The 57671-nt window shown below is 41.6% G+C and carries 46 protein-coding genes (1 of these 46 running past the window's edge); 34 read left to right on the plus strand and 12 right to left on the minus strand.

All coding sequences use genetic code 11. The features are described from left to right. The first annotated feature begins 272 nt into the window (after positions 1–272). Positions 273–2459, plus strand: coding sequence for an SIR2 family protein (locus B2575_RS07050; RefSeq protein WP_296240897.1), 2187 nt, complete (start codon positions 273–275; stop codon positions 2457–2459). Positions 2460–2622: 163 nt separating this feature from the next. Here the strand turns inward: B2575_RS07050 and B2575_RS07055 are convergent, their stop codons facing one another. Further along, positions 2623–3438: a crotonase/enoyl-CoA hydratase family protein gene (locus tag B2575_RS07055; RefSeq protein WP_296240810.1), complete on the minus strand. Its 816-nt coding sequence runs from the start codon at positions 3436–3438 to the stop codon at positions 2623–2625. A gap of 216 nt (positions 3439–3654) precedes the next feature. On the opposite strand from B2575_RS07055, the gene B2575_RS07060 reads away from it, so the two are divergent. Next, entirely contained in the window at positions 3655–4392 is a 738-nt protein-coding gene (locus B2575_RS07060) for a LysE family translocator (protein ID WP_296240812.1), read from the plus strand. 65 nt (positions 4393–4457) lie between these two features. Continuing rightward, a complete protein-coding gene (gene rlmF / locus B2575_RS07065) occupies positions 4458–5495 on the plus strand; it encodes a 23S rRNA (adenine(1618)-N(6))-methyltransferase RlmF (protein ID WP_296240814.1) in 1038 nt (345 codons plus the stop codon). 123 nt (positions 5496–5618) lie between these two features. On the opposite strand, the gene B2575_RS07070 is transcribed toward rlmF, so the two are convergent. The 5 genes from B2575_RS07070 to dnaA all read right to left on the minus strand — a co-directional run bounded on the left by B2575_RS07070 (position 5619) and on the right by dnaA (position 13657). Then, positions 5619–6200 carry a manganese efflux pump MntP family protein gene (locus tag B2575_RS07070; protein ID WP_296240815.1) on the minus strand — a complete coding sequence of 194 codons (582 nt, stop codon included), beginning with the start codon at positions 6198–6200 and terminating at the stop codon, positions 5619–5621. Positions 6201–6341: 141 nt separating this feature from the next. Next, entirely contained in the window at positions 6342–8957 is a 2616-nt protein-coding gene (gyrB, locus tag B2575_RS07075; protein ID WP_296240817.1) for a DNA topoisomerase (ATP-hydrolyzing) subunit B, read from the minus strand. A 515-nt stretch (positions 8958–9472) separates the two neighbouring features. Next, positions 9473–10678, minus strand: coding sequence for a DNA replication/repair protein RecF (gene recF, locus B2575_RS07080; RefSeq protein ID WP_296240819.1), 1206 nt, complete (start codon positions 10676–10678; stop codon positions 9473–9475). Positions 10679–10874: 196 nt separating this feature from the next. After that, positions 10875–12050 carry a DNA polymerase III subunit beta gene (gene dnaN, locus B2575_RS07085; protein ID WP_296240821.1) on the minus strand — a complete coding sequence of 392 codons (1176 nt, stop codon included), beginning with the start codon at positions 12048–12050 and terminating at the stop codon, positions 10875–10877. Positions 12051–12211: 161 nt separating this feature from the next. Next, a complete protein-coding gene (gene dnaA, locus B2575_RS07090) occupies positions 12212–13657 on the minus strand; it encodes a chromosomal replication initiator protein DnaA (RefSeq protein WP_296240822.1) in 1446 nt (481 codons plus the stop codon). 623 nt (positions 13658–14280) lie between these two features. Between dnaA and rpmH the strand changes: the two genes are divergently transcribed. The 8 genes from rpmH (at position 14281) to B2575_RS07130 (ending at position 21773) form a co-directional block, all read left to right on the plus strand. Then, positions 14281–14415, plus strand: coding sequence for a 50S ribosomal protein L34 (rpmH, locus tag B2575_RS07095; protein ID WP_007394757.1), 135 nt, complete (start codon positions 14281–14283; stop codon positions 14413–14415). A gap of 200 nt (positions 14416–14615) precedes the next feature. Continuing rightward, positions 14616–14987, plus strand: a complete 372-nt coding sequence (gene rnpA / locus B2575_RS07100) for a ribonuclease P protein component (RefSeq protein ID WP_296240825.1) — start codon at positions 14616–14618, stop codon at positions 14985–14987. Between the two features lies 1 nt (position 14988). After that, positions 14989–15366 carry a membrane protein insertion efficiency factor YidD gene (gene yidD, locus B2575_RS07105; protein WP_296240826.1) on the plus strand — a complete coding sequence of 126 codons (378 nt, stop codon included), beginning with the start codon at positions 14989–14991 and terminating at the stop codon, positions 15364–15366. Between the two features lie 211 nt (positions 15367–15577). Continuing rightward, positions 15578–17275 carry a membrane protein insertase YidC gene (gene yidC, locus B2575_RS07110; RefSeq protein WP_055125623.1) on the plus strand — a complete coding sequence of 566 codons (1698 nt, stop codon included), beginning with the start codon at positions 15578–15580 and terminating at the stop codon, positions 17273–17275. Between the two features lie 192 nt (positions 17276–17467). Next, positions 17468–18913, plus strand: a complete 1446-nt coding sequence (gene mnmE / locus B2575_RS07115; protein WP_296240899.1) for a tRNA uridine-5-carboxymethylaminomethyl(34) synthesis GTPase MnmE — start codon at positions 17468–17470, stop codon at positions 18911–18913. 152 nt (positions 18914–19065) lie between these two features. After that, the gene (gene nrdR / locus B2575_RS07120; protein WP_045453932.1) at positions 19066–19524 is read left to right on the plus strand and encodes a transcriptional regulator NrdR; all 459 of its coding nucleotides are present in this window, start codon (positions 19066–19068) and stop codon (positions 19522–19524) included. 99 nt (positions 19525–19623) lie between these two features. Beyond that, positions 19624–20679, plus strand: a complete 1056-nt coding sequence (ribD, locus tag B2575_RS07125) for a bifunctional diaminohydroxyphosphoribosylaminopyrimidine deaminase/5-amino-6-(5-phosphoribosylamino)uracil reductase RibD (RefSeq protein WP_060492109.1) — start codon at positions 19624–19626, stop codon at positions 20677–20679. A 419-nt stretch (positions 20680–21098) separates the two neighbouring features. Next, positions 21099–21773 (plus strand): riboflavin synthase, encoded by a 675-nt coding sequence (locus B2575_RS07130; RefSeq protein ID WP_296240833.1) that lies wholly within the window; start codon positions 21099–21101, stop codon positions 21771–21773. Positions 21774–21838: 65 nt separating this feature from the next. Here B2575_RS07130 and B2575_RS07135 read toward each other — a convergent pair whose 3' ends face one another. Further along, a complete protein-coding gene (locus tag B2575_RS07135; RefSeq protein ID WP_296240835.1) occupies positions 21839–24670 on the minus strand; it encodes a response regulator in 2832 nt (943 codons plus the stop codon). 349 nt (positions 24671–25019) lie between these two features. Between B2575_RS07135 and fmt the strand changes: the two genes are divergently transcribed. The 15 genes from fmt (at position 25020) to B2575_RS07210 (ending at position 40863) form a co-directional block, all read left to right on the plus strand. Further along, positions 25020–26072 carry a methionyl-tRNA formyltransferase gene (fmt, locus tag B2575_RS07140; protein WP_414707424.1) on the plus strand — a complete coding sequence of 351 codons (1053 nt, stop codon included), beginning with the start codon at positions 25020–25022 and terminating at the stop codon, positions 26070–26072. Positions 26073–26191: 119 nt separating this feature from the next. Continuing rightward, a complete protein-coding gene (locus tag B2575_RS07145) occupies positions 26192–27760 on the plus strand; it encodes a transcription antitermination factor NusB (RefSeq protein ID WP_296240839.1) in 1569 nt (522 codons plus the stop codon). A 41-nt stretch (positions 27761–27801) separates the two neighbouring features. After that, complete coding sequence (thrC, locus tag B2575_RS07150) at positions 27802–29223, plus strand: threonine synthase (RefSeq protein WP_296240841.1); 1422 nt, start codon at positions 27802–27804, stop codon at positions 29221–29223. Between the two features lie 372 nt (positions 29224–29595). Further along, positions 29596–30693, plus strand: coding sequence for a LysM peptidoglycan-binding domain-containing protein (locus tag B2575_RS07155; RefSeq protein WP_227697689.1), 1098 nt, complete (start codon positions 29596–29598; stop codon positions 30691–30693). 76 nt (positions 30694–30769) lie between these two features. Further along, positions 30770–32041 carry a DNA-processing protein DprA gene (gene dprA / locus B2575_RS07160; RefSeq protein ID WP_296240843.1) on the plus strand — a complete coding sequence of 424 codons (1272 nt, stop codon included), beginning with the start codon at positions 30770–30772 and terminating at the stop codon, positions 32039–32041. 344 nt (positions 32042–32385) lie between these two features. Then, positions 32386–33015, plus strand: coding sequence for an L-threonylcarbamoyladenylate synthase (locus B2575_RS07165; RefSeq protein WP_296240845.1), 630 nt, complete (start codon positions 32386–32388; stop codon positions 33013–33015). Positions 33016–33138: 123 nt separating this feature from the next. Then, positions 33139–33657, plus strand: a complete 519-nt coding sequence (locus B2575_RS07170) for a GbsR/MarR family transcriptional regulator (protein WP_045447558.1) — start codon at positions 33139–33141, stop codon at positions 33655–33657. A gap of 156 nt (positions 33658–33813) precedes the next feature. Further along, positions 33814–34761 (plus strand): fatty acid desaturase family protein, encoded by a 948-nt coding sequence (locus B2575_RS07175; RefSeq protein WP_296240848.1) that lies wholly within the window; start codon positions 33814–33816, stop codon positions 34759–34761. Between the two features lie 117 nt (positions 34762–34878). Beyond that, positions 34879–35379, plus strand: coding sequence for a hypothetical protein (locus tag B2575_RS07180; RefSeq protein ID WP_296240850.1), 501 nt, complete (start codon positions 34879–34881; stop codon positions 35377–35379). 23 nt (positions 35380–35402) lie between these two features. Continuing rightward, positions 35403–36368: a TIGR01777 family oxidoreductase gene (locus B2575_RS07185; RefSeq protein WP_296240852.1), complete on the plus strand. Its 966-nt coding sequence runs from the start codon at positions 35403–35405 to the stop codon at positions 36366–36368. A gap of 83 nt (positions 36369–36451) precedes the next feature. Beyond that, positions 36452–36907 carry a hypothetical protein gene (locus tag B2575_RS07190; RefSeq protein WP_060492098.1) on the plus strand — a complete coding sequence of 152 codons (456 nt, stop codon included), beginning with the start codon at positions 36452–36454 and terminating at the stop codon, positions 36905–36907. A 115-nt stretch (positions 36908–37022) separates the two neighbouring features. Continuing rightward, positions 37023–37874 carry a fatty acid desaturase family protein gene (locus tag B2575_RS07195; RefSeq protein WP_060492097.1) on the plus strand — a complete coding sequence of 284 codons (852 nt, stop codon included), beginning with the start codon at positions 37023–37025 and terminating at the stop codon, positions 37872–37874. Between the two features lie 25 nt (positions 37875–37899). Next, positions 37900–38361, plus strand: a complete 462-nt coding sequence (locus B2575_RS07200; protein WP_201501685.1) for a thiol-disulfide oxidoreductase DCC family protein — start codon at positions 37900–37902, stop codon at positions 38359–38361. Positions 38362–38490: 129 nt separating this feature from the next. Then, positions 38491–39564 carry a metallophosphoesterase gene (locus tag B2575_RS07205; protein ID WP_296240855.1) on the plus strand — a complete coding sequence of 358 codons (1074 nt, stop codon included), beginning with the start codon at positions 38491–38493 and terminating at the stop codon, positions 39562–39564. Positions 39565–39720: 156 nt separating this feature from the next. Then, positions 39721–40863 (plus strand): metallophosphoesterase, encoded by a 1143-nt coding sequence (locus tag B2575_RS07210; RefSeq protein ID WP_296240856.1) that lies wholly within the window; start codon positions 39721–39723, stop codon positions 40861–40863. A gap of 109 nt (positions 40864–40972) precedes the next feature. Here the strand turns inward: B2575_RS07210 and B2575_RS07215 are convergent, their stop codons facing one another. Beyond that, positions 40973–42376 carry an alpha/beta hydrolase gene (locus B2575_RS07215; protein ID WP_296240858.1) on the minus strand — a complete coding sequence of 468 codons (1404 nt, stop codon included), beginning with the start codon at positions 42374–42376 and terminating at the stop codon, positions 40973–40975. Positions 42377–42829: 453 nt separating this feature from the next. Here B2575_RS07215 and grpE point away from each other — a divergent pair, with 453 nt between their 5' ends. Beyond that, a complete protein-coding gene (gene grpE / locus B2575_RS07220; RefSeq protein ID WP_055125643.1) occupies positions 42830–43429 on the plus strand; it encodes a nucleotide exchange factor GrpE in 600 nt (199 codons plus the stop codon). Between the two features lie 192 nt (positions 43430–43621). Further along, on the plus strand, positions 43622–45565 hold the full coding sequence (gene dnaK, locus B2575_RS07225) for a molecular chaperone DnaK (protein WP_045447587.1): 1944 nt from the start codon (positions 43622–43624) through the stop codon (positions 45563–45565). 108 nt (positions 45566–45673) lie between these two features. Here dnaK and B2575_RS07230 read toward each other — a convergent pair whose 3' ends face one another. Beyond that, positions 45674–46483 carry a methyltransferase domain-containing protein gene (locus tag B2575_RS07230; RefSeq protein ID WP_296240861.1) on the minus strand — a complete coding sequence of 270 codons (810 nt, stop codon included), beginning with the start codon at positions 46481–46483 and terminating at the stop codon, positions 45674–45676. Between the two features lie 74 nt (positions 46484–46557). Next, positions 46558–47790: an 8-amino-7-oxononanoate synthase gene (locus tag B2575_RS07235; protein ID WP_296240862.1), complete on the minus strand. Its 1233-nt coding sequence runs from the start codon at positions 47788–47790 to the stop codon at positions 46558–46560. 307 nt (positions 47791–48097) lie between these two features. Here B2575_RS07235 and B2575_RS07240 point away from each other — a divergent pair, with 307 nt between their 5' ends. The 6 genes from B2575_RS07240 (at position 48098) to B2575_RS07265 (ending at position 53169) form a co-directional block, all read left to right on the plus strand. Continuing rightward, on the plus strand, positions 48098–48643 hold the full coding sequence (locus B2575_RS07240) for a porin family protein (protein ID WP_296240864.1): 546 nt from the start codon (positions 48098–48100) through the stop codon (positions 48641–48643). A 111-nt stretch (positions 48644–48754) separates the two neighbouring features. Further along, on the plus strand, positions 48755–49297 hold the full coding sequence (locus tag B2575_RS07245) for a porin family protein (protein ID WP_045447596.1): 543 nt from the start codon (positions 48755–48757) through the stop codon (positions 49295–49297). A gap of 209 nt (positions 49298–49506) precedes the next feature. Continuing rightward, on the plus strand, positions 49507–50055 hold the full coding sequence (locus tag B2575_RS07250) for a porin family protein (protein ID WP_087816351.1): 549 nt from the start codon (positions 49507–49509) through the stop codon (positions 50053–50055). Between the two features lie 184 nt (positions 50056–50239). Next, entirely contained in the window at positions 50240–50737 is a 498-nt protein-coding gene (locus tag B2575_RS07255; RefSeq protein ID WP_296240868.1) for an NfeD family protein, read from the plus strand. 15 nt (positions 50738–50752) lie between these two features. Next, complete coding sequence (locus tag B2575_RS07260) at positions 50753–51613, plus strand: SPFH domain-containing protein (RefSeq protein ID WP_045447605.1); 861 nt, start codon at positions 50753–50755, stop codon at positions 51611–51613. Positions 51614–51777: 164 nt separating this feature from the next. After that, complete coding sequence (locus B2575_RS07265; RefSeq protein WP_296240873.1) at positions 51778–53169, plus strand: esterase-like activity of phytase family protein; 1392 nt, start codon at positions 51778–51780, stop codon at positions 53167–53169. Positions 53170–53447: 278 nt separating this feature from the next. On the opposite strand, the gene hemN is transcribed toward B2575_RS07265, so the two are convergent. Together hemN and B2575_RS07275 are read right to left on the minus strand one after the other, a co-directional pair. Next, the gene (hemN, locus tag B2575_RS07270; RefSeq protein WP_414707423.1) at positions 53448–54989 is read right to left on the minus strand and encodes an oxygen-independent coproporphyrinogen III oxidase; all 1542 of its coding nucleotides are present in this window, start codon (positions 54987–54989) and stop codon (positions 53448–53450) included. Between the two features lie 453 nt (positions 54990–55442). Further along, positions 55443–57671, minus strand: partial view of a penicillin acylase family protein gene (locus B2575_RS07275; RefSeq protein ID WP_296240875.1) — the 3' portion only. 255 nt of this gene lie beyond the right edge of the window; 2229 of the gene's 2484 nt are visible here — the last part of the coding sequence; the start codon falls outside the window, past its right edge; it ends in the stop codon at positions 55443–55445.

A 57671-nucleotide genomic window follows, 5' to 3' on the forward strand; every position in this document is an offset into this window, starting at 1 on the left:
TATTTATAAAAGACTGACTATATAAGAAATTTGAGCTAGACGAAAGCCATGAAGACAATACACACACTCGTTACAGAGAATTAAAATTATACTTTGAGAGAGAACAAGCTAGTTGGTTTGACGCTACTAACCCATACTCCTCGCTTTTTGAGAAGAAATTCGATTTAGCACCTCAGCGTAGGAGGTTTATTGAACAGGAGGTAGACGGGAAACTACCTTCTATAGGATATGCTTATCTAGTATCACTAGTTAAAAATAATTATTTCAACTCAATATTCACTACAAACTTCGATGATCTAATCAATGAAGCATTTTATCAGCTCTCTAATAGGCGACCGATAGTATGTGCACATGATTCATCTGTTCACTCTATATCTGTAACGTCTCAAAGACCTAAAATCATTAAGCTACATGGCGACTATCTCTTTGAAGACATTAAAAGCACTTTAAGAGAAACGGAGTCTTTAGAGAACAATATCAAAGACAAACTTATAGAATTTTGTAAAGAGTATGGATTAATTGTAGTTGGCTACTCAGGTAATGATCGTTCAATAATGGATACACTGGAATATCTTATAAAATCAGAGTCATATCTCAAGAACGGGATATATTGGTGCATTAGAGAAGATGATGAGATAAACCCTAAACTTAAAAGTTTTTTTTGGAAAGATGGAGTCTATCCAGTTATCATCAAAGGGTTTGATGAATTTTTTAATATCTTACATCAAGAGCTTTTAGGTTCTACTAGAGTTTTTAATACGTATGGAGAGTCAAAACAACAGAAAATAATACAGCAAATCATCAACAATAAAAATAATTTCGATGATGAAAACATCAAGAAAGATATAGAGATTCTAGAATATGAAAGTGAAACTCAATCCTTATCAGCTATAATCTCCGAAGGTATATATGAAGATAACGAGTCTCCAGAAAATAAGGCAACAATACAAGATCATAAGAACTTTTTAGAAATTGATAAAGTTGCTAGTAATGACTTAAAAGAAGCATATAGGAACTCTGTAGATTATTATTTAGAGGCACAAAGTGATTCACTAAAAACTCTATGGTTAGCGAAACTTATAGATTTTTCTAGAAGACTAAATTTAGATTCTGATTATGACAAATGGGCTGAGGAGCTCGTAAAAATTGATGTTAATAACTTCAACTACTATTTACCTAAAATTAGATCTTTTAAAAAATTGAAAGAAAGGATGTTCGAAGTAGAGCTTGATAGATATAAGGAACACTTTAATAATGATTTTGAGTATTTAAATTATGTTATAAGTTTAAAATTTGAGGTTTTAAATAGTTACAAAAGTTATAGTAAAGATAAATTATTTATAGATCAATCTATTACGTTAATTGAATCTAGTTTAAAATTAGAACCTAGTTTGAGTAACAAAGCATGGTTTTATAAAATCAATGCTTTATATTTTTTATATAAAATATCTTCATCAGCAGATGAAAAAGATAAAATAAAGAAAAAATCTATCAATTTGCTGAACACTGCTAAAGGTATTAATAATAACAGTATCTATACATTGAACTTAGAAACAAACTATGCTAACTTTTTTGACGATAAAGACTATGCAAAAGTACTAATAGAAGACTTACGTTTAAGATTTAGAACTAGCTCCAAAGCTGATCAGCATTCAATAAAAAAATTAATTGATAAACTGTTTACTAATACTGAATTGAGTTTTAGCAAGGATGACAGATATGATTTTTACATAGGCTTAATTGACAGTAAGAATTTAGATGAGCCTGTTGAAGTTCTTGTTTCTAGAATACAATTTTTATTTCTACATAATTTCGAATCATCTTTAATTGAAGAAGAAATTATAAATATATTAAAAAATAGAAGATTTGTAGATCACATAGACAAAATAATTACTATCGCCAAGTACGTAAATATTGATCTAATTGACAAGATAGAGTCAATATTGAAAGCTAAGGAAATAAATACAAGCCCTGTATATTTTAATAGTTTTATGTCTTTAATAAAAGAAGAACAAGGTGACTTAGAGAATTCCATTATTTATCTTGAAAAGAAATATAGCTACAAACCTTTAGATGATGATTATTTTAGTAGGAAAAGTTTTTTGTTACTAAAGAATAAAGAATATATTAAGTTAGATGCACTTCTAAATAATTTTAAAGATGGTAATTTCGACTTTGATTGCAATGTTTTAATTATAAACACTATGTATAGTTATAAGATAAACAGTGATAAAAAATATAACAAATCTGATTTAGATTCAATTATTAGCAGAGCAAAACCAGAAGATAAACTGACATCAATAGCTGCTAAATTGGTTATTGGTAGCAACTATAAACAAGCGTTATCAGATATTAAAAAGTTGATTAATAATGATAGAGAATATTACCTAGTATTTAATGACTGGGTCATATTAGAAGATATTGACAAGATATCATTAAAAGAGTTGATTGAAAAATAATATTGATTAAATGTAGTTTAATTTATATTATTTATTACATTAAATCATTCTTAACTCAGTATTAATACGTAAATCTAGACTTCGAAAAAAATAGATACGAGAATTTATTTTAAAATTTATTCTTGTATCTTCCATGGGTTTAATAGTTTATGAATTCCTAAGACTACCTACCCCTAAACTCAGCTTCCCTTCTCTCAACCATCGCCATCGCACCCTCTTTCGCATCTTCCGAATGAAATAAATGCGGTAGATAGCCATGAATATTGGCGAGTGCCGCTTTTGCGCCATTGCGACTGGCGTCTTGTGCTGAGGATAGTAATCCTTGTACGCCAAGCGGTGCAGCGTTGCAAATCTCTTTAGCGATAGTTAGCGCGCGCTCATACTCAGTACCATTTGCCACCACTTCGCTGACCAAATTCAGTCTATCAGCCGTTTGCGCGTCAAAGTTTTTACCCGTTAATAGATACGGCATGGCTTTTTGCCAGCCAGCTGCTGCTACGAAGCGTACAGTCGCGCCACCAAACGGCATAATACCTCGCTGAACTTCCATTTGTGCAAAGTTGCAGTTATCACTGGCGATGACCACATCGCTATTTAACATCAGCTCAATCCCAGCGGTGAAACACGTTCCTTGTATCGCCACGACCACAGGTTTGGTGCGCAGTTTTCCACCAATTCCCCATGGATCTATTTGGGTTTCATCGAATTCAAATGCGCCTTTATCCCATTTATCTTGTAGCTCCATCAAATCAAGCCCTGCGGTGAAGTGCTCACCGTGAGCGAATATCAGCGCACAACGCAGATTAGCGTCATTTTCATATTGAGTGAGTGCCTCAGAGAGTTGCTTAATCATATGGCTATCAAAGGCATTGCGTTTATACGCGCGATTGAGCCCGATCAAACAGATGTAATCTTGGACGTCATAGGTAATGCGAGTGTCATTGCTAGTAGAGTTACTATTATTACTTTCCGTAGTCATGTTTTTATCCTTATTAGAGCGATCGTTTTATGGTTTGTCACATGGCGAATTAATACCGCTAAAAATTATGTAACTTACTTTCAATATAGACATACGTTCGGTGCAACGCAAGCATCGTTTTAGCATGAGGATCAATAGCTGGCGTCAATATCAGTTGACCCCATTTACGCTAATGTGCAACTATTATCCAACTCAAGACATGACTCAGAGCATTTTATGGAATTTTGGCACGGTTTTTTGCTTATCACCAGCGTCCATCTACTCGCTGCCGCCTCTCCGGGTCCTGATTTTGTATTGGTATCACAGCAAACCTTGGCAAAAGGTAGACGCACGGGTTTGATTTGTAGCCTTGGTATTACTTTAGGTCTTGCGATACACATTATCTATTCGGTGCTAGGACTGGCAACGGTCATCGCCCATTCGCAGCCACTACTCACTGCTATTAAATGTTTGGGCGGCAGTTATCTTATTTATCTAGGATGGCAAGGTATTCAAGCCAAACCGAAAAAAGCATCAGATTTAGAAAATTCAGCAGAGCTAATAGATTCAGGCGCTCACGTTTCACAAGATATGCTTATTAAGCAAACGACTTCTACCAATGATGCCGAACTTTCTGATAAAGCCATTTCTAATAAAAAACCGCCTACTGATACAGACTCAACCGCTTCCATTCTACGCCGTGGATTTTTTTGCAATGTGTTTAATCCCAAAGCGCCCGTCTATTTCGTCGCGATATTTACCCTCGTTTTATCACCCGATATACCGCTGTGGCAATTGGCTATTTATGGTATCTGGATGATGGTCTTGCAGATGGCATGGTTTAGTACCGTGGTGATGTTACTGTCTATTCCTGCCATTCATCGTCGCTTTCAGCGTTTTGAACATTGGATCGACCGTGTATTGGGTACAGCGATGATAATATTGGGATTAAATCTGATTTTACGTAGCCGATAAGGCGCTAGTGACTCGTGAAATCTGCTAAAATGGTGCATTACATTCACATATCAAAGCCCGATACTATGACCAGTAAGCCTATGAACCGTCGCCCGACCGCCAACAATCACCGAAACAGATCGCCTGAGACTGCTAAAAAATTAGGGCAGCTACATCCGCGCAATCCGCACCAAGGTCGTTATGACTTTGAAGTATTGACTCGCGCTTTGCCTGAGCTTGCTAAGCATACCATCACTAATCCCAAAGGCGAGTCGACGATTAACTTTTCAGACAGTGCCGCCGTGCGCGTCCTTAATCAGGCACTACTAGCAAATTATTATGGTGTGAAATTTTGGGATATCCCGGAAGGTTATCTATGTCCACCGATTCCGGGACGTGCCGATTACATTCACTACATTGCCGATTTACTCGCACAAACCACGCATGTGAATAAAGAGAATACCCCACCGACTGGCAAAGAAATCCATGCCCTTGATATTGGTACTGGTGCCAGCGCTATTTATCCGATTGTTGGTAGCCAAAGCTATGGCTGGCGCTTTACAGCTTCAGACATTGACCCTATTTCAGTCAATACGGCTGCGCTGATTTGTGAGACCAATCCAAAGCTAAAAAGTGCCGTTAAAGTCAAACTACAGACCGAACCTAAATTTATTTTTAAAAATATCATCGGTCGCCAAGATTACTTTGATGTGGTGGTTTGCAACCCGCCATTCCATGCCTCATTAGAAGAAGCGATGGAAGCCAATAGCCGTAAGCAGCATAATTTGCAACGACATCGCGGTAAGAATGAGAACGCACAAATTAGCCGCAGCTCAACCAAGTCTGGTAATGCCGCGCAAAACCTAAACTTTGGTGGTCAGCATAAAGAGCTATGGTCTGAAGGCGGTGAGATTGCCTTCTTAACCAAAATGGCAAAAGAGAGTCAAGATTTCGCTGAGCATGTTGGCTGGTTCACAAGTTTAGTCTCAAAATCAGAAAACGTGAAACCAATGCAATTGCTGTTAAAACAACTTGGTGTTGCCCAAATGCGCATCATTGAGATGAGCCAAGGTCAAAAAAGTACGCGTATACTCGCATGGCGTTTTGATACTGACGAAGAATAGATAGTAGTTAATATAAAATAGTTATAGTTTCACGTGAAACAAAGCCTTTATCAAAAAAGCACTCCTCTGATTATCAAAGGGGTGCTTTTTATTGTAGAGAATCAATTCAAATAACGATGCTTATTAACGGATAAACATCACCTTTATACCAATGGCTATCAATACTAATCCACCAAGTATCTCAGCTTTATCCTCGAGCCACGTACCTGAATGCTTACCTAAATAGATACCAAAAAAGCCAAATACAGCGGTGACAATAGCGATGATTAAACAGGCTAACCACGCATTAATTGCCAGTAAGTTTAAAGTAAAGCCTGCTGCCATCGCATCAATACTGGTAGCAATAGCCAATGTAAACATCATACGATGATTGATTTTTTCTTGTATATTTTCATCGAAACTGTCTGCTAATACCGCTTCAACCTCACCATTAAACGCTTCATATAACATCTTAGCGCCAAGCAGAATAAGAATCCCACCACCAATCCACGGTGCAGCAGTCGCTAACCAGCCTAATAATACTGCACCCAATAGATAACCAATTAGCGGCATCACACCCTGTGCAATACCAAAATAAAGCGCTGCATAAACGGCTAAACGCAGCACATAAGCAGATGATTTATTTTGCGATTTAGCCCCTAACCCAATTGATACCGCAAATGCATCCATCGCCAAGGCTATCGCAAGTAAAAAAACTTCGATCATTTCTATATCCATTATCTAAAGCAATTCGTAAACTAAGTTTCACGTGAAACAATTCTAACATTAAAAAACCACCGCCTTGATTGCCAAAGCGGTGGTTTTTTTAATTAATTAACAATGATTTCGCAACTTTTTATGTCCAACCTAAATGTCTAAATTAGACACCGTCAATGCATTCTCTTCAATGAAAATACGACGCGGTTCAACATGATCACCCATCAAGCAAGTAAACATATGATCCGCCGCAATCGCATCTTCAATCGTCACGCGTAGCATACGACGGTTTTCAGGATCCATCGTGGTATCCCAGAGCTGATCTGCGTTCATTTCACCCAGCCCTTTATAGCGCTGAATTGCTAGACCACGACGCGCATCAAGCATCATCTGCTGCCAGAGATAATCAAAGTCACGTACAGGAATGTCTTTAGTGGTTCCCGCACTTGCTTCACGGCGGATAAAGGCATCCTCTGCAAGCAAGGTATTCCATTCAGCAGACAAACGCAGCAACTTGCTGTACTCGCCCGAATTGATAAAGCTAGCATCTAGCAGATAATGATGGGCTAACTGGTGCACATACACCGTAATACGCGGTAGCCACTGTGCTTTTGCTACTGGAGCTTCAGCGTCAACATTTTCCCCGCCTTCAACTTCAATGACAGGCTTCATACCCAATAAATCAGCAGCAGCAGCATCCATATTTTTAGGCTGCGGCGCATGGATATTGACCAGTTCAATCTCCGGACTCAAGTCACTACCGAAGTGCTCAAGCTGAGCTTGCATCGCCTCTTGCCACGCTTGCATCGCAGGCAAATCATAAGTCATATCGGTGCTAAGCTTCGGTGTATGCGTCAGCGCATCCAATAACACCGCTGGAAAACGAATCTGCAAACGGGCTTTGATCAGCTGCGTTTGGTTATAATCATTTAGTAGCGTTTCTAGCGCTTGACCAGTAATAGCAGGAGCATCCGCACTGATATGCAGCTTAGTATTATCAATCGTTGAAGACAATAAGTACGCTTTGAGTGCTTCGTCGTCTTTCAGGTACAGCTCTTGACGACCTTTTTTCACTTTATAAAGCGGTGGTTGGGCGATATAAATATAACCACGTTCGATCAACTCAGGCGTTTGACGGAAGAAGAAAGTCAGCAACAGGGTACGAATATGTGATCCATCAACGTCCGCATCGGTCATGATGATGATTTTATGATAACGTACTTTATCTGGATTATATTCGTCTGGACCAATGCCGCAACCAAGCGCAGTAATCAAGTTACCAACCTCAGCAGAAGACAGCATTTTGTCAAAGCGTGCGCGCTCTACATTTAGGATTTTACCTTTCAATGGCAAAATCGCTTGGGTTTTGCGGCTACGACCTTGTTTTGCTGAACCACCTGCAGAGTCACCCTCCACAATGTAAAGTTCTGACAATGCCGGATCTTTTTCTTGGCAATCTGCCAACTTACCAGGCAGACCAGCGATATCTAACGTGGTTTTACGACGCGTCATCTCACGGGCTTTACGAGCGGCATCACGAGCACGAGCGGCATCAATTATTTTGCCAGCAATAGCCTTACCAGCGCTTGGATTCTCTTGCAGATAATCATTAAACTTATCATGCATTGCTGATTCGACAGCAGATTTCACTTCACTTGATACCAGTTTATCTTTGGTTTGACTCGAAAACTTAGGATCTGGAACTTTAACGGATACGATAGCGGTTAGACCTTCACGCGCATCATCACCAGTAGCAACGACCTTCTCTTTTTTAAAGAGATTCTCGCGATCCATATAGGTATTCAAACAACGCGTCAACGCTGAACGAAAGCCAGATAGATGCGTACCACCATCCCTTTGGGGAATATTGTTGGTGAAACAAAACACTTTTTCGTTATAAGTATCTGTCCACTGTAACGCCACTTCGACACTGATACCATCATCTTGCTCACTCACAAAATGAAAGACTTCATTGATGCCATCTTTACCAGCATTGATATAGCTGACAAATTCTGACAAGCCGCCTTTGTGTTCAAACTCATGACGCTTATCAATACGCTCATCCGTTAAAACAATGCGTACACCCGAATTCAAAAATGATAGCTCACGCAAACGCTTCGCTAAAATATCGTACTCAAAGATGGTGCCAGTAAACACATCGCTACTTGGATAAAAGCGAATTTGCGTACCAGTTTTGTCGGTTGGTTCCATCTGCTGAATGTCTGCATCAGGCACCCCATCGGTATAGGTTTGATGGTAGTGATAACCTTCACGCCAGATGTTCATTTCAAGCTTTTTCGATAGGGCGTTAACGACCGAGACACCAACACCATGTAAGCCGCCTGATACTTTATAGCTGTTATCATCGAACTTACCGCCTGCATGCAAGACAGTCATAATGACCTGCGCCGCAGATACACCTTCTTCTGGATGGATATCGACAGGCACGCCGCGACCATTATCCATAACGCTCACAGATTCGTCTTCGTGGATAATGATATCGATTTGATCACAATGACCCGCCAGAGCCTCATCGATAGAGTTATCCACCACCTCAAAGACCATATGATGTAAGCCTGTACCATCATCCGTATCACCGATGTACATACCAGGGCGTACGCGTACCGCTTCTAACCCGCGCAATACACGAATATCTTTGGAGCTATAATCAGAAGGTAAACTTTCAGGAACCACCGCTGGTGCCGTAGTTTCAGCAATGCTGTCTGACGTCAGTTGCTCGTGGTCGTTAGGTAATGAATCACTCATGTGCATTCCTTAATCTAGCCATAATCAGCCGTTTGTTATTAGCGCACCACTACGATGACGCCTCATAACGTTATTTTAGACTTAATTTTTATAGTCAAAACCTTTGATAAGCATTACCAGCTAATACACGATTAGCTAAAAATTCTTGAGTGTTGATAGCGACTTAAAAAGAGTTTCAAGTCCGCGCTTTTTTTTCTAACATCGGCTTCTTTTTTTAAACATTATAAAAACCAAGAGAGCAAATAAAACATCTATTTATCAAATACTTAGAAATTTACAGGCATTGCAAAACACCTATATAACGTCATCAAACAACTTGCTGAGAACAGGACAAAAATAAAGCCCCATTTTAGCATTTTTTTGCCTCTAAGTCACTGTTTACTGAGCGTTTTATGCCTATAAAACCAGCTCGCAAAGATAGCCTATATCGTTACGAAACGACAGGTAGATAAGTATCGATATGAAAGACCATGGAGAAAGGAAATAACATAAAGGAAATAACATAAAGGAGATAATTAAGGACTAAAGATTTGACCTTGTTTCACATGAAACATATTAGGTTCTGACCAATATTGATGCACCAAAGGCAAAATATCATCGGTTAAGCTGGTCATAAATACCTGACATGGCAGCTGCGCTAACGTCGACAATAGAATATCTATCGCCCTATCATCAAGCTCTGCAGTAATATCATCTAGCAATACCACTGGTGTCACCTGAGCATGAGCGCTATCATTTGATAGATCATTAGTCTTTTGGGTATTTAGCAGTAGTGGCAGTTGCGATAAACGCAGTGCTGTGATTAATAGCTTTTTTTCACCACGCGACAATACATTGGCTGCCTGCTCTTTTATAACAGGTACTTTGAGGTTAGTGTCCGCTTCATGCATTGTATCTGAGAAATTGTTATTCGACGCTGTCGAGTCATTAGAACGCCAATGCACATGAACATCAGCACGGTGATTACCGATACGAGTATATCCAAGTTGCAAATCCTGTTCTAAGCGCTCGTTAAGCTGTATATCCAGCGCAACAGTAGTATCGTAACCAGCATTATAGCTAAGGCTCAATTGCTCCGCATAAGCAGGTAATAACTGCACGATACTTTCAGCAAAATAAGGCTGCCATTCTGCGAATATGCGTTCGCGATAATGATGAATCAGTGCCGCATGATTACTAAGTCCTTTGTCCCACGATTTTAGTTCAGCGAGCTGCACTTGGGTCAAATGACGTGTCTTTTTTAATAAACTATTGCGCTGTTTTAATAGACGCTGATAGGCGAGCCATTGCGGATGAAAACCTTGTTTCATGTGAAACACTAGCCAATCTAGCAACTGGCGACGACTAGCACTACCCTGCTCTAACATATCCATCGTCGATGGATCTATCAGTAGCGTTGGTAGCTGCTCAGTTAAGATGCTTTGGTTATAGACAGTGGTTTGATTGAGCCGTAGAATTGTGGTCGCGTCAGCTTGTTTTTGGATAGCTAAGGTACTACTATCATTGAGTCTAGCGTATACAGTCGCTGTATTTTGATGGTGCTGGATATAGCGTTTTGGCTGGTGATGACGAAAGCTTTTTCCTCTTGATAGCAGAAATATGGCTTCGAGTAATGAGGTTTTTCCACTGCCATTGGCACCGATAATGACGTTGCAAGCTGTTGCATGTAGATTGACGTGCGTCAGGTTGCGTAGGTTCGATATTTGTAGACGTTCAATCATAATGCCGACAGCCACCTATTGACGCTACCTATAAAAATAGGCAAAAGTTTAATAAATATTAAATTTAAAATACTGTATTCTAATCAAAGACACTCAGCTCAGCTCAGCTTACCTTACCTTAATTTTTAAGTGTAAACTGAGTGTCTTTAGCCTCTGCTATTAAGCCTATTGAAAACATATAGAAATTATACAGAAACTATATACGCATTGGCATAATGACATACTGATGGAACTCATCATTCAGCTGATTGACTAGCACCGACGCATTCGATTGGCTCATGTGCATTTGCAAGTCACCTTGAATAACACCAAGCACATCTTGTAAATAAGCCGCATTAAAAGACAGCTCCATCGGCTCACCTTCATACTTCGCCTGTATCATCTCCACCGCTTCATCTTGCTCTGCATTATTAGCACGAACTTCTACCATGCCGTCGCTGGCAAAATTAAACACCACACCGCGAGATTTTTCATTACTTAAAATCGCGACACGGCGCAGTACGTCGGTCATTTTTTCTTGATTGAATAAAGCCAGTTTATCCGTATTACTTGGCATCACTCGGCGATAATCAGGGAATTTCCCATCAATCAGACGCGCAGTGAAAGTAACCATCAGGTTTTGATTGACCTGCCCTGCACTATCAACGTCACCAAACGGTAAGCTCACTTGCAGAAACTCACGACCAAAGCTCAAGGTGACCTGATTGTCTTGCTCACCAAGCATTTTTCCTAGCTCAGAGGCCAAGCGTTCAAGCTCAATCACAGCTTTACGGGGCAAAATAGCCTGCATATTTAAATCAGCACTGACATCGATAACGCTGCGCGCTAAAGCCAATCGATGCCCATCGGTTGCAACCGTCGTCAGCTGCTGTTGCGACACATCAAACAACATGCCAGTCAAATAATAGCGTACATCTTGAATCGCCATTGCAAACTGCGTTTTATGAATCAAATCGATAAGACGATTGCGACTGATGGTCAATGGCGTGATATTTTCGGGATTGCCCAAACTCGGATAATCTTCGCTAGGTAATGTGCCTAAGGTGAATCGACTCTTGCCGCTGGTTAATAAGCAGCGTTCATTTTCTTGAGTGGCCAAATTAATTTGAGCTTGTGCAGGCAATGATTTACAGATGTCTTTTAACTTTGTTGCAGGTAAAGTCGTGGTACCAGCTTCAACACAAGCACCAGCAGGCAGTTTCAAAGTCGATGTCAGCTCTACTTCTAAATCAGAAGCCGTCAAAATAAGCGTTGATTCGGATAGCTGTAGCTTGATATTGCCTAAAATAACCATATTGTGCCGTTTATCAGCAGCCTTGGCGATCAAATTAATGGCTTTTAGTAACGACTCTCGATTAATCGATAATTGCATGCTTGGTTACTCTTATTTAAATGATTTTTATTATAAAACTTAACAATAATGGCTTAATCATACCCTGTCTATTGACTATAATCCATTCGCTGTCTGTCTACTCGTATTTTTAATATTATAAACCATATCAATCCACTAAAACATAGTGATACCGCGACCTACTAACCCGCTTGCAGCATCAATGCCAGTGTTTTGTAATCCTTATCAAACGCAGGATCCGCTGCTCGTAGCTCATTAACTTTATCGCAAGCATGCATCACCGTTGTATGATCGCGCCCACCGAATGACTGACCAATTTCAGGAAAGCTATCACCGGTCAATTCACGTGATAGTGCCATCGCAATTTGGCGAGGTCTAGCAATACTGCGTGTACGCTTACGACCCATCATTTCTTTGATGGTCACGTCATAGTACTCAGCAACCACTTTGCGAATATTATCCATATTCACAGCTTGCACACGCATCGCGACGATGTCTTTTAGCGCATATTGCACCATTTCAAGAGTAATCTGTGCACCCGTCAAATTAGCATTAGCAAAAACTTGATTTAGAGCACCTTCTAAACGCCTAACATTTGAAACCACGTTTTGAGCGATGAATAATGCGCATTCTTTAGGCAGTGTCATACCATATGAAGCTGCTTTTTTTTGCAAAATTTGCACACGAGTATCAATCTCAGGCGGATCAACTGCTACAGTGAGACCCCAAGAAAATCGCGATCTAAAACGTTCATCGAATTCGGTCATTTGCGAAGGATGACGATCTGAAGCCAAAATCAGTTGTTTATCACCACTGGTAAAATCTGCAAATAATGTCAAAAACTCATTACTACTTTTGGTTTTTCCTGCCAATACATGAATATCATCTACAATCAATAAATCCACTTTTTTAATTTTCTTTTTAAAATCTTCTATTTTATTATTTCTTAATGAATAAACCAATTGATTAATAAATTTTTCAGAAGTGAAATAATAAAAACTTTGATTATTTTTTAAATATCGATGTGCTACAGAATGCATTAAATGCGTTTTTCCCAAACCAGAAGGTCCATATATAAATAAAGGATTGTGTCGATTTTTTGATTGGCGCTTACCAAGCTCATAACAGGCTTTATAAGCCAGATTGTTAGATTTGCCAGTGACAAAAGTTTCAAAAGTAAAGTCAGGGTTTAGGTAACTTAACGACTTAGCATCAGCAGAATCAACCAATTCTGCGTGACGCATATTGGCATCAATATCTGCTTTTGCATTGTTATGATGAATGGTTTCAAACTTATGATCTGCAGGGGTAGGGGAGGGTTTATCTTCTTCAAACAAAGACCCTGATTGCAATTGACGATTGTCTTCGCTATCGCGGCCAGCGTTATCAACACGCACAACCACCTCTTCAATACTTCCTTGACTGTGCTTAGCAACCAGCTGCTGTATCTCTTGCAAGTGGTTTTTTTTGATGTAAGTCACAAAATAATCATTAGGAGCAAGTATAGTCAGCGTTTGCGCCTCTTGATGAGCTGACAATGGTCTCAACCACATAGTAAATACGTTGTCTTTGACGTTATATCGTAGGTCATTTAGACATTTATCCCAAATATTTGCTGTGTCTATCATGAAAAATACTAACCCTATAATTTGAAATAATATTTGTGTTTTAGCAGTATGATCTGTTGCGTAGACCTTAATATTTTCCGCAATTATTTCCGTTGGAAACCATATTGGAAGTTACGTTGATAAACTATACGAAGCCACATATTAAGTAGGGGCTAATCTAACACAAATACCCTGTGGATAAAACCTTGTTTTTTGGGGATAAGGCTGTGGATACTTTTGTGTATAACTTTAAAAGGTGAGTTATCCATATTTAGCCCACAGGTTATCCACAGGTTTACCCATAGTACAATACATTGATAATAAAAAGGAAAACTTACTTAGCCACAGATAATCGAGCCCCCAATAACAACAATACTTATATATATTAATAGTTAATTATTATAGAGTTCAGCACAAACTGTGGATAACTTTTGAAAATCCATCACTGAATTAATTAACTGAGTCGTTATTTTTTAGTTATGAATATGAACTTTACACACGATGAATCATTTAAAATGATATTTCCTCTGTCAAAATATCTGTCTGCATCGACATAGATTAAATTAGTTCATTGACCCAGATTCTATGCGGTGGTATAATCCTCCGTTATTACGAATTTAGTCCATTATTTTGATAGGTGAGTTATGAAACGTACATTCCAACCAAGCGTGATCAAGCGTAAACGTACTCACGGTTTCCGTGCTCGTATGGCAACTAAAAAAGGCCGTCAGGTCTTAGCTCGTCGCCGCGCTAAAGGACGTCATCGTCTTACTGTATAATCAGTAGATTGCGATAAGCATGGCTTATAGTGCTTGTTGTGTTTCTATTATTTATAGATTGCGATAGTCAATCACCACAACTGACACTTAGCCATATATTAAAAGCGCCCACATCGGCGCTTTTTTTGTCTCTGTACTTTGTTGTTATTTCTGCGCTATTATTTCCGCTACCGTTATTCGCTCTTATACTAGGTTGTGCTATGTCCAATACTGTTTCAGCGGCAGCTAATGCCCGCTTCACCAAAGAGCAGCGTTTGCTCACGCCTGCGGCCTTCCGTGAGGTTTTTGATGCACCTGAGCGTAAGCTTCATCAGAGCCATCTAATGGCATTTGTGCGTACCAATGATCAGGATAAGCCACGAGTCGGCATGGCTATTACCAAGCGTAAAGTTCCTACGGCTGTCGCGCGAAATTTAATCAAGCGTCAAATACGTGAGCATTTTCGTGTAAAGGCTCATTCTTTAGAAAACAAAGATATTGTTTTTATTTTTAAAAAATCTATAAAAGATATAGATAATAAAGAATTAAAAAATCAAATAATTAATATTATTAAAAAAATAGAAAAAAAATAAAATGAATTTTTTATTTATTAATTTAAATAATTTGCTTTATAAAATTATTTATTATTTTATTGTTTTTTATCAAAAGTTAATAAGTCCACTATTACCTGCTCGTTGCCGCTATTATCCTACGTGCTCGAATTATGGTAAACAAGCTTTGGCATGGCATGGAGTCCGAGCAGGCAGTTGGTTATTATTGAAACGTATTGGCAGTTGTCATCCTTTGGGTGGACACGGCATTGATTTTGTGCCGCTACCGTTATCTTCTTATCATTATCAATATGTACCTTTTAACGCACTAGCTACTAGTGTCAAAGTTCAAGGTTTATATATTTTTAGAGATAATAAAAGCTATGTGTCTCGCTTAAACCATATGATGAAACTAACATAGCGTTCATCATAGACTGCGAAGTTGTGGATATCTATTTAGTTACCCACAAGTTATCCACACTCTTGGTATCATTTAAGGCAGATTTTTAGTAAAATGATGCACATTTTATGTAAATGACTAGCAATACTGTTGTCACATATGATGATAATTGTACGGTCATGACACATGCCCTAATTTTTCATTCCCTAATTTTTTAATCTAGGAAAGGTTTATGCAAAAGATATTTCGGGTGATGATCATCATTGCGATGTTAATCACCGCTTATCTGCTGATTTTGGCATGGCGAGATGATTATGCCGATGCGCCAGCTGTAGATGCGGTGTCAGAAACCACTACTTCAGTAGGTGCTGACATCCCTTCGACAACTGGTGCCGCAGGTGATATTCCGGTACAGACGTTGCCTGTTGATAATAATACAGTCGCTAATGATGCTGTGACGGCAACGCCTGCTAAAGACACGGGATTAATCACGGTCACTACTGATCGCTATGATATAAAAATCAACCCAGAAGGCGGCGATATTGTTTATGCTGCTCTTAAGCAGTATGACGCAACACTCGATAGCGATAAGCCTTTCGTATTGCTAGAGAATAATAGTAATCGCGTGTATGTGGCTCAGTCTGGTCTTATTGGTCCTAATGGTATTGATACTGCAGAAGGTCGTGCCAAATACAGCCACACTGCTAATAATTACGTCATGGAAGCAGGGCAACAGACGCTGTCAGTACCGCTTACTTATAAAAAAGATGGCGTGACCGTTACTAAGACATTTACCTTTACTGAAAATAAATATCCGATTGATATTAGCTATCAAATACAAAATGCTTCTACACAACCGTGGCAAGGTCAGCTATTTGCCCAGTTGAAACGTGATGACAGTAAAGATCCAGGTATGTCTGATAAGGGTGCGCTTAGTATGGCGACTTATTTAGGCGGCGCTTGGGGTACCCCTGATGACCCCTATAACAAGCTCAAATTTAAAGACTTTAATGATGGTGAGCTAGCTGTTAGTAGTGATAAAGGTTGGGTTGGTGTTGTGCAGCATTATTTTGTATCAGCATGGATACCTGAAAACTTTACTGCTACTTTCTTTAGCCGTGAAACAGGCGATGATTACTTCATCGGTTTCAACAGTCAACCTGTCAATGTCGCGCCAAATAAACAAGTGACATTAGATGCCACGTTATACGCTGGCCCTAAAGTACAATCTGAGCTAAAAGATGTGGCAGTAGGCCTTAATAAAACGGTTGATTATGGGTTGTTATGGCCAATATCGAAAATTTTATTTGCCATCTTGGACGGTATTCATAAAGTCATAGGTAACTGGGGTTGGTCAATCATTGTATTGACGATTTTAGTCAAAATTGCTCTGATGTGGTTCTCGAATAAGAGTTACTATTCAATGGCGAAGATGCGTGCGATTGCACCAAGATTAGCCGCACTTAAAGAAGAGCATGGCGACGATCGAATGAAGATGTCGCAAGAAATGATGGCTATTTATAAAGAAGAAAAAGTCAATCCAATGGCAGGTTGTTTGCCTATTTTGATGCAAATGCCTATCTTCTTAGCGCTATATTGGGTATTGGTTGAAAGTGTTGAGCTGCGTCATGCGCCTTGGATTTTATGGATTCAGGATTTATCGGCGATGGATCCTTGGTTTATTTTACCATTGCTGATGGGTGCCTCGATGTTTGTACAGCAGCAGCTAAACCCGCAGCCAGCTGATCCGATGCAAGCGAAAGTGATGAAGTTCTTACCAATCATTTTTACTGCTTTCATGCTGTTTTTCCCAGCGGGTCTCGTACTATACTGGACAGTCAACAACTTGTTTAGTATGACTCAGCAATATATTGTCAATAAAAAAGTCGAAGAAGAGCAAAAGCGTCGTACTGTTAAAGTATTGGACTAAGTAGCTCATCAATTGATAAAAGACCATCGCTACGGCGGTGGTTTTTTTATGTGTGACATTTCTATTATCGCTCACTGATCTGAAATAAAATAAGCGCAAAGCATGGCTATTTAAAGTTTGCTTTGTCAGTCTGTGTCCAGCCGTCTATAATGGAGTTTTTAGCTATTGAGAGTAATTGTGGATTCCCTAGAGATGGCGTCAAACGTACCTAAAGCATCTGAACCACCTAAAGCATCTGGCTTGGCCACGATTGCGGCTATTGCCACACCGCTTGGAAGAGGTGGCGTTGGTGTTATACGTCTGTCGGGTGCGCGTGCTTATGACATTGCCTGTACACTAACGGGTAAGTCTGCTTTTACGCCACGTATGGCCAGTTTTTGTCGTTTTTATCAGGCTGATGGTACAGTAATTGATGAAGGGTTAGTGCTGTACTTTAAAGGCCCGCATTCGTTCACAGGGGAAGATGTGATTGAGCTGCAAGGGCATGGCGGCATGATTCTACAAAACCAACTGCTAGCAAGGGTATTTGAGCTGGGCGCAAAACAAGCGGGTGCTGGGGAATTCTCTTATCGTGCTTTTGATAATGATAAATTGGATTTGGTACAAGCAGAGGCTATCGCTGATGCCATTGATGCGACCAGTGCTGCCGCTGCGAGTAGTGCCATTCGCTCGCTAAGTGGTGAGTTTTCAAAGAAGATTAATCAGCTATTAGAGCAGCTTATTCATCTTCGCTTGCATGTTGAAGCGGCGATTGATTTCCCTGACGAAGAAGACGTGGATTTTTTATCAGACGGCGTCATACAAAGTAAACTGGAGCAAACGCAAGACAAGATACAGCAAGTATTGGCGACCGCCAAGCAGGGTCAGCTCCTACGTGATGGTATTCATGTGGTCTTAGCAGGTAGACCAAATGCGGGTAAATCAAGCTTGCTGAATCGTCTGGCAGGGCAAGAGCGCGCTATCGTTACTGACGTTGCAGGTACGACTCGTGATACGCTGCAAGAGACCGTGGTGCTCAACGGTTTGACACTTCATCTTACCGATACGGCGGGTCTGCGTGACACAGAAGACACGGTAGAGCGTATTGGAATTGAACGTGCGCGTACAGCCATTACCCAAGCTGATATGCTGCTGATGGTCTACGATGTGACTCGTGATCTTGAAGAAGAAAGTACGCCGCTACAGCTTGCAGAACAATTATTTGGTGAGTTACCAGAGGCCAAACGCTTATTGATTATTGCTAATAAGAGTGATTTGTTAAGTGACTTACTAGATGATAGTAGCAGTCAAATACCCTCTGTCTCGCAAATCGCAATAAAAGAACGTGGTTATGAACAAATTAATGTTTCATGTGAAACAGGTGCTGGTATCGATAATCTGGTCGAAGCCTTATGTGCTAAGGTCGGTTTTCATCCGCCAGAAAACAGCCTAATTGCTCGCACACGTCATATAGATGCACTTAGACGCACAGCCGACTCTTTAGCAGAGGCGCACGAGCAGTTAACGGTGTTTCAAGCAGGTGAATTAGTCGCCGAAAGCTTACGTCAGGCTCAGAACAGTTTGGGTGAGATTACGGGAGCGTTTAGTGCGGATGACTTGTTGGGCAAAATCTTTGGTAGTTTCTGTATTGGAAAATAACCAGCCGATTTTTTTGAATTGCTTGATACAACTCGTCAATTCTCAGAAAATTTGGTCTTATAAGTAGTGACTTGTGACTTGTGACTTGTGACTTGTGACTTGTGACTTGTGACTTGTGATTCTTGCGCTTAATATTGAAATAAGGAAACGCTATGCATTGCCCGTATTGTAACGCGTCAGAGACGAAAGTTATTGATTCGCGTCTGGCGGCAGAAGGTGCGCAAGTCCGTCGTCGCCGCTCATGCAATAGCTGCCAAGAGCGTTTCACTACTTTTGAGATGGTAGAAGTAGTCATGCCAAGAATCATCAAGTCAAGCGGTAAAATTGAGCCTTATGATAACGAAAAACTGCGTCGTTCTATCTTATTACCTCTACAAAAGCGCCCTATCACGATTGATGAACAAGAAGCGATGATCAGTCGTATTGAGAAGCGTGTTAGACAGATGGGTGAGCGCGAAATTAGTAGTAAGGTGTTGGGTGAGATTATCATGAGTGAGCTTAAAACGTTAGATGATGTTGCTTATGTACGCTTTGCTAGTGTTTACCGCGACTTTCAAGATATTGATGCTTTCCATCAAGAGATTGCCAATATTCGTCCAAATGATAAGTAAATTGATGACTACAATCGAATCTTACCTATTTACTTTTTGGCTCAAAATGCTTGTTTTCTTAGATAGAATTTCCTGTCATTATTAATGAAGTTTACTTTTATGCCAGCCTCAAACCATATTCAGAATGCGCAAGACCGCTACTTTATGATGCTTGCGATCGAACAAGCCAAACAGGGTTTATATACCACCAGACCTAATCCAGCGGTAGGCTGTGTTATCGTGCAAGCAGAAGCGATCGTCGGTCAAGGGTTTCATCCGAAAGCTGGTCAGCCTCATGCAGAAGTATTTGCGCTAAAAGAAGCGGGTGCGAGGGCTTTAGGTGCAACCGCCTATGTGACTTTAGAGCCTTGTAGTCATACGGGGCGTACGCCACCTTGTGCTTTGGGCCTTATTGATGCCGGTGTGAAACGTGTCGTAATCGCAGGGCTTGATCCCAATCCACAAGTGGCAGGACGTGGTGTGAAACTGTTAGAGCAGGCTGGAATTCAAGTGACAGTCGGTATATTAACCGAGCAAGCAGAAGCTTTAAATCGTGGGTTTTTAAAGGCAATGCGCACCCAGATGCCTTATGTACGACTGAAAATTGCCACCAGCCTTGACGGTCGTACCGCGATGGCATCTGGGGAGTCAAAATGGATTACCTCAGCGTCTGCCCGCGAAGATGTGCAGAAGCTACGTGCACAAAGTGGCGCGATTATTACCGGTAGCGAAACGGTTATCGCGGATAATCCACAGCTTAATGTACGTTCCAACCAATTAGCTGTGCCACCTGAACAAGTTCCTGCTCCTAAGGTTGTCGTACTCGATAGGCGTCAGCGCTTAGAACACAGCTTACAGTCTGACTATCAATTATGCCGTCGACCGGATACGATTTATTGGCGCGAAGATAACTTGACTGAATTACTAAAAAAATTAGTCAGTGATCATCAATGTTATGACGTATTGGTAGAGGCAGGGGCTAGTGTTACTGGTGGCTTCTTAAGCCAACAATTGGTAGATGAGTTGATTGTTTATCAGGCGCCTTGTTTGTTAGGCGCGCAAGCAAGACCGATGGTCGATTTTAACCCATTGTCTCTAGCTCAGCAGTTGCGTTTTAATATTTATAGCCATGAAACATTAAGTCCTGACCTTAAACTGATTTTATTACCGCTATAACTGGTTATTTATAAACAGATTATCCATAGTTTAGGCTAAATTTTTGCTAAGTGTGGATAAACAGCCAGTGTTGTGCAAGGTTCCACATGAAACTGTGCATAACTTTGTTTCACATGAAACAGAAAACTAGGTCTTTTATAAAAAATTGATATTAATTCAATATAATCAGTAACTTAGGTTTTATTACTAAGCTTTATTGATGTTAGTCAATATCTTGTTTTCTGTGGATAACTTAACGGAAATGCGTGTTTTAATACATTATGAGTTGATTTATCAGTACTTATCCACAATCTATCCCATCATAGGCTCAATTAAGCCCAAGTTGCCATAAAAAACTGGCTTAGACAAATGCTGCCACAATCTTAATAGATCAAGATATGTTGTCTATAAAGACAATATCATAATGAAATGAGGTCGATATGTTTACTGGAATTATAGAGAGTGTTGGAAAGGTTAAGTCCATGCAGCCTACGGGCGGTGATATACGTTTGACGATAGAGTCTGATGGTTTGGATTTTAGTGATGTGAAGCTAGGAGATTCTATTGCCTCCAATGGTATCTGCTTAACCGTCGTAGACCTAGGGAGTAATCATTACTCGGTCGATGTCTCACGTGAAACTATCGCTCGTACCGCATTAGAAACTTTAAAAGCTGGTCATACAGTGAATTTAGAGAAAGCGATGCTACCAACCACGCGTTTTGGTGGTCATATCGTTGCGGGTCACGTCGATGGCGTCGGCGTGGTCAGTAAGTTGCAACAAGATGCGCGCTCTATCTATATCGAAATCGAGATACCACAAGAGCTGGCGCACTATACAGCGACCAAAGGCTCTATCACGGTTGATGGTATTAGTCTGACGACCAACCTTGTACGAGACAATATTGTCTCTTTAAATATCATTCCACATACCGCACAAGTGACCAATATCGCTAAGCATTGGCTGGTTGGAAATAAAGTCAATATCGAAGTGGATATCGTCGCGCGCTATTTAGAACGTTTGTTAAATAAGTCGCAAACCAGTGGTATGAATACGCCAAGTCCGCAAAGCCAAATTACAGAAGCATTTTTAGCAGAAAATGGTTTTATGAAATAATTGGTTCATGAAGTAATGATTTATGAAGTAAAAACTTAAACCTAAAAAGTAGGTTTTACAGATTGTCATGATTTTATGAAGCTCTGTAAAACCGACTCTAGCTCTTTTTTATTGATCGGTTTGGCTAAAAATTCATCCATTCCTACTTCTATACAAGCGTCGCGATCTTCTTTGGTGTTGTTTGCAGTCAGCGCCACAATCGCAATTTTATCGCCTTGCGCACGAATCGCTTGGGTAGCCTGTAGCCCATCCATGACAGGCATGCGACAGTCCATCAAAATGAGTGAGATATCTTGACGCTGTTGTTGTAGCATATCTAACGCTTGCTGACCATCTTCTGCGACCACACTGCGATAACCAAGTTTACTCAATATTTTGCACGTTATTTTCTGATTGGTTGGACTGTCTTCTACTACCAAGATAAGTGGCAATACATTCTCGTTGGCAGCTTTATCTGCTTCGTTTGCTAGCTGCTTATTCTCTTCTTTTATCTCTATGGCTTGAACCAGATTCTGTCTCGCTGGTAAGGTTAAGCGCAATAATTCAGAGAGCAATAAAGTCGCATCTAATGGTTTGCTCAAAAATCCTTCATATTTATCTAATAATATAGAGGGAATACGGCGCTCAGGTTTCATACTGAGTAGTATCTTTGGTAGCGACGGATTATCGAGTAGGGTATTTAATGCTTGTTGTCTATCATCATTCCCTATCGTCTGATTAGCGGAAGCAATAGACAGGGTTTCATAATATTCGTAATCTAATAGCAAGATAGGGGCTAGTCTTTGCTCGTCTTGTGCCAATTTTTCGTTTAATTGTTGTAGATCTAATTTATCTATAGAGGTATAGATAGTAGCTGGCATCGATAAATATGCGCAAAAATCGCGCAGATGTTTGGCACGTAGTGGTTGTTTAATCACTGCTATTAGATGGATATGAGTCAAATGCTGACTATGATGATAAATAGGCTGATAATTTGGACGTCTGCAAGGTAGATAAAGATTCAGACTGCTGCCTTCAGTCATCGTGCTTTTTATTTCAATAAAACCACCCAATAATCGCGCAAAACTATTGACGTTATTTAACCCTAGGCCTTGCCCAGTCGTGTTCTTTTGCATGTAATTAACGTTTCGATGGGTGTTTTGATTGCTGCTTTTATTAAGCTGAACCAACAGTTGATGTTGCTTCGCTATATCGATGCCCATACCGCTGTCTTTTATGCTAAAACGAATCCAGTCGTGTGAGGCATAATTGGGATTGTCTTTATTGATTTTACTATTTTTAATCAGTGTAAGGTCTTTATTAAGATTTACTAAGCTTCGGTTTTTTGTTGCTAATATCTCTGCATTACTGACCGTTTCGATGGTCAGTGATACGTAGCCAGAAGTGGTAAATTTCACTGCATTATCTAATAAGTCGTACAAGATTTGCTGTAGGCGCTGATGGTCTGTATCAATACAACGCGGACTGTCGGGTGTAAAAAAATACAGCAGCTCAAGTCCTTGCTGCCTTATCCTTTCTATAAATGACTGACTGACCTGTTGCCCCAGTCTATAAATATCGACAGGCTCAATGCTTAGGCGGGTTCTTCTTACCGCTATCTCCTCAATGTCTAGCACATCATTAAGTGTCGTTAGCATACTCTGACTGCTTTTAATTAAGGATATTAAAATGTCATTCTGCGCAGCAGTCAATGTCTCAGGATCAATCGGTTCTAGCGTGTCAATCATTGCTTCTAACGGCAGGCGCAAATCATGACCCATCGTCGATTTAATCGTATTAAATTCATCAATTTGGCGTTGTAGCCGTTGATTTTGTTGCTGTAATTGCCCTATTTGACTGGCAAATTCATTAACATTATTCAGCAGTACGGTAAAGCCGTGAACCTGACCATGTTCACCAAACCATGGCGTAACGTGCAATTGGTAAGTCTGTTCATTTTCTAACCCATAGACTGTTAAGGTACGAGTAACGCGTAGGTTGGATAACGTTTGCAGCAATCGTTGCGTGGATTCATCTTTACCCGCGATAAAATCCGTCAGTTCATAGTTGCTATCGCTTTGCGGTAAAGACATGAATATTTGTTCAAAGCGTTTATTGAAAAAGCTGATTTGACCATGACGCATGATCATCAGCATCGGTAAAGGGGATTGATCAACCAAACGTTCAAGACGATGTGTTAGGGTTTTAATGCGGCGATAGTCATTATGCAGCTGGTAGCTGACACGGCTCAGCGCATGGCCTAAACGCAAAAACTCAGGCGTAGATTTTTTTTGCAAAAAAGGCGGCGGACTATAGGCTTCTTTTGCGTGGCTACTTAGATTGTCCGTATAAATCAGCAGCTGTTCCCAATTGGTGCGACGATTGAGCATATACAGCAAAGCGATAATAAACAGCATGATCGCTGCCATCAATGGTAACCAGTAGCGATATGATATCCAGTCAATGATCAGCGGCTTATGGCGCAATATAATATAAAGCTGATGACCACTTTTGAGTTTAATGGTGCCGGTTAAGTTGCGATTATTGAGCGTGTAAGCACTATGACTGCCGTTATTAGAAGGGGATGAGCTAATGATAGGAAACGTAACGTTAGCAAAAGCACGCTCATTGGGCTGAGTATGGCGATGGATATAAGTCTGCCCAGAGGGCATCATAAAAACCAGCTGATAGCTTATGTCTTCAAATACAGGTTTTTCTAAAATCCTTTTAATGTCAGGGTTTAGAAGATCATCACGTTCAGTAACTTCATACTGCAATGTATGGAAAGTATCGATACTTTGCTGTTCACTTTGGTTTTTCATCTCGTGAAACAGCGCAAAATAGTATATAGACAACATGACCAGCAAGGTCAGTGCATAAAATATGAGTAAGCGCTGTAAGGACTGAAACTGTTGCATGAAAGCGTGGTCCTATATCGACACAAGAAACATAGTGAGTAAGTCATCAGTTTGGCACAGTAGCTGGTTTATTCAAGCCGTTTTAACTTTTACGGTTGTACAGCTATTATCTAGAAAAAAAGGGTGAATGGCAGTGGAATATCACTCAATCACGCATTGTTTTGTAAATAAACTCATCAATAAGAGCGCCCTGCTTGCTTTCTATTATAAAGACAAACCGTATCATTGGTAACGCTCGATTACCGTTATTACAACCATGGCACAACATCGCAAACTCACCTATAATGAGTCAATCAACCCTATATAATGCCTGTTTATGACTACAATTGCTTCTGCCTCCGATTTATCCATGCCATCTACGACGAAAGATTGCTCATCTAGTAAGCGCTTAAGAGTTGCGTTTGCTGGCACTCCTGAGTTTGCCGCCGTTAGTCTTGAGGCGCTTATCAGCCAGCAAGAAGCGTTGAATATAGACATCGTCGCTGTGTATACGCAACCTGATCGCAAGGCAGGACGGGGTCAAAAATTATCAGCCTCTGCAGTAAAGCAAGTCGCATTGGCGCATGATATTGCCGTTGAGCAGCCTCTCACCTTTAAAAAATCTAGTAGTGAAGGGTTGATCGCACGTGAGACTCTGCGTAGTTATCAGCCAGATGTGATGATTGTCGCGGCTTATGGCTTGATATTGCCGATTGGGGTATTGACCACACCGACTTATGGTTGCCTCAATATTCATGCGTCCTTATTACCACGCTGGCGCGGTGCAGCACCTATTCACCGCGCGTTATTGGCGGGTGATAGCGAGACTGGCATTACCATTATGCAGATGGATAAGGGCTTAGATACAGGTGATATGCTTTATAAAGTCAGCGCACCTATTAAGGCTGATGATACGGCTGCTAGCCTCCATGATAAAATGGCTGAGCTTGGTGCGACGGCCATTATTACCGTGCTAAAGGACTTGCCACATTATCAAGCACAGGCTGTACCTCAAGATGACAGTCAAGCCAATTATGCCGAGAAACTGGTCAAAACCGAAGGCGAAATCGACTGGACGCAATCAGCGACTATTATCGAACGACAAATTCGTGGACTGACGCCATGGCCAGGTGCATATACTTTTTTGGCAGGGCAGCGTGTTAAGGTTTTAGCCAGCTTGCCTGTGAATACATCGCAGCCAACTGACCAACCAGCAGGTACAGTGATTAGCGTTGGACGCAAAGCGATATTGGTAGCTTGTGGTCATGACAGTAATATTGATAATGGTCTCGAAAAACCGCAAGCCAGTACTTTAGCCATTACCGAATTACAGTTTGCTGGTGGTAAACCAATGGCAGCCGAGCAAATCTGCCATGGTAACCAATTAAATGATGGCGATCAGTTCACAGCAGACTCAAAATAATTGCTCCTAAATCAGTTTAATACCGCTTAACCTTATTTATTTTTATATTCGTCATTTAATACCAAACAATCCAACTTTTATCAGACGCTAACTATTAGGCGTCAAGGAAATTCAATTTAATGAGAAGCACTGCGCCAAGAAACAATAAGCTCAAACCGTCAAGCAACCTTATCATGAATGGTAGCGTCCGCGTCCGCGTGATTCGCACTTTACTGGCGATTCAAAATGGTCAGTCGCTAGCGAGCGTCCTTGATCCGCTACTAAACAGTTTGCATGACGGCGATAAAGGTTTTGCTCATGCGCTATTGCTTACGACGTTGCGCCAATGGTACGCCCTTGAGCGTCTACTCGATAGTCTGGCTGATAACTCTATTGATGAAAAAGAAGTACGTACGACGATTCAAGTAGGTTTGACGCAGCTGCTCTATTTGCAAGTGGCTGACCATGCGGCGATTCATGAAACGGTTGAAGCAGCAAAAGAAATCGAATTTGCGCATGCGACCGGTTTAATCAATGCCATCTTGCGTAAAGTCGCTAAGAACCCAAGTAAGTTCCGTAAGAAATGTGATAAAAAACACAGCTTACCGAATTGGCTTGCCTATCAGCTTAAGCAAGATTGGAGTGAGCAGTATGACGATCTGATGCAAGGATTACGTCAACCTGCACCGATGTTTTTACGCGTGAATACAGCGGTTACCTCGGTAGAGGATTATCAGCAAGCATTGGTGGAATTTGAGGTTGAAGCAGATTTGGTTGAGCTAACGAGTGGTTTTAATTTACCCAACTCATCGGATGCAGCCACATCTAATAGCATATTAACCAAAGGTCTTAGACTACATCAAAGTACCGCAGTCAATGCCTTACCACAATTCGCTGAAGGAGCTGCTAGTGTACAAGATATGCATGCTCAGCTTGCCGCGCCGCTTATTCATAACGCTTTAATTAATAAGCTAAGTGTTAAAAGCGATGATGCAGACGGCGATATAGACACCAATAACAACGAGGTTCGAATTTTAGATGCTTGTGCAGCGCCGGGTGGTAAGCTTGCTCATTGGTTAGAATTAATCAGCTCAAATGAGTCTTCGTTGTTTCACGTGAAACAAGACGATGCTGAAACGTCGCCTGTGATTTCGAAAGTTAAGATTACTGCGATAGATAATGAAGCACCACGTATCGAGCGTATTCATACTAATTTACAGCGCTTGAACTTAAGTCAGCACGACTTGCAGCAAGCTGAGAAAAATATTGAGCTTAATATTGTCTGTGCTGATGCGACCACATGGCAAGGGGCGGGTAAGAAAAAGAGTAAGCTCGTATTTGACGCTATATTACTAGACTCACCTTGTACAGCGACAGGCGTAATCCGTCGTCATCCTGACATCAGTATCTTGCGTACTGAAGAAGACGTTGAGCAAACGGCATTGCTACAAGCCGATATCTTGCATAATCTATGGCCACAACTTAAAGTTGGTGGTTACCTCTTATACGTCACTTGCTCTATCCTAAAGCAAGAGAACGTCGAGCAGATGCAGGATTTTATGACTCACTATAACAATGTAGTAGCCATTGAATTTAGCGACGATTGTAATTGGGGTATTGAACAGGCGATCGGTCGTCAGTGCTTGCCAATTGATAGCGAGAGCGGCGATGGTTTCTATTATGCTTTGCTGCAAAAAACTGCTGAATAAACCGTTTTAACTAATAATCTCATTGTAGACAGGACAATCTAATGAAATATATCAGTACCCGTGGTCAGACAGCGCCGATGGATTTTAGTGATGTGTTATTAATGGGTCTTGCCCCAGACGGTGGTTTGATGTTGCCTGAGCACTATCCGAATATTGATAGTGCCACGCTTACTGAGTGGCGTGCGCTGAGCTATCCACAGCTGGCGATGGCGATTATGCAGCGCTTTGCGACTGATATTCCTGCGGCTGATTTGCAAGATATCATTGAGCGCACTTACACTGCTGAGGTGTTTGGCTCTGACGAGATTGTTCCTGTCCGTAAGCTTGACAATAATTTATACGTTTTAGGCTTGTCGAACGGTCCGACATTGGCGTTTAAAGACGTTGCCATGCAGTTTTTGGGTAATGCTTTTGAATATGTGCTTAAAAGAAAAGACGCGCGTATTACCATCATTGGTGCCACCAGTGGCGATACTGGTAGTGCGGCAGAATATGCGCTACGCGGTAAAGAAAATATCGAAGTCTTTATGCTGTCACCGCACGGCAAAATGAGTGAATTCCAGCGCGCGCAGATGTATAGCTTGACTGATAAAAACATTCATAATATCGCTATCGAAGGCATGTTTGATGATTGCCAAGATATTGTCAAAGCGTTACAACAAGATGCTGAATTTAAAGCGGCTTATAATCTAGGTACGGTTAACTCTATTAACTGGGGTCGTATCCTTGCGCAAATCGTTTATTACTTTAAAGCCTATTTTGCCGTCACTTCAAACAACGATGAAAAGGTGAGCTTTAGCGTGCCATCAGGCAACTTTGGTAATATTTGTGCCGGTCATATAGCACGAGAGATGGGTCTGCCGATTGAGCGTTTAATCGTCGCAACCAACGAAAACGATGTACTCAACGACTTCTTTAATCAAGGTGCTTATCAGCCGCGTCCGACTGAAAAAACCTATATTACTTCAAGTCCTTCAATGGATATCTCTAAAGCCTCTAACTTTGAGCGTTTTGTTTATCTCTTATTAGATAAAGACAGCGCCCGCGTTCATGAATTGTTTGAAGGTGTGAAATCTGGTCAAGGTTTTGATTTGTCTGACCTAATGGATGCGGTCAACACGCGCTATGGTTTTGCTGCGGGCAAATCTACCCATAGCGACCGCCTACAAACCATTAAAGCGCTGTATGAGCAGCATGGCGAACTGGTTGATCCGCACACTGCTGATGGCATCAAGGTTGCCAAAGAATTACAGCGCAAAGGCGAGGTGATTGTCTGTGCTGAGACCGCGCTGCCAGTCAAATTTGCAGATACTATCGTTGAAGCCATTGGTTCAATAGATATCGCACGCCCAGCCCATACCGAAGGCTTAGAAGCGTTACCGCAGCATGTGGTGGTGCTTGATAACAACGCTGAGCTAGTCGCTGAGCAAATTCGTCAGCATGTGATACCAAATCCAGCATAAATCAGAGTTGATTTTAATGCTTATTTTCATGAGGAACTCTATAAATTTCAATGACGAACTGTAGAAATAATATTCATATAAAAGTTACGCCATTGTAATAAAGTGTTTATGATTGTGTTATTGTAGATATAATTGTAGTATTAGAAATAGCGTCGGCGACTCATCATTTTGCTAGACGCTTTTTTAGTAATCATACCAGCCAATTACACTGAACAGCTGCCCTATAAGCGTCATGATAATCGTACGGTTAAGTCCTTTTACGACCCTCATTGCTTGTCACTATTTTAATGACAGTCAAAGATTAAGGTTAAGTAATAGATCTAAATGGTACTAATTGTGGCGACAACAGCGGTACATATTGTGGATATAACAATGAAGATGAGCTTAAAAACGATAGCAAAAGCACTGTTAATCACGACATTTAGTAGTGCAATGCTAATGAGTGCTGCCCACGCTAACAATCCACCACCAGCCATCAAAGCGGATGCGCCCAATCGCTATATCGTCAAAAAAGGCGATACGTTGTGGGACATATCAGGACGTTATTTAGACAGTCCGTGGCGCTGGAAAGAAATCTGGGCAACCAATAAGCAAATCAAAAACCCCAATCTTATTTATCCTAACGACATCCTTATCTTATGTGTGATTCAAGGTAAAACCTTGATTGGTGTTGATACTGGCGAAGGTTGTGCTGGGGTTGAAAAGCAGTTAACGGGTAACGTGGTATCTAGCACAGTCTCAGTCACTTCAACAGCCAACAGTATTCCACCGCTTCCGTGGTCTGCTATTCAACACTGGTTAGATAAGACAGTCATCGTTAATCCACAAGATTTTAACACCACGCCTTATATATTGGCCTCTAAAAAAGGCAACTTAATTACCGCCAGTGGTGATAAAGTGTATGCCAAAGGTGTGCCACTGATCGTCGGTCAGCGTTATGGTATCTACCGTGAAGGAGAGCTATATGTTGAGCCAAAAACCCAAGAAGTTATCGGTTTAGAGGTCACGCAAGTTGCGACAGGTTTGGTTACTTCGACAGAAACCAACGGCGTCAGCAGTTTGCAGCTCACCGACAGTTACGACAAAGAAGTACGTGAAGGTGATCGCGTATTCGTTGAGTTGAATAACTCTATTCCACCTGTGTTTTATCCAGCCCCTGCAACGGTCAGTCGTGGTGGCATGATTGTCCGAGTCATGGACTCAATCAGCTCAGCGGCGAAGGGTAGTGTCGTTGCTATCAACTTAGGTAGTACCCATGGTGCTAAGCCTGGTGATGTATTGACTGTCTATCAAAAAGGGGCTTTGATTCGCGATACGAAAGACAATGACACGCCAGTGCGCTTACCAAATGAGCCAAGCGGTATGGTCATGGTATTCAATACTTTCGATAATATTAGCTATGCTTATGTGCTTGATTCAGAGTTACCATTAAACGTCGGCGACCAGCTGTTGCCACCGCCATATCTATAAATGAGTACACTATAAGTGAGAACATGCTCATTTTTGGACGGGACACACTAACTTAGCCTATACGAGCTAGATGATTATGATGGCAGTTACTTCTTCTTTATCAGATGAGCAGCGCGCAGTACTGGCGCTGTGGACTGAGGTGAATGCATCATTATCTGCTTATCATAAGCTCATTACTTCTTTTGGCACAGCAGAGCTTGCTTGGTACGCCAAAGTAGATGCTTGGCGGCAATTGGGTATTCATCATAGCCATCTTGCCCGTCATGAACAGCCAGAGCATACGCAAGCCAGTATCGATAAGATTAAACAAGCGCTCATCGAAGGGCGCTATGGTCTGCTATTCGCCGACCAGCCCGATTATCCTGCACAGCTCTCGCAAATCTATGACCCACCGCCTTTATTATTTTACCGAGGCAATAAATCGCGTTTGCGTCAAGCGCAAATCGCGATCGTCGGTAGCCGAAAACCCACTGCCCATGCCCAAAAAATCACCTTTGATATCGCACAATATTTGGCGCAAGCTGGTTATATCATCACCAGCGGTCTTGCCATGGGTGTCGATAAACGAGCACATCTAGGCGCTTTAGCACAGGCAGATGCTGAATATCAAGGTCGAACGATTGGGGTAATGGGTACGGGTATTGAGGTCAATTATCCCAATCATCATGATAAATTGTTTGCCCAAATAATTGAGCAAGGCGGCTGTATTATTAGTGAGCTATTGCCGCATACAATGCCACATAAGCATACGTTTCCACGGCGTAATCGTTTGGTCGCTGGATTGAGCTTAGCAACGATTGTGACGGAGGCGACCATTCAGAGTGGTTCGCTTATTACCGCGCGTTTAACCTCGGAGCAGGGTAAGCAAGTTTTTGCCATTCCAAGTCATATTGATAATAGCAATGCAGAAGGCTGTCATCATTTGATACGTGAAGGGGCGACTTTAATATATCATCCACAGCAAGTGCTAGAAGACGTCAATGCTCAGTTGGGTTATGAAAGTTATTCTCATAAATCAAAAGATACTGTGGATAGTGGTATAGATATTACCGAATCTAATGGCTCTCAAACGAATCATAGCAAAGCTACTAAACATACAAATAAAGATAAAAACATCGCTATAATGGCTAACCATCCAATACCCTCTAATATCAAATCTGCTCCCAGCGCTATCGTCGTACCAGAGCATTTGACGCTTGTGTATGAGCAGCTTGATTGGCACGGGCAGGATTTAGATGCGCTGATTATCGCTACCAAACTTGCCACACCGCAGTTGATTGGACAGTTAATGGAGCTTGAATTGTCAGGCGTCATTAGTGTGCAAGGCGGACGGTATTTGCGCGTCTAAAATTGTACTTTCTATCGCTTTAGGCTTTTCACTTATCTACTACCAAGTGATTGACGACAGTACAATCTAGGGCGTGTCATCAATTAGATTGTGAGGCTTAAAATGAGAAAAATTGTAGATAAACAAGGAAGCAATTGCCGTTAATATGAACATATTGACAAAATTGCTGACGATGTTTAGCAAAATTTAGCCATTTTAAGACCACTAAACGTACTAATGTGCTAATTGATGACACGCCCTAGGTAGCTGCTAATAAGGTCGCTTTAAACTTCGCTGCCCTAATTTTTCTTAGTCTTATGTTATGATGAGTGCTTAAATTTCTACCTTTTTGAAGCCTTTAAGCCATGGAAAAATCCACATCTTTTATTACTGATTCTGTCACTCAAGCTGCCAAATGGCTTAAAGAAGGACAGCTACTTGCTTATCCCACCGAAAGCGTTTGGGGTATCGGTTGTGACGCTTATGACGAAGCAGCCGTTCAACGTATTTTATCCATTAAACAGCGTCCACAAGCCAAAGGCATGATCGTCATTACTGACAGTGCTGAGCGTTTAATGCCGTTACTAGAGCCTTTAGAAGAAGGTCAGCGCCAACAAATCATCAAGAGTTGGCAGGCAGATACTGACAGTATAGGCCTACGCGGTAAGCAAGCCCATACATGGCTACTGCCTATCCCTCAGACACTTGAAACGACTATCCCTCCTTGGATCACAGGGCAGCATCAAACAGTGGCGGTTAGAGTTATTGCGCATCCTATGATTCGTCAATTGTGTCAACAACTGGTCGACGTTCAAAACCCATTTGGGCTATTGGTTTCCACAAGCTGTAATCCATCAGGGCAAGCGCCTGCTATGACTTTCACTGATGCGTATGGGTATTTTGGCGAGCAAATCAGCTACTTGCAGGCTGACACTCTAGGCTATACTTTACCGAGCCAAATTCGTGACGCAACCACGGGTTTAGTGATTCGTTAGCGCATGACAGTCAACCAAATGATGAGTGTTATCTGTTGATTTCACTATTGACAGAAATAAAAGAATAGCGCAAGATAAGTAGATAAAATAATCAAAACTTATAAAGTAGAGTACATATTAATCATGAAACTAAATCCTGTGACCGAAAAATTTATCTTACATTGGGGTGAAATGGGCTCGCAGTGGGGTGTTAATCGCACCATGTCACAGATTCATGCGTTGTTATTCATCATTGGTAAGCCACTAAATGCTGAAGAAATTACCGAAACACTTGGTGTTGCTCGCTCTAACGTCTCAAACAGTATTAAAGAGTTGCAGCATTGGGGCTTAGTACAAAAGGTTTCCATATTAGGCGATCGTCGCGATCACTTCACGACCAATACTGACGTTTGGGAGCTGGCACGCATCATCGTGGTTGAACGACAAAAGCGTGAGCTTGAGCCAACAGTACAGTTCTTACAAGAATTGATGGACAGTCCTGAATTTGAACATGAAAATAATGAGGTAAAGTCACGTATTCGTGATACCCAAGAATTCGTTAGTACCCTAACCACATGGTCATCTGAGATGCTTAAACTACCCACAAGCATCCTCAAAAAAGTCCTAAAACTGGGCGCTAGTATTAAAAAGGTCTTACGTTAATAGTTAGCTGTGTAATTTAAAATAAAAAATTTACAATATAATTTCTGTTTTGACAGAAATATATGTAATAAATATAAAAGCCAGCTAAGTTCAAGTGAGATAAATTTTTATAAAATAGCAGCAACAAAAAATAGTAATAACAAATGGATGTGTAAAATGACAGTCAATCAGACACACGCTAATAAAGAGCAAGCCATTAAAAAGGCTGTTGCTGCAGTCGAGTGGCAAGACTTGCGCCGGTTAACGCGCGCTCAAATCGCTTACAACGTTATTTTGCCTTATCCGTTTTTATTGTTGTCTTGGTGGTTCGCCAGCCACTCTTGGTATGTCTTAGCATGCGGGGCTTCTTATTTATTCTTTGCTGCCGCTTTTCGCCAAGCGCACGATGGCTATCATCATAGTTTGGGTACAGGAAAACGTACGACCACCGCCATATTATTATTGCTCAGCGTACTATTAATGACCAGTTTGCACAGCATTCGAGCTACCCACATGGCGCATCACCGCAATCCATTGGGCGATAGTGACATTGAGGGCAGTCTAGCAAAAGGCTCATGGTGGCAAGCGCTGCTCGGTGGGATAACTTATCGACTCGATATTTATCGTCAAGGACTGCGTCTAAGTAGCCGCCGCAATCAAAAATTGGCGTGGCTAGAGTTTGCTTTGATTGGTTTAGTCATCATAGTTGCCCTTATATTGACCGCCTTTACTATTCCTACTCTGACCATGTTAGCGCAAGTATTGATGTATCACATAGTGACGATGATGTTGGCCAATGCCAGTGTTGGCATCATTGCGGTGTGGGGCGTGCATCATGATTGTGATGAGACAATCGCCCGAACTGAGCGCAATCCTTTGGTCAACTTGCTGACCTTTAATTTGCTTTATCACGTAGAGCATCATCTCTTTCCTGCTGTGCCATCCAATCATTTACCGACGCTTGCCAAGCGTTTAGATGCAGCAACGCCACATCTGACCAAAGAACATGTATTGCCAAGTATGGTTAACGTCATAGATTTTATTAATCATCGTTGGAACCAATTAAAGAATAAATCTCAAAATAGTAATGATAGTGACTGTCCTATTCGTAAGCGTTTTGCTTAATCAGTAGGCAAAACAAAATCAAGATACTTATCCACCAATTATCCACATGAATTTCATTGGCTTTGGCAACGCCGTATTTATACTGAATTAACGATGAATGTTAATGGGATAAATAGAATGAAAACGAATAATGAGTTAGGTGTGTATCCTTATCTACAAGTGATTATTTTGTTTGCAGGGCTTGGTAGTATGATTGGTGGGTTGATTTCAGAACTGGGTTTATTGTTTGTTTTTAGGAATGCGGACTTTGCGCAGATTGGTTATCAGCCATTGCTATATGTTGGTCTGCTTGGTTTTATTCCTGCTTTATTAACGGGTGTTATCGTCGCTTATAAGAATATATGGCGCGGTGATCATAAGAGTCTACGCACGACATTTTTAGTGGGGTTTATAACGTCAGCAGGTTATATGGGTGCAATCATCCTATATCTAGGCATCAACTCCTTGATAGAGGTTGGTGTGCTATTGGCCTTTATGATTGGTATAGGATTGTTTGGCGCTATCAACTTAGCTATAGCCAGCCGCATTGCTTTACCAAAAGTACGTAAAAGTCATTTTGATATTAGTACTAAAAAAGTAGACGATGACTATAACGGATTAAGTTTTACTAAACGATAAGCGAAAAATATAGGGAGTAGAACATGAATATTTTAATCAGTGGTGGCTCAGGCTTTTTAGGCAGTGCTTTTAGTGACGAGCTTATCAAACGCTATCGTACGCAGGATAAGGACTTACACATTACATGGCTAACACGCGATAACAGCCAAACGCATCCTGACGCGATCAGCATGATGACCTACGATGAGCTAGCGAGTTCGGATAAAAGCTTTGATGTTATCTTAAACCTAGCAGGCGCAGGCATTGCTGACTCGCGCTGGAGCGATGCGCGCAAAGAGCAGTTGCTCGCCAGCCGTATCAAGCCTACCGAATCCTTATTGGCATTTATTAAGCGCACCAGTATTAAGCCCAAGCTAATGGTCAGCGGCTCTGCGATTGGCTGGTATGGCGCACAAGGCGATAAACCTCTTACCGAAAGCAGTGGTTTTGAAACTGATTTTGCCCATCAATTATGTCATGAATGGGAGCAGTTAGCGCTCAAAGCCACTGAACATGGCGTGCCTGTGGCTATCGTGCGTACGGGTGTGGTTATCCATCCTGATGGCGGGATGCTCGGTAAGTTATTAACCCCATTTAAAATGGGTGTCGGCGGACAGTTGGGTGATGGCAAACAAATCATGAGCTGGATCAGCCGTGAAGACTGGGTTGGGGCAGTGATATTCATCATTGAAAAGTATCTTGCTAATTATGCGGACACTCAGACTACCGATGAGCACTCGTTAGAAACTATCAATGATACGCCAGTGCTGGTGTATAACCTCACTGCGCCTAATCCAGTGACCAATCATACTTTTACCAAAACGCTTGGAGCATGGCTACACCGGCCCACCTTTTTTACCTTGCCAAATTTCTTACTTAAGCTAATTTTTGGTGAAATGTCGACTCTATTAATTGATGGTCAAAAAGTAGTGCCGCAAGCATTACAGGACGCAGGTTATGATTTTAAACAGCCAACACTGAAGCAAGCTTTAGAAGAGCAGAAGTCATAGATATTTATGAAGGTTGTTTCATGTGAAACGTAGTCTTTATCATAGGATTCTTTGTTTCATGTGAAACCTAAATAGAGGTGTGTATGAGTGATATTGAGATTAGCGCTACAGCCACAGCATCTAGCTATCCTAAAGCTAAGGTAATAGGAGTTTATGGATTATTAGGTGGTGCGATAGGTGGTCTGATTGTCTTCTTATATATGATTGTGATGTTTGTAATTGACGGTAATGTTTTTAGGCAAGAGTTAACAGATATTTTCAAAATGCTATTAGCTTCTATTGTAGGCGGATTCTTTTTTGGTTTGCTCCCTACGTTAGTAGCTGGATTAACTATATGTAAGTTGAAGATAGTCTTTGATTCCATACTAAAAATAGTACCGTTATTCTTCATTGGATTCTTTAGCACTTTTATATTTTCAGTTTGGATTATAGCAACAGATGTTTTTTTAGAGAAAATAATATTTGGATTGGTTTTTAGCTTGATAGGTGGAGCCAGCGCTGTGATTACAGGTCTTATCGCATTACCTAAATACAAATAAAATTTAAATAATAATTTCACTATTGACAGAAATAAAGTAAATTAAAACAGCCGATTAAATTAAGTGGTCGCGCCAGCAAGACAGCTACTGCTTATCACCAAGTAAGGAGAACATCATGCGTCATCCTTCGTTAGCCAGTGTTGAATGGCAAGATTTGCGTCAGCTTAGTCTGAGCGAGACCGTTTATAATATTTTCTTATCTTTACCTTTTTTATTATTGTCATGGTGGAGCGCGTGGCAAGGGTGGTGGTTACTTGCACTTGTGGCGACATTTTTCTTTTTTACTGCCGCACTGAGACAAGCGCATGATTGCTATCACCGCACTTTAGGGGTGAGTAAAGTCGCCACAGAGCTCATGCTGTTTCTTCTCAGTATCACGATGCTCTGTAGCACGCATGCTATTCGGCATACTCATCTTAACCATCATAGAGATCCACTGGGTGACAGCGATGTCGAGGGTAATTGGGCTCGTCTGCCTTGGTATCAGGCGATATTGGGAGGCGGACTTTTCTCGATTGCGATTCAGTGGTTTGGCTTGACGCATGGTAGCCGCCGCAATCGTATGCTCGTTGGCTTTGATCTGTTGCTCATTTTCGCAGTGATTGCCACCGCTTTTATCACGATGCATCCAGTTTTGATATATCACGTATTGGTGATGATATTGGCCAATATCATGGTGGGATTCTTTGCCGTATGGAGTGTCCATCATGGTTGCGATGATGTGGTATATGCCCGCAGTGAGCGCCATCCATTGATTAATTTGCTAACCTTTAATTTGCTCTATCATATTGAGCATCATCTGTTTCCAGCAGTACCGACCAATCATTTACCAACACTGGCGAAGCGCTTAGATGTTGCCGCACCGCAATGGACGCAGCAGCCAGTCATTCCCTTTTTAGCCGCAGCCAATCAGCACCAAAAATCTAGCGTGACTCAAAAATCCAATGCCAGCCACCTTGATATTTAGTTATCACTCAGAAAGGAGTCGTAAGATGATTATCCAAAACCATATCAACAGTTATAGAGAGCAAGCACATTTATCCATCACCATGTATTACGATGATGCTTGCGTCATATGCAGTACCGAGGCACACAATATGCAAGTGCGTCAGCCCGAGAAGATACGCTTAGTTCCTGTGGAAGAGGGGCTTGATGAGTTGGCGGCCGCAGGATTCAGCCGTAAGGATGCGATGACGTATATGTGTATGCAAGACAGCTACGGCAATTGGTACACGCATATGGATGCCGTGCGGCTGCTCTACAGAACGGGCGGCGTGAAATTGTCAACGTTGTTATTTTTGCCAGTAGTCAAACAACTTGGTGACTTCGCTTATCCGTATATCGCGCGTAATCGCTATAGAATCCCGAATTGGGTGACCAAGCTGCTCTATGGCAAAGCGCTGATGCAGGCTTGTGAAAACGGCGTTTGTAAAATAGCACCAGATAAAAGTTAAAGTACGTTTTGTGGCAACAGCACCTTGGGCGTAAAGCATATGAAGTTTTCGTGGAAAAAATGAGGCTATATCCAGAGCATCAAATTTTTCACGTAAGATAGCGTTATCTTTATCTAAGCAGACTTGATTATGTGGTTCTTTATTGTTTTCACTCAGTTGCTAGCTGTTATGACCAGCGTGCTTCTCTGCTGGTTTGTAAAGCCAAAAACGACTGCTGCAAAAGCTGCACTGATAGCTGTTGTCTTTATTATTAATAATAGTGCTCTCATTTATGGTTTGACTGAGTTTTGGTACGAACGCTTTTATGTCTATTTAGTCATCAGTATTTTGCAAGGTTTTATGTTTTATGCGGGTTTGATAACTGCTGTAGTTGCGCTCCTTGTCTATCGGCTCTTTAAACAAAAATCTCGTCCAATACTCTTGCGCGCTCTATCTGTCACGATTTATATAGCCATTGTTAGCTTAGCCGTATTTAATGCCTACTCGCCCGAAGTACATCGATTGACGGTCACTACAGCTAAGCCGCTGGCTAAGCCAATGAAGATAGCGCTTGTCTCTGATACGCATCTGGGCAGATGGTTTGGCAATCGGCAGATAAAGAAAATGGTGCGCCTTATCGATGCGCAACATCCCGATGTCGTGGTTATCGCTGGTGACATTATGAATGACAATACCATTGCTTACGATAATACCAATATGCATGAGCAGCTATCAAAGCTAAAGGCGCCGCTTGGCGTCTATGCGACTTTAGGCAATCATGATTATTTCGGTTATGACCAACAGATCACACAGGCGGTGGAAGAGGCTGGCATCAAAGCGCTTGATAATGAGAGTGTGCTATTAGATGATTCAGTATGGCTGGTGGGGCGCTCAGATGATATCGATCGTACTAGACTGTCAGCCGAGGAATTATTGACGCAAGTAGACACAGATAAACCAGTGATATTTTTGGAACATCGTCCTAGCGCGATGGATGAGGTCAGCGCCCTGCCAGTCGATTTGCATCTGTCTGGACATACCCATGGCGGGCAGATATTTCCGTTAACGCTATTGATGGATTGGTTGACACCACTAAACTATGGTAGTAAAAAAATAGCCGATACGCAGTTTTTGGTGACCTCTGGTTATGGCATTGGTCCCGTACCATTTAGACTGGGAACGCGTTCTGAGATTTGGATAATTACGTTGCAGTCTGGTGTATGAGCCATTTAAATAAACAGTGTTACCCTAATGATAAAGCCTCTACTATATCTAAATGGTAGAGGCTTTTATTTGCTGTTAGGCTGGCTGATAGCTATTTTGCTTGTATTGTCAGCTAAAAACATACTGCATGGCTGCCATCATACTCAAGGATTTTTCATGCGCTACGCATTTTTTATCACCATTTTTGTGCTATTGCAGCTGTTTAGTGTCGGTGCAGCTCTAAGCGTGCAATGGTGGTTACAGCCTTGGCAGACAGCAGGTTTGCAAACTTCGGTATGGGTCATCGTATTCGTTATTACCAACGGTTTGCTGCTACTCAGTGTCAATAGAGCATTTGCCAATAGCTATCGCTGGATCAGTGGTTGGATGTTAGTTATGCATTTCATGCTATTGACGGCTTTAGTTACCAGCCTATTTTATGGTGGCTATTGGTTAATCACATCGCTAACTGGTGATGCGCTCGCTACACCGGCTACCGTCGATTTTGGGTTGCGCATATTGGCATTGGCAATATTTATCGGGTTGTTTTTCTATGCCCTATACAGTGCTTATGCGCCTGTGGTACGTGAGTTATCTGTTAATATTGATAAACCTTTGGCTAAGCCTTTACGTATTGTGGTCGCTAGCGACTTACATATCGGGAGACTGTTTGGCAGTGGTGCAATAGATAGACTGCATCATCTTATGGTAAAAAATACAGCCGATATATTGCTAATGCCGGGCGATATCATGGATGATAATACGCAAGCATTTACTGATTATAATATGGCGAAAAACTTTGCGGAGTTATGCAAAAGCTTGCCGTATGGTGTTTATGCGACATTGGGCAATCATGATTTATACGGGCATGAGCAGCCGATTGTCCAAGCGTTGCGTGCTGCTGGCGTGCAGTTGTTAAATGATGAAGTAATCGGCATCGAGCATGAAGGTCAACCAGTCTGGCTGATAGGGCGTTTTGATAACCATAAAAGACAGCGGGTAGCCACAACCGATCTACTGGCTCAAGTTGATACTACACAGCCAGTGATACTGCTAGATCATAGACCAAGTGATATTGCTGAGCACAGCCAAATGCCGATTGATTTACAGCTCTCAGGGCATACCCATAACGGTCAAATATTTCCCGCCAACTTTATTGTCAGTGCCATCAATCGCTTGGGTTATGGCTATGAAGCCATTGGCAAAGGACACTTTGTGGTGTCATCTGGTTACGGCTTTTGGGGCATTCCATTTCGCTTGGGTTCGCGCTCAGAGATTTGGCTGATCACTTTGAATGGTCAGGTTGGAGATAACGTTTAAGCAAGTCATATTTAAGAAAACAATGCTTAAAAAAGTAACGTTCAAATAGTGGCAGTGCCATTCTATTTTATAAGTAAACAGGCACTCTCTTATACAACTGTATTGATAACTATGCCGCTAATTGTGACTGGGTATTGATAACGTCACGCACAAAACTCGCAAACCCTTTAATAATATCGCCTGTTTCTTGTCCGATACCTTGATGAATACTCATAAAATGAATAAAACCATGCGGCGCACCCAGAATGGTATGAGTCTCAACTGTTATACCATGCACCTTTAATTGCTTTGCATAAGCAAATGCTTCATCACGTAATACGTCTAATTCTGCGGCGACAATATAAGTCGGGCATACTTTACTATTATCACCAAGCATCGGACAGTTAAGGATATGCTGGCGTGGCAAGGGGCTGTTATCTAAACAAGCGGCATCAAATACAGCCACATCGGCATGATCCAATAATAATCCCTCACCATATAACTCCCAACTTGGATAATCCGTTTCGATATCCGTCACAGGATATAAAGGCATTTGTGCAAGTGGCTTTGGTAAGCGCTCTAATAAATCGAACATTTTTTGACCTGCACTGCCCAGATCTGACCATGCGACTTGCGAGGGCGCAGTAAGTTGCTGAGCAATCAAAGTGGACAATCCGCCGCCAGCACTATCGCCTGCTAGCACGATTCGCGAGGGTAAAGCACCTAAGGTATGGCAATGCTCAGCCAGCCAAGCGTAAGCAGTGATACAGTCTTTTAATGCGGCTGGTGCGGGATGCTCAGGCGCTAAGCGATAATCAACACTGACTATCGGCCAGCCCGTCTGCTCACAAACCGCGTGGCAAAATTCATGATGGGTATTGACATCACCAATACAAAATCCACCTCCATGAAAATATAACAGCACTGTTTCATCAGAATTATGAGTATCCGCTTTTTTGAACCCTAAGCCATGAGAGCTCACGTCTGATTGATAACAGCGAATGGTCATATCGCCATCATCAGCGTTGGCAATCACTTTGTCTTCCCAATGCACAAGCTTCTGATTCTTTTTCGTAAATCGCTTCATGTTGCCGATGATATTGTCACTTGCTTGCTGCCATACCTGCGGCGCTTGCATCGCCACGGCGTCAGTAGCGAACCTTTCGCGCAGCTCATGCATTGGTGTCAGCTCAAGAGGCGTTTTAAGCTTACTATTCACCGCGAGAATCAAACGCAGGTGAGCATCGGCGTGCAGATATTGTTTTGAGCTAGGTCCTTTCAAATAAGCAACCAAGCTCTCTAATAGTGGCGTTGGCAGATAGCCGACTCCTTTCATGGCATAGTGCAAGGTATGCGGCTGGCAAGTCGTCAACGGGTTATAGCTAAGTACTTTTTGTTTGACGGTCAAACGATTCTCTTGAGTGCCATTTTCTTCTCTTATACCATTATCTATACGATCTGTTGATGCGAGTTTTATCGTCATCAGCGCTTTATTTAATAGAGCGTTGATTGATAACACGGTTGATTTAGACATAACACTTCTCGTTAAGGATTGTCAGTATGCGTTGTCATATATGAGCGTTTACTTTGATATGAGCCATACTATTTTTAGCAATAATAGAGTAATCAAAAATAAAGTTGAGTATTGTTTGGTAATGGCTTATGTACCAACGGTAAGTTTTTGGAATAAGTACTGCTTTCTTGTAGCTTGTGTTAACCAACATGGATAGCCATTTGCCACCTATGAAATTCTGTTTTGAGCACTTTAATCTAGATTTAGGCAATATTTGTTGTAAATTAGAAAAATTCCCTTGGCTTAGGCTTGAAATTTACCTCCATCACCTTTATCAAACAGCTAGTAGAAGGTACTCATAACAACAATGTGTAAGACGGGTTAATTATTTAATAAGAGCACAGTATCCCTAGCAAATAGTGAGCTTGTTGCCTCTTATATCAATCTTCATTATTAAAATTCTAAGGAGCTATCATGAGCGAGCAAAATACCAACCACGAATCGCCTGAGCAAAATGTGGCGCATGACAATATTGAACACAGTGACAGTATTTTAGAAGAAACCATGAAAGAGTTTGATCCAAAGCATAACTCAGGTGAAGAGATGACCATCGACAATGAAATCGATCTCGACACCTTTAAAGCGCGTATCGCTGAGCTAGAAGGTGAAGTGAAGCAAGCTAAAGAAGTCACCGCCCGTGCTAATGCTGAAGCTTACAATGCACAAAAACGCATGGAGCAAGAGGCGGATAAGAGCAAGCGTTTTGCCTTGCAGAAATTTGCCAAAGAGTTATTAGAAGTGGTCGATAACTTAGAACGCGCCATTGAAAGCGCCCATGCCGATGACCCTGTTACAGAAGGGGTGAGACTGACGCACAAAGCGTTATTGGACGTATTAAATAAGAACGGCGTCGAAATGGTTGACCCACAAGGCGAGAAATTTAATGCTGATTTGCATGAAGCGGTAGGTATTGATGAAGAAGCGGAAGCTGATACTGTCGGTACTGTATTACAAAAAGGTTATAGCTTGAACGGTCGTTTATTACGCCCAGCCATGGTACGTGTTGGGCAGTAGTACTAAAAATTGGATTTTTAATGTGCTAAACCCTACTATTATTAAGGGTTTTCACAAAAAGTCACACGAAAGACAAATTTTGCATGATGATTGACTTGAAAAAATCCATAAGTAAACCGATATATATAGCAACAAGAGATCAACCACGGTCTGAATAGATAAATACTTAAAACAAATTAGGAGCAAATAATTATGGGTAAAGTAATTGGTATTGATTTAGGTACGACTAACTCGTGTGTCGCAGTGATGGAAGGTGACAAAGTTAAAGTCATCGAAAATGCTGAAGGTACTCGTACAACGCCATCTATCGTTGCTTATAAAAACGATGAAATTTTGGTGGGTCAGTCAGCCAAACGTCAAGCGGTCACCAATCCAAACAACACGTTGTTTGCGATTAAGCGTTTGATTGGTCGTCGTTTTGATGACAAAGTCGTGCAAAAAGATATCGGCATGGTACCTTACAAAATCGCCAAAGCAGATAACGGTGATGCATGGGTAGAAATTAACGGTAAAAAATTAGCACCACCACAGGTTTCTGCTGAAATCTTGAAAAAAATGAAAAAAACAGCAGAAGACTATCTTGGTGAAACTGTTACTGAAGCGGTTGTAACGGTACCAGCTTATTTTAATGACTCACAACGTCAAGCAACAAAAGACGCGGGTAAAATTGCGGGTCTTGATGTAAAACGTATCATCAACGAACCAACAGCTGCGGCTCTTGCGTACGGTATGGACAAGAAGCAAGGTGATAGCACGGTTGCTGTTTATGATTTAGGTGGTGGTACTTTTGACGTATCAATCATCGAAATCGCTGACGTTGATGGCGAGCAGCAGTTTGAAGTTTTAGCAACCAATGGTGATACATTCCTTGGTGGTGAAGACTTTGACTCAGCATTGATTGATTATTTGGTTGATGAGTTCAAAAAAGACCAAGATGTCAACTTGAAAGGTGACTCATTGGCGATGCAGCGTCTAAAAGAAGCGGCAGAAAAAGCGAAAATTGAGTTATCAAGTGCCCAAAGTACTGAAGTGAACTTGCCTTATATTACTGCAGACAGCAATGGTCCTAAGCATTTGGTGGTCACTATCAGTCGCTCAAAACTTGAGAGCTTAACTGAAGAGTTGGTACAACGTACCATGGGTCCTTGTAAGATTGCGCTTGAAGATGCTGGCATAAAAATTGGTGACATCGATGATGTTATCTTAGTTGGTGGTCAGACTCGTATGCCACTGGTACAGCAAAAAGTACAAGAGTTCTTCGGTCAGGAGCCACGTAAAGATGTGAACCCTGATGAAGCAGTAGCGGCAGGGGCTGCGATTCAAGGCGCGGTATTGTCTGGTGAAAAAACAGACGTATTGCTACTTGATGTGACGCCACTAACGCTTGGTATCGAAACGATGGGTGGTGTCATGACACCAGTTATTGAGAAAAACACCATGATTCCTACTAAGAAATCACAGGTATTCTCAACGGCGGAAGACAACCAACCAGCTGTGACCATCCAGGTTTATCAAGGTGAGCGTAAAATCGCTAACCAAAATAAACAGCTTGGTCGTTTTGATTTGACGGATATTCCACCAGCACCACGTGGTCTACCGCAAATTGAAGTTACTTTTGACATCAATGCTGACGGTATCATGAATATCTCAGCAACTGACAAAGGTACGGGTAAAGCGCAAAGCATCCAGATCAAAGCAGATTCTGGCTTGACGGATGAAGAAATTGAGCAAATGGTTCGTGATGCAGAAGCCAATGCTGCAGAAGACGAAAAATTCGCTAACTTAGCGCAAGTTCGTAACGAAGCAGATGGTCGTATTCATGCGGTACAAAAAGCGTTGAAAGACGCTGAAGATAAGGTAACTGCTGAAGAAAAATCAACAGTAGAAGCTGCTATCTCTGAGCTTGAAGCGGTAATGAAAGAAGATGATCATGATGACATCAAAGCCAAGCTTGAAGCATTAGACAATGCCTTCTTGCCAGTTAGTCAGAAGATTTATGCTGATGCAGGCGCAGGTAGCGAGGGCATGGATCCAAGCCAGTTCCAACAAGGCGCGGACAATGCAGCAGATAGCAACCAAGCTGATGATGACGTCGTTGATGCTGAGTTTACTGAAGTAGACGAAGACAAAAAATAATTGTGGTTTAGTAACTAAACGCAGTTAAAACAAAAAACGCATCCTTCGGGGTGCGTTTTTTTATGGCTGTTATTTATAAGAAATATCCTACCACTCTATATCTTGTTTTCACGATTTAAAGGCACTCACTATCAGTACTTCATAAGTCAAATGAACGATAGGCTGACCGGCGTCATCTTGCGCCGAAAAATGTTGCCAATAATCAGACTCAAACTGTTGCAAGCGTGCCTTGGTCCACGTAAAGGGCTGGGTGCTGTTAGCTTTTACTTGCGTCTGATTGGTCGATACGCCTGTCAATTTCATATGTTTTAGGATGGCGTAAGGACTGGCAAACGGTAACTCGAAACGCTGAGTGGGCAGTTCAATTTTCTCAAAACCCGCACTAATCAGTGCCAGTCGCCACTCAATGATATCGGGATAGTGAAGACCCTGATCCGTTAGAGTCTTTATTTGCAAAAAGTTATTTGGCGTAAAAGTGTTAAACAGCAGTTGACCTCCAGCTCGCAAGCGGCGTGCTGATTGCGCAACAAAGTTTAAGGGGTCATCAAACCACTGCACTGCATTGGCACTGATTATCAAGCTATGCTCATCCTCAAAGTTCATCGTTTCAGCATCGCCAATTGCTATGTCAGCATTGGGCAATATGGATTGTAAAGTAGCCGCTTGTTCAGCGCATAATTCATTGATTAGCCAATATTGACTTTGAATGTGTGCTGCGAGTAGACGGGTCATTTGACCAGTTCCTGCACCGACTTCAAGCACACTGTCATGTTCAGTGTGAGTGAGTTTGTCTATTAAATATTGACAGACTTGCTGCTGAACATTGGCATGCTGATCATAGTCGCTGGCATTGGCAAAATGACGAGCGATGGTTTGTTTTCTGGTGCTAAAGTTATCAGGCGTGGCGAGTGTTTTCATACGGTTTATTATATCCAAGTGAGCCAATTATCAATCGATAGCAGGACTGACGTCGCTGATGTATAACAACAGATTTATAATTGTTGTATCAATTGTTCGCAGTCTTCATCTGTCAGCTTGGCATTCATCACCAAACGGATACGAGCGGTATTTATAGGCACAGTGGGTGGCCTGATAGGCAGTGCGTAAAAACCTGCTGCTTGCAATTGTTGTGCTTTGGCAAGCGTGCTGGCATTGTCGCCCAAGATATAAGGCACAATCGGTGATTCATAGTGTGAATGCTGGGTGTTTTGGAACGCACGGTATCTTGGCTCGATGGCTTGACTAAGCTTGGTAGACAACCGCGCTAAATGCGCCCGTTGATTATTTAGCATTGGCATTTTTGCTAAAATAAATCGCGTCCATGCGTGATTGATAGGGGGTAATGCAGTACTAAAAATTAGTGGACGCATGCGGTTAATTAGCCATTGCTTGACGACATCATCGCACATGATATAAGCACCCACCGAGGCAAACGCTTTACCGAAAGTACCGACCAAATAGTCAATATCAGCCAATGTCTGCGTTTCTTCCGCTAGTCCCAAGCCTGTATCACCTAATACACCGACGGCATGAGCCTCATCGACATACAGTTCGATACGAGCATCGCTAGCTTTTAATTGTACCAGTTGACATAAATCCGCACGATCACCATCCATACTAAAGATGCTCTCAGTGACAATAATGATGCGTTCAATGTCTGGCGCTGCTTGCTCAGTAAACGTCGCTAAATGTTCATAATCATTGTGACGATAACGACGATAGCTGACAAGTTTGCTTTGACTCAACCGCAACCCATCGATAATGCTGGCATGTACCAGCTTGTCAGCTAAGATCAGTGTTTTAACTGGCAAGGCTGTCAGGGCTGGCAATATACCAAGATTGGCATGATAGCCGCTATTCAATACCAATACCGATTTTGAGGCAGAGATGTCACGTTTGCCGACAGCGGTTTGATACCATTCCTGCAACTCAGACTCTAGCGCTTGTAGTTGTGCATCATTTCCAGTGAGCAAGCGTGAGGACGTCGCACTCATTTTAGGCATTTGTGCGACTGATAGCGGTGTTAGTTGACTGAGAAATTCGTTTTGTAATTCGGTGTCGCCGCCTAAGCCCAGATAATCGTTACTGGCGATATTGAGTAAGGTTTGACCTTCGCTAATAACGTATCGCCCATGATGTTGGAGATTGGGTAATTGACGATATTGTTGGGTGGCTTTGAGTGCTGTAAGCGCTTCTTGTAAGCGGCTAGTTATACGTCCAGTCATTATTTTTACCTTAAAATATTCGGTATCTCTTATAGTTTTATGCTTATTTCTGCTAGAAAGGCGATGAAATGAGTAGGGATTATTGCATAAACTCAGTGGTTGTAACAAAAGATTTCATATCTTTGCCTTTGTAACCCAAGCACTGATAAATACTTGCAAATCTTAACTCTCATACCATCAAACACTGACAGACGACTTGAAATAGTTTGTTACTATATACCCATCGTTAGCAAACAAGGCGATAGGGCTATCAAAGCCAATATAAATAGATAACTTGTTTGTCCAAATTGATTTTAAGGAGCTAATAATGAAAACTCTACAAAAAACGCTACTTGCACTAGCAGCTGGTTCTTTGTTAACTGTTGGCGCACAGGCCGCTACTTCTTATAGCAACGGTTACACTGGTCAGCCGTATGTCGGCGTCAAAGTCGGTCAGTTTGATCTAGATATCGACAATGCAGATGATCCAACTGCTTATGGTGTCTACGGTGGTTATAACTTCGATCAAAACTTTGGTGTGGAAGCAGAGTATGTAGGTTCAGATGATGCTGATTACAAAAATGGTGATCTTGATGCCAAAACTTATGGCGCATATGGTACGGCACGCTACCAGTTCCCAAACACTGGCTTATACGCTAAGGGTAAGCTAGGGGTTGCTAAAACTGAAGTAGAAGGTGATTACACTGTCGGTCCAGTTAAAGTTTCGAGATCTAGCAGCGACACAGGTCTTGCTGGTGGTGTAGGTCTTGGTTACTCAGTGAATCCTAACTTTGGTGTCGAAGCTGAATACTCAATGATGGACAGTGATGTCGATGCCAAGCTACTTACTGTTGGCGCTCAGTTGAAGTTCTAAAGCCAAAACGATTTATCAGCTAAACGAGTGAGAGAAGATGGTAATAATAATCTTTTCTCATCCAGATACTTTACAGACAAATAATTAAAAATATAACCCTAGGGGAATACTATGAAAACTTTACAAAAAACGTTACTTGCATTAGCAGCTGGTTCTTTATTAAGCATGGGTGCACAAGCTGCCGTATCTTATGGCAACGGTTACACTGGTCAGCCATACGTTGGTGTAAAAGTCGGTCAGTTTGACCTAGATGTAAACGGTGCTGACAAGCCAACCGCTTATGGTGTCTATGGCGGTTACAACTTTGATCCTAACTTTGGTATCGAAGCAGAATATGTAGGTTCAGGCGATGCCGATTATTACAACGGTGATATCGATGCTAAGAGCTATGGTGCGTATGGTACTTATCGTTATCAGTTCCCAAATACTGCGCTATATGCCAAAGGTAAGCTAGGTGTTGCTAAGACTGAAATCGAAGGTAACTATATCGTTGAAGACTCTAACAGAAAAACCATTTCTAACGACGATACCAGCCTTGCAGGTGGTGTAGGCCTTGGTTATTCGGTTAACCCAAACTTCAGTGTTGAAGCTGAATATGACATGTTAGGTAGCGATGCAGATCTAATGACTGTTGGTGCTCAGCTAAAATTCTAAGTTTTTGATTAGCAGTATGATAACTAAAAAACGCACCCTTCGAGGTGCGTTTTTTTGTACGATAAAAAACACTGTAAGCGTCATTAAAAAAGAGTGCATTTGAAATAAGGTTCTGTTAATATCTCGAATTCGACAATAGTTCAGCTAACTTATATGCTCTGTTATTTTCATTCAGATGGTATTTTTAGTTTTATTTAACAGGAAGATATATGAATACTTTACAAAAAGCTTTGATCGCCCTATCAGTTGGCTCTTTATTGAGTGTCAGCGCGCAAGCGGCAGTTAACTATGCAGGTCAGCCGTATGTTGGCGTAAAAGCTGGTAAGTTCATGGTAGATGCTGATGATCTAGATGATCCTACTGCTTATGGTATTTATGCTGGTTATAACTTTGATCCTAACTTTGGTGCTGAAGTTGAATATGTAGGCTCTAGTGACACTGATATTGATACAGGTACCAGACTTCTTAAGGGTGAATATGACCTTAAAACTTATGGTGCTTATGGTACTTACCGTTATCAATTCCCTAATACTGGTTTATATGCCAAAGGTAAGTTAGGGTTTGCTAAAGCTGAGATTGATGCTTCTTTAAGTGACGTACTTGGAAACACTATTAGTGAAAGCGATAGCGATAGTGGTGTTGCTGGTGGTATTGGTTTGGGTTATAACTTTAACCCTAGCATGAGCGTTGAAGCTGAATATGATTATGTCGCTGAAGATATTACTCTATTGACTTTAGGTGCTCACATTAAGTTTTAATAAGTTGATTAAAGAAAAAAGAAACGATCGCTTTGGCGGTCGTTTTTTTATGCTCTAAGTTTTAATATGTGTTTCTCATATTTTTCGAAGTATACACATCATATATTGATGATTTTTAAGAAATTATTAATACCAAAAATGTGCTACATTAAAAGTTAGAATGATAAAGATAGGGAATGTAGTGATGATGGAGATGCTGTGGATGATTGAACCTTGGCACTGGTTAGTCTTAGGTTTTATATTGCTGATCATTGAGATGTTTGTGCCGACATTCGCCAGCCTTTGGTTTGGTGCCGCTGCCATCATCGTTGCCGCGCTTTCATGGCTATTACCTATTTCTGTCTCTGTGCAAATTATTATTTGGTTGGTGCTTTCTGCCATATTCTTGCTGGCATGGTTCAAGTTTATTAAACCCTTATCAGTAGATCGCACCAAAGCAGGCTTGGGTGGTAGTGTTATCGTTGGTGAAACGGGCATGATTATCGTCCAGCCGCAGCCAGATAGAGCGGGCACCGTCAGATTCAGTGTTCCTATTGTTGGGGCAGCGGAGTGGATGTGCCGCACTACGGGTGAGCCAGTGGCAGTCGGCGATCGAGTGGTGGTGACCGATATTGTCGGTAATGAGCTTATCGTAAGCAGTATGAAATCGAAGGCAGCGATTAATAAAGACATGCAATTATAATAATAGGGAAGAATTATGGAAAGCTTCAGCATTGTCATGGTGGTTTTGGTTGCACTGGTTGTCTTTACGGTTTTCAAAGGCGTTCGAATCGTGCCACAAGGTTATAAGTGGGTGGTGCAGCGACTGGGCAAATATAGCCAAACACTAGAGCCGGGTCTCAACCTTATTATTCCTTTCGTTGATGATGTCGCTTATAAAGTGACGACCAAAGACATTGTTCTTGATATTCCCTCACAAGAGGTCATTACGCGAGACAACGTTGTTATTATTGCCAACGCCGTGGCTTATATTAATATCGTGCGCCCAGATAAGGCCGTTTATGGCATTGAAGATTATGAATATGGTATTCGTAATTTGGTGCAGACGTCACTACGTTCAATTATTGGTGAGATGGATCTTGATAGTGCATTGTCTAGCCGTGATGAAATCAAAATGAAGCTAAAGCATGCGATATCAGAAGATATTGCGGACTGGGGGATCACCCTAAAGACAGTAGAAATTCAAGATATTAATCCATCGCAAACGATGCAAGCATCAATGGAAGAGCAGGCGGCGGCAGAGCGTCTACGCCGTGCGACAGTGACTCGTGCTGATGGTCAAAAGCAAGCGGCGATCTTAGAGGCAGATGGACGTTTAGAGGCGTCACGTCGTGATGCCGAAGCACAAGTGGTATTGGCGAGAGGTTCTGAAGAGTCTATTCGCTTGATTACTAATGCAATGGGCGAGGAAGAGATGCCTATTGTCTACTTACTTGGTGAGCAATATATTAAGGCGATTCGTGAGCTGGCAGAGTCTGACAATGCCAAAATGGTGGTATTACCTGCTGATATTTTAAGTACCATCAAAGGTATGGTGGGTGACAAGCTTAAGGTTTAATAAGTAATGTGTAGCCATGTGTTATAGCATTAACTCTTAAAATGGTCAGTGAGCTTATTGGGCGCTGGCTATTTTTTCGACTGTCAATTGTGCTGAATGCTACATCTAATAAATTACTCATATGGTTCGTTTAACAAGAATAGAATATATATCAGGGATAAAAAATGACGATACAAAATATTAATACAGAAATCATTCAAATAAAAGGCTTCATCCAAGGCACGGCACTGCCTTATACCGTGCTCGATGATACGCATGTCAATGCTGCGTATCCTGAGAGGAAGCTTGAGATTAGAGGGGGTGGTTTTGGCTCAGATGCAGCGGCTCATCCAACCAATGCCAATCAATTTTATGTGCTCACCGATCGCGGTCCCAATGCGGAGTTCGAAGGTAGTGCAGGCAAAGGTAAACAGTTTTTAGTACCTGACTATACACCGCGCATCGGACTGTTTGAGCTACAAGCAACTGGGCAAATTATTAAGATCAAAGAGATACTGCTAAAAGACGAAAATGGCAATCCTATCTCTGGGCTACCGAATCCACAAGCACTCGGCGGAACTAATGAAGTCCCTTACGATGTCGACGGTCAGCCGATGACCATGAATCCCAACCTACCTTTTGATGCAGTGACCAATCCTATCAAAAACGATATCAATGGTTTAGATCCTGAAGGTCTTGCTGCGCTCACAGATGGTAGTTTTTGGATCAGTGATGAGTATGGTCCTCATTTGGTTCATTATAATGCGCAGGGGGTGGAGATTGAGCGTATCAATGCCTTTGCGAGCGATGAGCGCAATAATGTAATTGTTAATGGTCAGCCGATTTTACTACCAGCAGAATTTACCAAACGTCGTGCAAATCGCGGTATGGAAGCATTAACGATTACTCCAGATCAGAGCACACTGGTGGGTATTATGGAGTCTTCTATGGACAACCCTGATCAGTCAGGTCGTGTCTCTAGTTTGACGCGCATCGTCACTATCAATCTATACTCTGGTCAAATAGCACAGTATTTGTATCGTCTCGATCATGCTCACCATGTGACTTCGGGTATCGTTGCGATTAACAATCACGAGTTTTATTTGATTGAACATGATCGCAAGTTTCCGCTACAAGACCAGTCTGCGCAAAAGCTCATTTATAAAATTGACCTCTCGCAGGCGACTGATATTGAGAATATTTTAAATACAGATAATATCAAGCAAGATCATGTATTGGGTTTAACGATCAATGGACAAACGCTTGAGCAGCTTATTGCAGCAGATGAAGAAAATTGGCAATTGCTGAAGGAATTGGCAATCAAACCAGTCAAGAAAACCTTGGTCGTCGACGTTCTCGCAACTGTAGAATATCCACATGATAAGTTAGAAGGTTTGTGGTTGCGTCAAGACGGCTCATTGGGTCTACTAAACGACGATGACTTTGCGATGACGGATTCAATGATTACCAACGCTAAAAGCACAATTGAGCAGAAATATTTGGACAGTGAAAAAACAATAGAAGATGCAAATAGGCTATATATGGTGAAGCCTTCTGAATGCGGTGATGGCTACTGAGTAGGCTAGGGCATGTCCTCAATTCAATTTATCATATCTAAACGGGCTAAAAATGGCTAAATTTTGCCAAACATCGTTAAATAGCTGGTTAATATCCCGATATTATCTGCGCTATTTTCCTCGTTTGACTGCAATTTATCTCATTTTTATCACCATTTTTGAAATGAGGACACGCCCTAGAGGTATTTTTCGTCAATCATCAGCTTTATTAAACACCATAAAAAAGACCTCGAATAAGGTCTTTTTTATGACTGCTTTTAATGTATGGAATCACTCAATCAAATAACTTTTGAGAAACGGTTCTTATGTTTTTTCTCAAGATATTCATCAAATACCATGGCGACGTTACGACCTAATAATCGACCTTTTGGTAGCACGCGAATACCAGCCGCGTCCATATCGATGAGCTTGTCTTCTTGCATGGCGCCAAGCTGTTGAATCTCATTGATAAAGTAAGTGATGGCATCAATACCAAATTTTTGATTGACGTCTTTAAAATCGATATAGTCGTGACAGAGTAGATTCATAATCACATATTCACGCAAGCGATCTTTGATGGATGTTTTGATGACTTTTACCGCAGGCATGGCAGCCGAGTTACTTTGTGCAGCATCGATGCTCGCTTGATAAACTGATAAATCTGTATCATTTTGCAAAATATAGCGGGTATTGGCATTGGCAATTTGACTGATAGAGGAGACGCCGAAGCCCAATAAATCACAATCGCCCATGATGGTATAACCTTGAAAGTTACGATGCAGTTTGCCCTCACGCTGCGCCACGGCTAATTCATCATCAGGCTTGGCGAAGTGATCAATACCGATATATTGATAGCCAGCTTCGGTCAGCGTATTGATGGTATTACCAAGCATCGTAAGCTTGGCCGCTGGATCTGGCAAATCGGCTTCTTTAATCTGGCGCTGGGCTTTAAAACGTTCTGGCAAGTGTGCGTAATTAAATACTGACAAGCGATCCGGCGACATCTCGATGATACGGCGCACCGTTTTATCCAAGGTTGCGGGTGTTTGATGCGGTAAACCATAAATCAGGTCGATATTGATAGAGTGAAAACCTAGATCCCGCGCCTCATTTAACACATTTTCAATGAGCTCTGCTGAATGTACACGGTTGACGGCGATTTGTACTGTTTCATCAAGGTCTTGTACACCTAAACTGACACGGTTAAAGCCAAGGTTACGCAATACTTTTAACGTCTCGCCACTCAGCTCACGTGGGTCAATTTCAATAGAGTAATCGCCTTTGTCTTCAGGTAAGAATTCAAACTGAGTTTGTAAAAACTCCCACAGTTGAACCATTTCTTCATCACGCAAAAATGTTGGCGTACCCCCACCCAAATGCAGCTGTTTAACGAGGGGTTTGCTACTACCTTCTGGGACAGGTAGAAGGCGGCGTTTGTGCTTAATCTCAGCGATTAAATACTGCAAATAATCGCCTGAGTCGCTATTTTTCTTGGTGATAATTTTATTGCAAGCGCAGTAATAGCAGAGGTGACGACAGAATGGAATATGAAAATATAAAGACAGTGGTGCACGAGCTTCACGGTTTTGAAGGATCTTTGACTCAAGACCAACAGAGATAGGTGAGAACTCTAAAGCGGTCGGATAGGAGGTATAACGTGGTCCTGAACGATTGTATTTATTAATAATAGCTTCATCAAAGGCAGGTAGCTGCTTACTCATCATACTGCCACGCGTACTTGCATAAGGACTTTCTGATTGCATAACAGGGCGTGTCGTGGTCGGTTGCTCTCCTGCACGATTGTAAGGTTGCTGAGTATTTGATTCTGAATGTTCTGTCATGCGGTACTCCTCGTTTTGACCTTGAGTATTACTGTTCTTACATCTCTAACGACCAAATATCTGAAAGCCAGTAGGTGTTTGATAGATGGTTAATAACCATAATAACTTTGTTATCAATAATAATTTTCACAGCGCTATATGCTGCTAAGTTTATAGCTATCAATAAGCACTAGTATAACAAATCCTTGTTTGCAGTGGGGTGGTCGGCGAGTTTTCTTATATACAAACTGTTTATGATAAGTCCATGTGGTTTTGGCAATGATACTCACACCCCTCTTGCGGTTAGCTGGCTAAGTGCTGGCATCATGATGAATCGACGATATTCAAACAAACTGCTTCCATAAAGTAAAAAGACCTCAGCATATATCTGAGGTCTTTTTATCACTAATTTAAGCTATCACTAATTTAAGCTATCACTAATTTAAGCTATCATTAATTTAAGTTACGTCAAACTTATTCTTTCAGCTGGATTTTATTGCCAACGGCTTGCTTGCTAACGTCATTAGCATTGAAGGGTAAACGAATCCATTCTTTAGCTGAGTAGCGACGACTCTGGTCACGATGGAACGGTCGAGTAGTATCAGAAGCTTGCGAGTAACCTAATAAGGCTTCTGCTACAGGGCCAGCGCTATCAAAGGTAACGCTTTGCATATATGTCGGACCAAAATTAATGAGGTAGTTTGCGCCATCATTAGCGCTTGTGCCTCTCGTTTCTGCAACATTGAATACACCTTCACGACCAAAACCACCATGCATAGCAATACGCTCATCGTTTTTACTAGCATCAACGATATACTGCAAATCAGATAAAGACGCATCAAGAGCGATGTTTTTATCTTGGAAGAACTTAATGGAATCTCCTAAAGCAGTACGTGTATCCGCACTAATAATTAAACCACGAGGCGTATTGACTGGGTCTTTTGCATCAAATTTAACACTGAATATCGTATCCGTCGTTTCATTGAAATCCACATTACGCCAAAACTCTCTAAAGACATGAGCGCCTTTACTATCTAAATTATTACGACGATCCCAATTACTCAAGATATTACAAGCATTGGTTGCATCAATAGTAGAGCCACCCGTCAAAGGCATGCTAGCATTCGCTCGACAATCTGCTAATACGTCGTCGAGTACCAACTCAGCGACATAACTGCGGTTACCATAGACGACCTCTTGCATATTGTTTAAATTGAAGTTAGTACCGCCCAAGTTATCTTTATTACTGAATCGATCTTGTATTTGAACCAGTCCCATACGTGAGCGCATAAGCAATGGAACACCATCTGCTGGACTAGCACCTAAGAAGGGGGTTAAACGACGACGTAGGAGCGGTGAAAATCCAGTCAGTGGTTGCTCTAAATTACTTAACCAATAGCTATCGTTCGAGTTAGCAACATAATCATCGCGGATCAAGAAAGGTAAGTTTGAGCGCCCAAAGATTCCTGCTTGCGGTGAGTCTGTATCAACTCCCCATTCACAGGCAGCGGTACTACCATTCAGTGCTGGCAAGTCAGAGGCAATTAAAGCACCAAGGAAGGGGCCAGATGCAGCACTACTACAAGCTTCAAGCTTAGCTTTGGTCATATTCGGTACGGTTGAGATGTCAGCATAGAGTGCCTTACCATTACGGTCGGTAGCAATAGTATTAACAAACCCAAGACCAAGGACGCTTTGCATTCTATCGACTAAGTCCTCAACGCTCGTAGCCTTATTCATACTACGCCACTGATTGAGCGCTCTTGGGTTTTCAGAGGCGGCATCACGGATAGTGTAAGCTAGATTATTAGCGCCCCATGCTGGTAATTGAACATTGAGCAAATTGACCGCTAACATAGGTCCATATTGTGAGACATAAATATTGTGAACCTGCGTCTGATTATTTGGTAGCTGAATAGTGACAGGAACGGTTTCGATATCGCGCTGCTCAGTCACACCAGCGCTATTAGTATAATTGTATTTGAGAGGATCTCCATCAACTAAGCTCAGCTGATAAAGCGTAAAACGTTTGGCAGTGGATACGGTATGGCTCCAAGCCACGTCTTTATTAAAACCGATGTTAGGGAAAGGCTGACCTTGTTGAGCCGCGCCCATCACATCCAGCTCACCTGGCATCGTTAAGTGAAATTGATAGAAACGTTGGACGCCATCCCATGGCTCATGCGGATTGCCATACATGACCCCGCTATTAGTACCAGTCACCTCCTTGCCAAAGGCATAGGCATTACTACCGCCACTCATCGCATTAATCGTATCCATATTGAATGCAGGTGCTGACTCTACGACAGGGTTTGCGACTGGAACACTACGCATTCTTGAGCTATCCTGAATGCCAGAAATAGAGGGCGGTGCCGCTGCTACAATGGGACCGACAAAATTAGATAAGCCACCACGTAGATTGGCTTTACCGTAGACCGTCAATAAATCATCGAGAGTAATCTCGCGTACCCATTCAGCATTGGCACAAGCAGGATCGATATTAGCCACGCCTTTGTCACGTAAATAACGGCTATAGCCTGCTGCATAACCTGTCACAGCATCAATGACTTCAGGGTCTTGAGCTGCTAAAAATTCAGCTTTTCGCTTGTCAGTGTTGTACCACGTATAAAAAGCATCGCTAGCCAAATTACCGTCAGCGCCTAGATACAGCATACTCTGACCGCTAGCGACTACAACTTCACG

It is taken from the genome of Psychrobacter sp. UBA6739, assembly GCF_002453835.1.
GTDB classification, from domain to species: Bacteria; Pseudomonadota; Gammaproteobacteria; order Pseudomonadales; family Moraxellaceae; genus Psychrobacter; species Psychrobacter immobilis_A.

What these genes read in the sequence shown, in the direction of transcription:
- B2575_RS07055 (WP_296240810.1), bottom strand. Translation starts at nt 3,438, where the DNA reads ATGACTACGGAAAGTAATAATAGTAACTCTACTAGCAATGACACTCGC.
- B2575_RS07060 (WP_296240812.1), top strand. Translation starts at nt 3,655, where the DNA reads ATGGAATTTTGGCACGGTTTTTTGCTTATCACCAGCGTCCATCTACTC.
- rlmF (WP_296240814.1), top strand. Translation starts at nt 4,458, where the DNA reads ATGACCAGTAAGCCTATGAACCGTCGCCCGACCGCCAACAATCACCGA.
- B2575_RS07070 (WP_296240815.1), bottom strand. Translation starts at nt 6,200, where the DNA reads ATGATCGAAGTTTTTTTACTTGCGATAGCCTTGGCGATGGATGCATTT.
- gyrB (WP_296240817.1), bottom strand. Translation starts at nt 8,957, where the DNA reads ATGAGTGATTCATTACCTAACGACCACGAGCAACTGACGTCAGACAGC.
- recF (WP_296240819.1), bottom strand. Translation starts at nt 10,678, where the DNA reads ATGATTGAACGTCTACAAATATCGAACCTACGCAACCTGACGCACGTC.
- dnaN (WP_296240821.1), bottom strand. Translation starts at nt 12,050, where the DNA reads ATGCAATTATCGATTAATCGAGAGTCGTTACTAAAAGCCATTAATTTG.
- dnaA (WP_296240822.1), bottom strand. Translation starts at nt 13,657, where the DNA reads ATGATAGACACAGCAAATATTTGGGATAAATGTCTAAATGACCTACGA.
- rpmH (WP_007394757.1), top strand. Translation starts at nt 14,281, where the DNA reads ATGAAACGTACATTCCAACCAAGCGTGATCAAGCGTAAACGTACTCAC.
- rnpA (WP_296240825.1), top strand. Translation starts at nt 14,616, where the DNA reads ATGTCCAATACTGTTTCAGCGGCAGCTAATGCCCGCTTCACCAAAGAG.
- yidD (WP_296240826.1), top strand. Translation starts at nt 14,989, where the DNA reads ATGAATTTTTTATTTATTAATTTAAATAATTTGCTTTATAAAATTATT.
- yidC (WP_055125623.1), top strand. Translation starts at nt 15,578, where the DNA reads ATGCAAAAGATATTTCGGGTGATGATCATCATTGCGATGTTAATCACC.
- mnmE (WP_296240899.1), top strand. Translation starts at nt 17,468, where the DNA reads ATGGCGTCAAACGTACCTAAAGCATCTGAACCACCTAAAGCATCTGGC.
- nrdR (WP_045453932.1), top strand. Translation starts at nt 19,066, where the DNA reads ATGCATTGCCCGTATTGTAACGCGTCAGAGACGAAAGTTATTGATTCG.
- ribD (WP_060492109.1), top strand. Translation starts at nt 19,624, where the DNA reads ATGCCAGCCTCAAACCATATTCAGAATGCGCAAGACCGCTACTTTATG.
- B2575_RS07130 (WP_296240833.1), top strand. Translation starts at nt 21,099, where the DNA reads ATGTTTACTGGAATTATAGAGAGTGTTGGAAAGGTTAAGTCCATGCAG.
- B2575_RS07135 (WP_296240835.1), bottom strand. Translation starts at nt 24,670, where the DNA reads ATGCAACAGTTTCAGTCCTTACAGCGCTTACTCATATTTTATGCACTG.
- fmt (WP_414707424.1), top strand. Translation starts at nt 25,020, where the DNA reads ATGCCATCTACGACGAAAGATTGCTCATCTAGTAAGCGCTTAAGAGTT.
- B2575_RS07145 (WP_296240839.1), top strand. Translation starts at nt 26,192, where the DNA reads ATGAGAAGCACTGCGCCAAGAAACAATAAGCTCAAACCGTCAAGCAAC.
- thrC (WP_296240841.1), top strand. Translation starts at nt 27,802, where the DNA reads ATGAAATATATCAGTACCCGTGGTCAGACAGCGCCGATGGATTTTAGT.
- B2575_RS07155 (WP_227697689.1), top strand. Translation starts at nt 29,596, where the DNA reads ATGAAGATGAGCTTAAAAACGATAGCAAAAGCACTGTTAATCACGACA.
- dprA (WP_296240843.1), top strand. Translation starts at nt 30,770, where the DNA reads ATGATGGCAGTTACTTCTTCTTTATCAGATGAGCAGCGCGCAGTACTG.
- B2575_RS07165 (WP_296240845.1), top strand. Translation starts at nt 32,386, where the DNA reads ATGGAAAAATCCACATCTTTTATTACTGATTCTGTCACTCAAGCTGCC.
- B2575_RS07170 (WP_045447558.1), top strand. Translation starts at nt 33,139, where the DNA reads ATGAAACTAAATCCTGTGACCGAAAAATTTATCTTACATTGGGGTGAA.
- B2575_RS07175 (WP_296240848.1), top strand. Translation starts at nt 33,814, where the DNA reads ATGACAGTCAATCAGACACACGCTAATAAAGAGCAAGCCATTAAAAAG.
- B2575_RS07180 (WP_296240850.1), top strand. Translation starts at nt 34,879, where the DNA reads ATGAAAACGAATAATGAGTTAGGTGTGTATCCTTATCTACAAGTGATT.
- B2575_RS07185 (WP_296240852.1), top strand. Translation starts at nt 35,403, where the DNA reads ATGAATATTTTAATCAGTGGTGGCTCAGGCTTTTTAGGCAGTGCTTTT.
- B2575_RS07190 (WP_060492098.1), top strand. Translation starts at nt 36,452, where the DNA reads ATGAGTGATATTGAGATTAGCGCTACAGCCACAGCATCTAGCTATCCT.
- B2575_RS07195 (WP_060492097.1), top strand. Translation starts at nt 37,023, where the DNA reads ATGCGTCATCCTTCGTTAGCCAGTGTTGAATGGCAAGATTTGCGTCAG.
- B2575_RS07200 (WP_201501685.1), top strand. Translation starts at nt 37,900, where the DNA reads ATGATTATCCAAAACCATATCAACAGTTATAGAGAGCAAGCACATTTA.
- B2575_RS07205 (WP_296240855.1), top strand. Translation starts at nt 38,491, where the DNA reads ATGTGGTTCTTTATTGTTTTCACTCAGTTGCTAGCTGTTATGACCAGC.
- B2575_RS07210 (WP_296240856.1), top strand. Translation starts at nt 39,721, where the DNA reads ATGCGCTACGCATTTTTTATCACCATTTTTGTGCTATTGCAGCTGTTT.
- B2575_RS07215 (WP_296240858.1), bottom strand. Translation starts at nt 42,376, where the DNA reads ATGTCTAAATCAACCGTGTTATCAATCAACGCTCTATTAAATAAAGCG.
- grpE (WP_055125643.1), top strand. Translation starts at nt 42,830, where the DNA reads ATGAGCGAGCAAAATACCAACCACGAATCGCCTGAGCAAAATGTGGCG.
- dnaK (WP_045447587.1), top strand. Translation starts at nt 43,622, where the DNA reads ATGGGTAAAGTAATTGGTATTGATTTAGGTACGACTAACTCGTGTGTC.
- B2575_RS07230 (WP_296240861.1), bottom strand. Translation starts at nt 46,483, where the DNA reads ATGAAAACACTCGCCACGCCTGATAACTTTAGCACCAGAAAACAAACC.
- B2575_RS07235 (WP_296240862.1), bottom strand. Translation starts at nt 47,790, where the DNA reads ATGACTGGACGTATAACTAGCCGCTTACAAGAAGCGCTTACAGCACTC.
- B2575_RS07240 (WP_296240864.1), top strand. Translation starts at nt 48,098, where the DNA reads ATGAAAACTCTACAAAAAACGCTACTTGCACTAGCAGCTGGTTCTTTG.
- B2575_RS07245 (WP_045447596.1), top strand. Translation starts at nt 48,755, where the DNA reads ATGAAAACTTTACAAAAAACGTTACTTGCATTAGCAGCTGGTTCTTTA.
- B2575_RS07250 (WP_087816351.1), top strand. Translation starts at nt 49,507, where the DNA reads ATGAATACTTTACAAAAAGCTTTGATCGCCCTATCAGTTGGCTCTTTA.
- B2575_RS07255 (WP_296240868.1), top strand. Translation starts at nt 50,240, where the DNA reads ATGATGGAGATGCTGTGGATGATTGAACCTTGGCACTGGTTAGTCTTA.
- B2575_RS07260 (WP_045447605.1), top strand. Translation starts at nt 50,753, where the DNA reads ATGGAAAGCTTCAGCATTGTCATGGTGGTTTTGGTTGCACTGGTTGTC.
- B2575_RS07265 (WP_296240873.1), top strand. Translation starts at nt 51,778, where the DNA reads ATGACGATACAAAATATTAATACAGAAATCATTCAAATAAAAGGCTTC.
- hemN (WP_414707423.1), bottom strand. Translation starts at nt 54,989, where the DNA reads ATGACAGAACATTCAGAATCAAATACTCAGCAACCTTACAATCGTGCA.